Raw genomic sequence first — 56,482 nt, 5'->3', positions numbered from 1 at the left:
TGGAGGGGCCCCGGCAGTGGCTCGCGTTCCCGGCGTCCGCGTCGGCGGCGCCGCTGGTGGCGCGGATCGCGGCGAGCTATCCGCTGGCGGACCTGTCCGTGCGGGAACCGGACATCGAGACAGTGATCGCCAGAATGTACGCGGGCGACACCGAGAGCGCGGTCTCCTGAGCAACCGGTGGCAGGGGGCCGCCTCGTAGCACGGGAGAGTGCGGAACTCGTAGGCTGCTGGGTATGACCGACGATGCCCCGGAACTGCGCGCCTCCGACGCCGATCGCGAGCGAGTCGCCGAGGTCCTGCGGGACGCCCTCGCGGAAGGGCGGCTCGACATGGAGGAGTTCGGCGAACGCCTCGACGCCACCTACAAGGCGCGCACCTACGGGGAGCTGACCCCGATCACCAAGGACCTGCCCGCGGCCGGCGCGGTGGCCCCGCCGCCCGCGGTGTCGCTGAACAAGGAGCCCGCGGCGGAGGGGAGTTGGGCGGGCCGGATCGTCGGCGGCGAGGGCTCCTCGTCCTGGGCGGTCGCCGTGATGTCCGGGTTCCAGCGCAAGGGGCGCTGGACCGTGCCGCGCCGTTTCAACAGCTTCGCCTTCTGGGGCGGCGGTGAGATCGATCTGCGGGAGGCCGACTTCGCGGACCGCGAGGTCGTGATCAACTGCGTTGCGATCATGGGCGGTATGCAGGTCGTCGTGCCGCCCGGGGTGGAGGTCGTGGTGCGCGGCATCGGCATCATGGGCGGCTTCGACCACCGGCAGGAGGGCGTGCCCGGCGACCCCGGCGCGCCACGCGTGATCGTGACCGGGTTCGCCTTCTGGGGCGGCGTCGGCGTGGAACGCAAGATCACGCGCGCGGAGCGGCAGCGGCTGAAGGAGGAGCGCCGGCAGCAGCGGCTGGACCGGCGGTCAGAACGCCGCGAACTCTCCGAGGGCCGACGCGGAGACCGCATCCGCGACGAGCGCGAACGACGCCGCCACTGGGAGCACTGACCGACACCCACCAGGAGGACCGCTCGCCGCGGTCCCCGGGGCGCGGGGGCTGCCCGCCCCCGGAGGCCGGGCCCGCTGCCGTCGATCAGGTGCTGTCAGCCGCGTTCAGATGATGCCCCTCGCGGCCAAGTCGCTGATGACCTGGTTGATCTGCGTCAGGCTCAGCCGCTTCCTTTCCGCCTCGTCCCGTGACTCCTTCGCGGCGCCGTACTGCCACCAGGCCCGACCGGTTTCCCGGTCGCTGACCAGGAACCGGCCCTTCAACGCGGGACCGCGCACGATGAGGGTGGGGCCCATGCGGCCGTCAGCCGGCCGCCGTCAGCTCCGCGACCCGGGCGAACTCCTCCTCCAGGCGGTCATGGCCGAGGGCCGCGAACTCGCGGTCGAGGTCCGTCGGTGTCACTCCGCGGAGTTCCACCATCGTGCGGGCGGCCCGGACCCAAGGAGCCCACTCCGACCCGTATTTCACCTGCTCCATGTGGCACCCCGGGATCGGCTGGAGCGTCACGGGGTGATGAAGGGGACCGACGACTCCCCACGCGGGCACGCGCCGGGCCCATGCCGCCACGAACCGCCCACCCCGCAGGGCGTGGCAGAGCTGGATGGAGATCCCGGCGCAGGGTACGCACACCGGCGGGCTCGTCGTCCGTTCCCCTTCCCGGACCGCGCCGCAGGAGTCCCGCAGGAGAAAGAGGTGGGGGCCGTGTGGGTCGGGCGGCATGCGGGAGCAGACCTGGCACATCATGTTCAGCATCGCGCGACGCTGCCGGTAGGGGTGGACGTTCCGCAGCTGCGGGCTGCCCCGGCGCCGCTTGGGTCGGAGGGCGTACCGGGCCCAGAGCACGCCGAAGCTGTCCCGGTCGTACGGCGTCTCATCCACGTAGGCGATCCCCGGGGCCACGCGGCGGCGGGCGATCGGGCACTTCAGGAGCCTTTCCTCGCTCCATCCGGCGATGTAGGGGACGATGCCTGGCGGTGCCGGAGGCAACACGATCGAGAACCTTCCTGTTCGAGACGAGAGGGTGACGGACCGGGCACACCGCACGGCATCACGGGGTCGGGTGCCCGGGGGACGAGTCCGTTGCACCGGCCGGGGATGGCAGTCGGCGCGATGCGTGTCCAGTTCAACGGGAAGGAGCCCGTAAAGGGCAGGAAAAACAGCGAGGTTGATGGTCGTGGCCGACCGGAAATTTCCGTCGCCAGGTTCACCGAGCATCACCGCAGAGCTACGGTGAGTAGGTGACCGGAAATTTCCGTCTCAAGATCGCGATGGCCGAACGAGGCTTTCAGCGAGCCGAGTTGGCCCAGGCCGTCAATGCCGAGTTACTGGCCGCAGGCGAGCGGGACAGCGTAGGAGACCGCACCGTACGGACGTGGCTGACCGGAAAAACCACCTGGCCTCACCGTGCGAAGCGCAACGCCTTGGAGGCAGTATTCCGGTGCACCATCGAGACCCTTGGGTTCTACCCGCCAGGATCGCCAGCACCGCCGCAGGAGGACCCCGACGTGATCCGCCGACGCTTCCTGACCGACGCCGGAGGCACCGCCGCCGCCATCGCGATACCCCTCGTTTCCGCGCGACCATCCAGCGTCGGCACCTCGGACGTGATCCGGCTTCGCGACAGCGTCGAGAGGCTCATCGCCCTCGACGATGAACGCGGAGGACACACCACCCTCGAACGAGCTGCCCTGGCGGGAGCTGCCGAAGCCCTGGACCTACAACAGCGATCCACCACCCAGCGCGTACGAGCGCGCCTGTTCGCTCTCGCCTCAGACTTCACCTCAACCGCCGCATGGTCCCTGATCGACGCCGGCCAGCTCGACGGCGCCAGCCGACACCTCGACCGCGCGCTGACGCTGGCAGTCATGGTCCAGGATCCCGAAATGACCATGAAGGTCTGGAACCTGCGCGCGATGCTCGCCCGCCAACAGAAGGACTTCGGCGAAGCCGTGGCCGCCGCGCAGGCCGCGCAGGCCACCTGGGCCGCACGCCGCAGCCCCCTGCACGCCTCACTCGCCCACGCCCGAACCGCCGTCGGGCTCGCCAACGCCGGAGACCGGCGCGCGGCTCTGCGCTCCCTCGGTCGCGCCGAGGACGCCATGGCAAAGGCCGACACCACGGCACCGCGGCCTGCCTGGATCGCCTTCTACAGCCCCGCGGAGCTGCACTCCCTCACGGCGATCGTCCGTGACAGGGTCGGCGACTCGGCAGAAGCCGAAGCCGCCTTCTACAGGGCACTCGCCGCGCTGCCCGAGACCTACCGCCGCAACCGCGCGCACACCACTGCTTGCCTCGCGCTCTCGCAGCTCCATCAAGGCGACGCCGAGCAGGCATGCGACACCAGCGCGGAGGTCTTCGCGATCATGGCCGGGGACCCGCTTCCCGGCCGAATGCGTCAACTCCTCGGCGATTTCCACCGCGATCTGATCACCCTTGCCCCTCCCCGCATCGCGCACGAGTGGGCCAACCGCTACCGGACCGAATGGAGCACTGCATGACCACGGCCGCCGTTGAACTCCGCCGCTTCGGACACGGCGACCTGCCGGAGATCCGGCAAACCCTCCTCGACATCCACGCCGACGCCTACGCGGATGAGATGGACGACGAGTTCAACCAGCGGTTCCCCTGGTTCGTCGACCACTGGGGCGGACACCCGGGCTTCTCCTGCGTGATCGGTTACGAAGGCGCCGAGCCGGTCGGCTTCGCCTACGGGGCCCCCGCGACCGCGGGCCGCGAATGGTGGCGCGAACATCTGAAGGTCGCGCCGGCGGACGACTCGACGTTCGCGTTTTCCGAACTGATGGTCCGCCACAAGTGGCGCAAGACCGGAACCGCCGAACGGCTCCATGAAGCGTTGCTCGCCGACCGCTCCGAGGCCCTTACCGTGCTCCTCGTCGACCCCGATCACCCCAAGGTGCAAGCCCTATACGAAACATGGGGGTACCGGAAGGTCGGGAACCGCCAACCGTTCCCTGACTCCCCGAACTTCGCAGTCATGCTTCGCGACCTGCGCGCCTCCCAGCCAGATCAGAACGGACCGGCCTCACGGCCAGGTGACGCCTGCCCTCAATGACGTCAACGAACCGCGTTCGCCCTCGCCTCGCGCGCTCTCGGCACCGGTCTGACGTACCGGTCCGGGCGGATCGTGGAGCGGGCCCGCGCCGTACGCCGTACCCTCACAACCGCCTCCCCGCCAAAGGCGGTGCGGGACTTCGACGAGCGCCTTCACGGCGTCTACCTGTAGCAGAGGGGACCGCCCATGCGCGTAGGGATCACCGGACATCGCGGGCTCAGCAAGGGCGTAGAGCAACGGGTACGCGCCATGCTCGATGAGGTCGTACGCGACTTGGACACCGCCGACCTGACAGCCGTGTCGTGCATCGCCGACGGTCCTGATGCGTGGTTTGCGGAAGCGGTGTTGAAGCAGGGCGGCAGGCTCGAAGTCGTCGTTCCCGCGACGGAGTACCGCGAGAGCCTTCCGGAGTGGCACCACCCCGTCTATGACGCGCTGTACAGCGGCGCGGTCGACATCCATGAAACCGGCATGACCGAGTCAACCTCCGAGGCCCACCAGGCGGGAAGCGAGATCTTGGTGGGCCTGGTCGACGAGCTGATCGCCGTGTGGGACGGGAAACCGGCCTGGGCGTTCGGCGGGACAGCGGACGTGGTCGCTTACGCGGAGCGGACCGGTGTGCCCGTGCGCATCGTGTGGCCGGAGGGCGCCAGCCGCTGACCGGGCAACCGGGCAAGAGCCGCGCGAGCAGCGCGTCGAGGTCGGAGCGTCCATACGGGCCGGCATGGCAGAGCCCCCCGGCGTCGTGGGGCCCGGCGTCACGGGGCTGCCCGCCCCCGGGGCACGAGGTGCCGCCCGGCCCCAGACAGACATCGACCACCACCCGAGTCACACACCCCACCGCTCCGCTACGTCCGCCCCCGCCCCGCGGGACGCCACCCACCCGGCCGACGGCTGAGCTGTCACGATCCTGCCGCCGTCGGCCGGCTGTCGGTGCTGGTTCCGCTATAGCTCTGCCTGGCCCGCGCCCTTGAGGTCGGGTAGGGCGAAGGCTTCGGCCATCTTGTGGTAGCCGCGGTCGCTGGGGTGCAGGTGGTCGCCGGAGTCGTACTGCGGGCGCAGCCGCCGTGGGCTCCACGGGTCGCGCAGGGCCGCGTCGAAGTCGGCCACCGCGTCGAAGACCCGGCCGGCGCGTATCGAAGCGTTGATCTCCTGGCGGACGTGCTCGCGGGCCGGTGTCGAGCCCCGGTGCCCGGAGAACGGCATCAGGGTGGCGCCGACGACCTTGAGGCCGCGGGCGTGGGCCCGGTCGACCAGCGTGCGCAGTCCCGCGACGATGCGGTCCGGGTCGGCGAGCCGCGGATTGCGCAGGATGTCGTTGACGCCGAGGTCGATGACGACGACCTTGACGTTCGGACGGTCGAGCACGTCCCGCTCGAAGCGGTCGAGCGCGCTCTCGTTGTCGGCGGGCCGGCCGAGACCGTCCGCGAGGATCTGGTTCCCGCTGATGCCCGCGTTGACGACGCTGTAGCGGGGCATGTCCGCGCCGTCCGCGACGGCGTCGCGCAGTCGCCGGGCGAGGATGTCCGTCCAGCGGCGGTTGGCGTTCTCGGTGGAGGTTATGCCGTCGGTGAGCGAGTCGCCGAGGACGACCACCGTGCCGTCGGACTCGTTGCTCAGCACGTCGAGGGCGGTCAGATTGCGCCAGAACGACGTCCGCTCGGTGTAGCGGGCGCCGGCCGTGTCCTCGGTGCGGTCGCCCTGGGCGACGTAGGAGGTCTGCCGCGCGTGCGGATGGTAGGTGACCGGCCCCGCGGCGGTCGGGGAGTACGTGGTGACCAGGATGTCCGCGTCGTGCGGGACGGTGATCCGCACGGCGTCGCTGACCACCTGCTCGCCGGGCGGTATCACCACGCCGGTGCTGCCGCCGAAGGTGAGCTGCCGCATCGTGCGCGCCACGGCGGTCGCGGTGCCGTCACCGGCCGCGACCGCGAGGGACGCGTGCGTGATCGCCAGCGCCGACTGGCCGTAGAGGTTGGACAGGGTGATCCGGGCGCTGCTGCCGCCCACGCTCGTGTGCACCACGTTCCGTATCGAGCGGCCCGCCATGCCCTGTGTCTCCGTGCCGGGTTCGCCGCCGACCGGGGAGGCGGACCAGGTGCCGACCCAGGTGCCCGTGGACGCGGGGGCCGCCGAGGGGTCGTGGCGCGGACGGTGGCTGGCGACGGCGGTGCGGGGCGTGCCGCCGTCGGCCGCCACGCCGGCGTAGATGGCGGCGGACAGTCCCAGCACCAGCGCGATGACCGCACTGAGCAGGACGTAGCCATGACGCCTGGTCATGCTTGTGTTGTTCTCCTCGGCGAGGGGAGCCCTGGCTCCGGTCCGACGAGCCCATGATGTGTCATGGGCCGGGGTGACCTGACAGGACCCTGTGCAAACCCCCGTCCGGACAGACGCCGGGAACTCTTGTTCCGTTCCAGGAGTCGGTCAGGTTGGGACAATGGGTGCGGGATCGCCGAACGGGTGGAGCGTATGGACGGCACGGACGAAGGCGCGGAAGGGCGCACGGGCGAACGTATGGCCGCACGCACGATCGGAGCGGCGGCGGACGGTACGGCGGCGGGCGCGGCGGCCGGGACCGCGGTGCCGCGCGGCTACCGTGCCATGACGTCGTTCACCCCGGCCGACGCGGAGCGGCAGCGCGGCGTGCGGCGCATGAAGCTCACCGCGGTCGGCCTGCTGCTCTTCGTGGCCCTCGTCTACGTCCTCGCGAAATGGGCGTCGAACACGGGCGCCGGCCCCTGGGCCGGCTATGTCGCCGCGGCGGCCGAGGCCGGCATGGTCGGCGCGCTCGCCGACTGGTTCGCGGTCACCGCACTCTTCCGGCACCCCCTCGGCCTGCCCATCCCGCACACCGCGATCATCCCCAACAAGAAGGACCAGCTCGGCGTCTCGCTCGGCGAGTTCGTCGGCGAGAACTTCCTGTCCGAGGACGTCGTACGGCAGCGGCTGCGCGCCGTCGGCATCGGCAGCAGACTCGGCGCCTGGCTGGCCGAGCCCGAGCACGCGGACCGGGTGACGGCGGAGCTGGCCACGGCGGTGCGCGGCGCCCTGACGGTGCTGCGCGACTCCGACGTCCAGGCGGTGGTCGGCGAGGCCATCACGCGCCGTGCCGACACCCAGGAGATCGCGCCCGGCATGGGGAAGATGCTGGAGAAGATCGTCGCGGACGGCGGTCACAGACGGTTCGTGGACCTGATCGTCGGCCGGGCGCACGACTGGCTCGTCCTGCACGACGAGCAGGTCATGGACGCCGTCCAGGGCGGCGCTCCCGGCTGGACGCCGCGCTTCGTCGACAAGAAGGTCGGCGAACGGGTCTACAAGGAGCTGCTGCGCTTCGTCACCGAGATGCGGGACATGCCCTCGCACCCGGCGCGCGGCGCCCTCGACCGCTTCCTCGGCGACTTCGCCTCCGACCTGCAGTCCGACACGGACACCCGCGCGCGTGTGGAACGGCTCAAGGGCGAGGTGCTGGGCCGTGGCGAGGTCCAGGACCTGATCGCCTCCGCCTGGACGGCCGTACGATCCATGATCGTCTCGGCGGCCGAGGACGAGCGCAGCGAACTGCGGTTGCGGGTGCGCGCCTCGCTGCTGTCCCTGGGCGTCCGGATGGCCACCGAACCCAAGGTCCAGAACAAGGTCGACAGCTGGGTCGAGGGCGCCGCGGTGCATGTCGTGACGACCTACCGCAAGGAGATCACCTCCCTGATCACCGACACCGTGGCCGGCTGGGACGCCGAGCACACCACCCGGAAGATCGAGGCACACATCGGCCGTGACCTGCAGTTCATTCGCATCAATGGCACGGTGGTGGGTTCCCTGGCAGGGTTGTTGATCTACACGGTGTCGCGGGCGTTCGGCGCTTAGCCGGGCCGATGGCGGGGAGCCGGCCGGGCTCCTCGGCGACGCGGCGACCGACGACGAGGGAGCCGCGCCCATGACCGCAGCCGAGGCCGCCACCGGCCGGACCGTCACCACCTCCGTGCCCGCCCGGCTCGACCGGCTGCCCTGGTCCGGCTGGCACTGGCGGATCGTGTTCGGCCTCGGCACCGTATGGATCCTGGACGGCCTTGAGGTCACGGTCGTCGGCAACATCGCGAGCCGGCTGTCCGAGCCCGGCAGCGGGCTGCCGATCACCTCGGGCGAGGTCACCGGGGTCGCCGCCGCGCTGTATGTCGCCGGGGCCTGCTCCGGCGCCCTCTTCTGGGGCCGGCTGACCGACCGCTACGGCCGCCGCAAGCTCTTCATGATCACCCTGGGGCTCTATCTGGCCGCCACCGCGCTGACCGCGGCCTCCTTCGCCGCCTGGTGGTTCTTCCTGTTCCGCTTCCTGACCGGCTTCGGCATCGGCGGCGAGTACGCGGCCATCAACTCGGCGATCGACGAGCTGATCCCGGCGTACTACCGGGGCCGGGTCGACCTGCTCATCAACGGCAGCTTCTGGCTGGGCGCGGTCGGCGGTTCGCTGCTGTCGATCGTCGCGCTGAACACGGACCTGCTGCCCGCGGACGTCGGCTGGCGGCTGACGTTCGCGCTGGGCGCCGTACTCGCCCTGGTCATCCTCCTGGTGCGCAGGCACGTCCCGGAGAGCCCGCGCTGGCTGCTCATCCACGGCCGGGAGCGGGAGGCGGAACGGATCGTCGCCGCCATCGAGCGGCGGGTCACCGCGGAGCGGGGCGAGCCGCTGCCCGAGCCGCACGGCGAACTGGTCATCCGCCAGCGCCGCGCGATCGGCTTCCGGGAGATCGCCCGCACCGTCCTGAGCGACTACCGCAGGCGTGCCGTCCTCGGCTTCGCCCTCTTCATCGGGCAGGCGTTCCTGTACAACGCGATCACCTTCGGCTTCGGCGCGATCCTGACCACGTTCTTCGCCGTCCCCACCGGCCACACCGGTTACTACTTCGTCGTCATCGCGGCCGGCAACTTCCTGGGCCCGCTGCTGCTCGGCAAGCTCTTCGACACCGTGGGCCGCCGGGTGATGATCTCCTCGACGTATCTGCTCTCCGGCCTGCTGCTGTTCGGCACGGCCTGGCTGTTCGACCGGGGTGCCCTCGACGCGGGCACGCTGACCGCGTGCTGGTGCGCGGTGCTGTTCTTCGCCTCGGCGGGCGCCTCCAGCGCCTATCTGACCGTCTCCGAGATCTTCCCCATGGAGACCCGGGCCCTGTGCATCGCCTTCTTCTACGCCCTCGGCACCGCGGCCGGCGGGATCAGCGGCCCCCTGCTGTTCGCCGACCTCACCGGCACCGGCAAGGTCGCCGACACGGTCCTCGCCTTCCAGGTCGGCGCGGGCCTGATGTGCGCGGCCGGGCTGGTCGCGGCGGTCCTCGCGGTACCGGCGCAGCGACGGGCCCTGGAGGACATCGCGCGACCGCTCACGGCGGCCTGAACGCTCCGCTGGTCGGGCCGTGCTGTGCCGTCGGTTGTGTGCGGCACCGTTGTGGCTGGTCGCGCGGTTCCCCGCGGCCCTTTGCTCAGCTTTGGGGCGCTGCCGTGCTGGAGGGTCACGCGCCGGTGGTCGAACCCGGGCGGACGATCATCAGCACCGTCACCGTCGCCCACAGGATGTTGAAGATCCCGGTGAACATGGCGAGCCGTACGGTCGTCTCCCGCGTGCCCGTCCCCTCGACCAGCGCGCCCTGCCGCGGCAGCACCAGCGCCACCAGCACCACGGCGGCCAGCGCGGTCAGCACGATCGACACGATCAGCCAGGCGCTGCCGAGCACGCCCATGGTGCTCGCGGTGGCGAACCCGAACACGGGCACGACGACACCGACGACGCCGTACACCCGGCAGATCCGGTGCAGCAGCTCCACGGTCCCGGTGGCCCTGACATCCTCCGGGGCGGCCAGGGCCCGGCGGGCGGCGGGCGGGAACATGCTGGCGGCGACGGTGACGGGACCGATGGCGACGATGGCGGCCAGGACATGGACGGCGAGCAGGAACTTGGTCACGGGGCGACGCTAGACAGCCGGCCGACCCGGCAGAAGTGGCAGTAATGCCAGAGACCAACGGATTCCCGCCACCCGCCCCACCGTGCCGAACCGGCCCGCTTCCCCCGGCCCACCTGCCTGGCCGCAATCCGTCGTACGCTACGTTCCTGCCATGCACACCGTGGCCGTACTGGCGCTGGACCAGGTCATCCCCTTCGACATCGCCGCCCCGATCGACACCTTCGGCTGGGCCCGGCTGCCGGACGGCCGCGAGGCCTACCGGATCCGGGTGTGCTCACCGCCGGGCGAGATGAGCGCGGGCGCGTTCAGCGTGCGGGCGCCGTACGGTCTGGAAGCGCTCGCGGACGCCGACACGATCATCCTGCCCGGGATCGCGGACCCGACGGTGCCGCTGCCGCCCGGGGTGGCCGAGGCGCTGCGCGCCGCTGCGGCGAACGGCACGCGCATCGCGTCGATCTGCGTCGGCGCGTTCGTCTTCGCGGCGACGGGCCTGCTGGACGGCCTGCGCGCCACGACGCACTGGGTGGCGGCCCGCCATCTCGCGGCCCGCCACCCAAAGATCACCGTCGACCCCAACGTCCTCTACGTCGACAACGGCCAGTTCCTCACCTCGGCGGGCGCCGCCGCCGGAATGGACATGTGCCTGCACATGATCCGCAAGGACTACGGCTCCGCGGTCGCCGCGCACGCGGCCCGCATGTGCGTCATGCCGCTCGAACGGGAGGGCGGCCAGGCCCAGTTCATCGTCCACGAGCTGCCCCCGGCCCCCGCCGGCGCCACCCTGGAACCGCTCCTTGAGTGGCTGGAGGACCACTGCGACCAGGACCTCACCCTGGAGGAGGTGGCCGCGAAGGCGGGCATGAGCACCCGCACCCTGAACCGCCGCTTCCGCGAGCAGACCGGCACGACCCCGCTGCAGTGGCTGCACCGGGCGCGGGTGCGGCGCGCGCAGCACCTGCTGGAGACGACCGCGCACCCGGTCGAACGCATCGCGCACCAGGCGGGTTTCGGCTCCCCGACGGCGTTCCGGGAACGGTTCAGGCGGGTGGTCGGGACGAGCCCCCAGGCGTACCGCCGGGCGTTCCGCTCCCGGGGCGGTGCCCCTGCCGGGGCCGGCACGACCTGACAACCGAGGGCGGGCCTATGGGTGCCTGGATCGGCACGGCAGCCAGGGCTCAGGTCGCCGGAGGGGGCGTACGGGTGTGCCCGGAGCGATGCCGCGGACCGGTACCGCGGGGGGCCGACTCAGATGGTCCGGAGGGCTGCGTACGGGTGCCTGGATGGGTACGGCGGGGCAGGGCGCGGGTGGTCTGATGTGCCCGGGAGCGGTAGCGCTGGTCGGTTCCGCGGATGGATACGGCGGGAGCGGGGCTCGGGCGGTACGAAGGGTGTTGCGGACCGGTGTCCGGAGCGGTACCGCGCGCCGGGGCTGGGGCCGGGGCTCAGGCGCGGCGACCGCCGTTCGATACGGCCGATACGGCAGGAGCCGGGCTCGGGCGGTACGAAGGGTGTTGCGTACCGGTGTCCGGACCGATACCGCGCGTCAGGGCCGGGGCTGCGGGGCGGGGCCGGGGCTCAGGCGCGGCGGTCGGCGATGGCCCAGGAGGCCAGGGCGACGGCGCCGGCGACCCCGAACACGGACGGCCAGGCGCCGACCTTCTTGGCCAGCGGATGCGACCCGGCGAAGGCGGCGACGTAGGCGGCACCGAGCGCGCCCGCCGCCCTGGGCCCGGCGGCCTTGTGCCACTGCTGGGCGGCGGCGGCCCCCGCGACGGCCAGGACGACCCCGCCGAGCTGCCGCTTCTTCGTCCAGCGGGCGACGCCGTACCCCCCGACGAGCCCGCTCGCGGCGATCACGGAGCTGGGAACCTTGGCCATGTCTGCCTCCTAGTGTCACTGCCCCGAGGCTAACGCCGGCCCAGCGCACCTCTCCGAACCTGAGTCAGGGCGTGTCAACCTTCGGAGGCCCCGTACCGAACCACTCCGTCCGGACGGCGAAGCGCCCCACCCTGGCAAACCGCTGCCGACGCAGGGACCGTCCCATGGGCAGGCCGGGGCGGGGCGAGGCAGCCACAGGGGCCGGGGCCGCCGTCGAGACAGCCACCGGGTCAGGGCCGACGCCGCCCCGAGGAAGGGCGCCGATGACGCTTCAGACCCGGTCCAGCGGCCGATGCGGCCCCGCCGGCCGCTCCGCCTCGATGACATCGCCCGGCCGCACCAGGCCGCCCGTCTTCACGATGCTCATGATGCCGGCCTTGCGCACGAGGTTGCCGTCCGCGTCCCGCCCGACGACCTGTTTCAGCAACCCGGCCTGGAAGGCGTCGATCTGCACACACGGATTGCGCAGCCCGGTCACCTCGACCACGGCCGCGTCGCCGATCCGCAGGAGCGTCCCCACGGGCAGCCTCAGCAGGTCGATGCCCCGGGTGGTGATGTTCTCCCCCAACTCCCCGGGCCCCACCCGGAACCCGGCCGCGCCGACCTCCTCGAACAGCTCCTCGTGCATGAGGTGCACCTGCCGGAGATTCGGTTGCGTGGGATCCTGCGCGACCCGCGACCGATGCTTCACGGTCACCCCGGAATGCACGTCCCCTTCGACCCCGAGCCCGGCAAGCAGCGTGATGCTCTCCCGCTTCGGCTTGGTGAACGAGTACACCCCATTACAACTGACAGCTATGACCGTGCCCCGCATAAACCGACCCCCTCACGTCACCGAGACCCTACCCCCGCGGCGTCCAAGCGACCTTGGCCCGCGAATCCGGCGGCTCACTGCACCGCACGCAGCGTTGGCGACGTCAGACGCCCGAAATCAATCGGAGGCAACTCCGTCGTCCGGCGTCAGCGAGACAATGGCCACGGTAGGCGGCGGTGGCGCTGGCGTGTATACGTACGCCACTGCCAGCCCCGGAACGCTGCCATGGGGTTCGATTCTCGTCTTGCGGACTTCTGTACCGTCATGACCGGGAAGCCCGAGCAGGACCCCGAGTCGGGGCACCTGTTCCAGCTCCTGCCGCAGCCTCTCCAACGCGTGCTCGGCCCCGAGAGCCTTCGCTCGCTCGGCGGCCCGCTCCGTGACGGCCGCGATCACGCCGCTCATCGGTCCTGGGCCTCCTGCTTCAACCTGGCCGTGAGGTCGATGCCCTCTTGTACGGCGATGTCGAAGTCGGGGTCCTGGTAGAGCCGGATTCGGCCCCGATAGTCGACGATCACGGTGGCCACAGCGTTGAGGTCCGTCTCCGATGACGTCTCCAGCGCGTGCTGGAGGTCCGCTTCAAAGGACTCCCGGTCGCTGGGAAAGCCATGGCCGGACCTGAGGGCGGCTCTGATGTCACCGATGGTCCTCAACGGCAGCGTCGCAGGTCCGGACGTCTCCGCGTACTGTGCGCTCACGATCGAGTACTCCTTGCTTCCGCCGGTCTAAGACGAGTGTCCTACAGCGGTACGTCTCCCGTCGCGGAGAGCACCAAGGAAGGTCTGCCACGCGCCGCTGCCAACAGTAATGACCGGCCCCGCCTCTTCCCCGCTGCCGCCGCTGTAGGACGAAGTGAACCACCGGTTCACGACCCCGATACCCGTGCCCTGTCGACGCTGATCCAGGCGGAGTTGAGCAGTGAGGCCGGCCGCGGGGTGGTGCTCGTCGGTGCCATCGCCGACCGCTGGGGCGTCGAACTACGGGCCGACCGCAAAGTCACTTGGTGTGAGATGGACACGGGCGTGCCTTTGACCTGCTTTCACACGGTGTGTCCCGTGCTCGCAGGTTCGGTGACGTTAATAAACCGCCGTGGCGGGTTACCCTCCTGCGATCGATGAGTACGCCCAAACGTCTGCCGGGATCTCATGTTTGAGCTTCCATGTAATCGCCATCGGCTTGCTCCCGGTGTGCTCGACGTACTCAGCTGGACCGAGCAGCATCCACGGCTGCGGACTACCTATGTCCGTGCTCTTGTAGCGGCGAACAAAGAGCAGTACATGGCTGCCCTCAGCAGCGTGGTGCTGATAGCGCAGGCCAGTGGGAGAGGTGGCCGACGTCTGGTTCTGTGACTCCCAGTGGAAGAGAGTCTCGCTCTGTGCGTAGTCGTGGTAACGGGTCTGTGGTGAGAAATCCCGCTCATCCTTTTCCAGGGTGATTAGGAGAGCATCAGTTTTGATCGACTCGCACCACTTCACCCCCTCGCGGAAGTCCCCCGGCATGAAACCACCGATAGTGGACTGGTCGAGGGCCGGGAGGATTTCCTCGCGACTGTAGGAGGCGTGCACGGTTAGCGGGGTGCTGATCTGGCTGCCGATCCCCTGGAGAGGGATCGGTACGTGTTCTGTGTGGGCCAGGTTGTACTCCAGCACTTGACGCAGCTCGCTCCGGACAGCTTGCTGCTTGCGTAGAGTCGCGAATCCTGCGTCGTAGCTTGCGAATCCCTTGCGCGTGATGCCGCCGAGCGGCCACAGCTGAAAGAAGAGCATGCGGGCGTATGCCTGGCCCTGCTCGTCGAGCTCCCCGTAGGCGGGAGCGTCATCTTCCAACATCTGGGTGTAGGCGGCCACGCGTGCGGGGTCGTCGACGTGGAGGAACGCCGCGACGCGCTTGAGGAGTGCTGATTCGCCTTCGGATGGGTCGCCCTTGAGTAGCCCAGAGCGACGCAGGAGCCCAGTCCAAGAGTTGCCGTTGCCGCGGTAGAGCTCCTTGAGCTCGCGGCCACTCTCGTCCAGGTACCGGTTGAGCATTGGTTCTGCGTAGCTGGCGACTTCGCGGGCGAGCGCTGTGACGTTAACCCCGATCTGCTCTTTGATGTTGTCGATGATGGTTTTCTTCGCCTTCTCCTCAAGTAGGATTTCACAGCCCGACGGGAGCTGAGGAAAGTCGTGCGCGATGTTCTCAAGGAGGCGTTTGCGCGTCAAGTTGGTGAGTGCTCGGAACTGGTTCTCGAAACGAAATTCCTTGCGGTGTTGACCGATGAAGTCGAGCACCGTGAGTACGGCCTTGTCCTCAGAGCGACGGAGACCCCGGCCGAGTTGTTGCAGGAACACCGTGACGCTGGAGGTCGGGCGGAGCAAAAGTAGAGTGTCTACATCAGGAAGGTCGAGCCCTTCGTTGAAGAGGTCGACCGAGAAGATCACTTGTAGTACACCTGAACTCAGGTCGTCCAATGCTTGCTTGCGCTGCTCAGCGGGAGTCTCGCCGGACAAGGCGATGGCGCTGATCCCGGCGGTACGGAACGACTCTGCCATGAAGTGTGCGTGTGCCACTGATACGCAGAAACCCAAGGCCCGCATGGCATCCGGATTAGAGATCTTCTCCTGTACAGCCTTGACAACCAGCCTCGCGCGCCTGTCATCGCTCGACAGCCTGTCGCTCAGCGCGCTCGGATCGTACGCCCCTCGCTTCCACGCCACCGCGCTCAGATCGGTGTTGTCACTGATGCCGAAGTAGTGGAAGGGGGTCAGGAGATCATTCTCCAGCGCCTCCCACAGGCGCATCTCAGCGGCGATCCGTCCATCGAAGAACTCGTCCTGGATGTTCTTCCCATCCATGCGCTCAGGCGTCGCTGTGAGCCCGAGCAGCTCCAACGGTTCGAAGTGATCAAGAATTTTCCGGTACGTCGGTGATGTACCGTGGTGGAATTCATCGATTACGATCACGTCGAAGTGATCGGGTGCGAGTCGATCGAGAGCTCGCGCATTCAAGGACTGCACGCTAGCGAAGACATGTGTCCAACGCTCCGGAATCTCACCGCTGTGGAAGGACTCACCGAAGTTCGCGTCGACCAGGACGTCTTGATAGGTCCGAAGGGATTGCTGAAGGATCTCCTTGCGGTGAGCGACGAAGAGGATACTCAGGTCACGACCGTGTTTCTTTCGCAACTGCTTGTAGTCGAGAGCGGCCATGACCGTCTTGCCTGTGCCGGTAGCAGCGACGAGGAGGTTCCGATGCCTGCCGTGTACCTCCCGCTCGACTTCCAGCCGCTCCAACATGTCACGCTGGTGCGAATACGGCCGAACTTCCAGACCGGACAGCGTGATCCTGCGCTCGGCAGCGTGAGCCGAGGACGTACCGGCTGCGATTGCCAACGCTTCCTGGAGATGGTGGCCGTCGGCGTCGGGGTCGTATGTCTCAAAGGACGGATCACTCCAGTAGGCATCGAAGGTGGCTTCGAACTTGCGTAGTACGTCCGGCGTGGCGACGGAGGACAGCCGTACGTTCCACTCCAGACCGTCGAGCAGTGCCGCTTTGGACAGATTGGAGCTGCCGACGTAGGCGGTGTCGTAGCGGCTGTTACGGCGGAACAGCCAAGCCTTGGCGTGTAGGCGCGTGGACCGAGTCTCGTAGTTGACCTTGACCCGGGCGTTGAATTCTTCCACCAACCGGTCCAGTGCGCGCCGTTCAGTGGCCCCGAGATAGGTCGTGGTGATGACCCGAATCGGCACACCTCGCGCATGGGCCGCCTTCAGCGACTGCTCGATGATCCGCAGTCCATGCCACTTCACGAAGGCACAGAGCAGGTCGACGTGGTCAGCTGTGGCGAGTTCGGTACGCAGTTCGAAGCCGAGGCTCGGGTCTTCAGGCGCGTTGGTCAGGAGTGCCGTTTCCGAGAGCGGAATGCCCGGCCGTACGGCGAAGACGCCCGGTGCCTCTTGCCGTGTCAGGGCGAGGAGTTGGCTGGGGCCGTCGGCGATCAGGTCCACCCACTCCTGGGCACCTTCGAGTGTGCTGATCGAGTCGAGGATGTGGTTGGCCGCGTAGACCCGTTCGCCGGCCGGAAGGTTTTGTAGTACGCGCTGAACTGTGCTCGCGACATGTCGAGCCAGCACGTATGGCACCGACTCTGGACCTACTGCGTCGCTCACGGGCCGCCAGCCGAGGCCGGTGAGCTCCTTCAACTGTTGTTGGAGGCGTAGCGTGATCAGTTGCTCGTACAACCCCTCGGAGGGCTGCGACGACTCTTCTGATTCGACCATGCCAGACCCCCGCTCGGTTGGGCAGCTTGCCACATGTGTAACAGAAGGCGCTGACACCGGGGCGAGAGTACGGGGCGCCAGGAGCCGAGGCTTTCCGTTCACAGGGCGCTGTGACCAGCCACAACCGATTACTTGTTGACATACTTGATCTATTTCGATCAAGTATGGACCTATGGGAATCGAGCGTGTCATCGGTCGTATCGAAGGTGTTATCCCGGGAGCTCACTTCGGCAGTCGAATGGATGTAAAAGATGCCAAACTGCATCAAGCTAACCAAAAGGGAATATCTTCGCTTATAGATAAAAAGGATGGCCGGCGAGTTGCTGATGCGATCGTTCTCAATGGCGGATACATCGACGATGACGACCAGTGGACCCACATGCGTTATACGGGTGCATCGGATGGAAAGGATCGAGACTCAAGCACTGGGCATCTGCTCCGTAGTCAATCGTGGTCGCACAGCGATAATGCGGCTCTCAGGCTCAGCTTTGAGCGAGGTTATGAGATCCGTGTGATTCGTGGCTATGAAGGCGATAAGCGCTATTCCCCTGCCAAGGGCTATAGGTATGATGGCTTGTATCGGATTGTGGCAATTCGCACAGCCTTGTCAAAGTTTCCTGCGCCGGATGGTAGTGACATCGAGATTTGCCAGTTCGATCTGGAACGTCTACCCGAGTCTGAGCAAGGACATGCAGCTCCAGAAGCTCGTGTTGCTAAGGCTCTGGAAGAGTTGGAAGATCTTTCAACGCAGTCAGGTGAGGAGAGATATCCAGAAGTTCGGACTGCGTCGGTTCAGCGCTTGATGCGAAGTGTGGCGACAGCACGACGAGTCAAGGAACTTTACGGCGGAGAGTGTCAACTCTGCGGGTGCCGTTTGCTTGGACCGGATGGCACAGTGCATAGCCAGGGTGCACACATAAGGCCACTCGGTAAACCGCACAACGGTCCCGATGTGGAACAGAACATCCTGTGCGTTTGTCCGAACTGTCATGTTCGGCTGGACGTTGGAGCGGTAGTGATGGACGAGGATTTGTCCATCACCGTGCGCGCCGCAATGTTCGGAGAGGTGCTCTTTTCGAAACTTAAGACCAAGGGCTGGCATCGAGTGCATCCGGATTACATCCGTTACCACCGCGAGTGGTGGGAGAAGCAGTAGAGGCCGCCTTTCCTCTGCACTGCACTCTGCAATCGGCGGGTCATAGACAGCGCGTCACGGCGACCTCGGCCTCCAACACATCCCGGAGCCCGCGCTCCTCGGCCTCCACCAGCGCGAAGGAGTGGTTCGCCATCAATCGCACCAGGCGCTCGTCCGCAACCTACTCGTCGCGAAGGAACCGCGCCGCGTCCAGCGGATGAAACCCTGTTGCCCCAAGACGGGACGCGTACCCCACGTCGTGCAGCGTCGCGGCGGCTACCAGTAGGTCAGCGTCTTCTCCAACGACACGGTCAAGTCCGGCAGTGCGCCCGGCCACGCCGAGCGAATGGGCCCACCTCCTGGGAAGTTCAGCCGAGAGTTCAGCCCTCCTCACACGCTGGGCCCATTCCACTGTCGACTCGTTCATGGCCGGGTGGCTCATACCCCAGTGCCGTGGCACTTCTCATAGTTCTGCCCTGTCCCGCACCAACACCCCGTCCCCTTCTCCGGCGGCCAAGTCACTGCCCTCCCCCTCGCCGCCAGCGTCGTCGCGTACTGCGGCAGCAGCGGCACGTATTCAGGGGGTGAGCCCTCCGACGCCGCGAACGCCTCGTAGGAGGGGACCGTGCCCGTGACGATGCCCAGGTTGGCCGTTCCGGAGGAGGCCAGCTCGCGCAGGGCGGACTCTATGGTCGTCAGGTGTTGTTCGTGGGACGGGTACTCGGCGCCGAGGGACGGGTAGGCGGACAGCAACTCCGCCAGTTCCGCGGCCGGCCAGTGCAGGACCGCCACCGGGAACGGGCGGGACAGGGCCTCGCGGTGGGCGTCGAGTTCGGCGCGGAGGCGGGAGATCTCGGCCTCCAGCTCCGCCGGGTTGTCCGAGCCGAGCGACCACACGCGTTTGGGGTCGTGGAGTTCGTCCAGGGACACCGAGGCGGAGTGGAGGGTGTCGGCCAGGGTGTCCCAGTCGTCGTGGGCCGCGCCCAGCATCCGGCGGACGCGGTGGCGGCCGAAGAGGAGGGGGTGCGTGGCGTACGGGGGTTCCGGGACGTCCGTCAGGAGCAGCGTCGCGCCCTGTGTGAACGCGTCGTGTGCCGCTTCCAGCTCGTCGTGGGACTCCAGGGCCTCCGCCACGATCACCCAGGGCGCCGGGTCGCGGGGGGCGGCGGTGCGGACGCCCTCGATGATCGCGCGGGCCTCCGCCTCGTGGCCGTACTCCCAGAGGTTGGCCGCCTTCAGGGCCCTTACCAGGTGGGGCGTCTCCAGGGGGTTCGGGGCGGACAGCAGGCGGTCGTAGAGCGCGGTCGCGGCGGGGCGGTCGCCGGCGAGTTCCAGGTGGGCCGCGGCCTGTAGGAGCAGGGCCTCGGCGTCCTCGGGATACAGGCCGGCGGTCCGTTCCAGGCGTGCCGCTTCGGCGGTGTGGTCGACGTTCTCGGCAGGCGTGTCGGGGCGCATGGGGGACACCGTACTGCCGATGACCGACGGCGAGGGCGGCGCCCAGGGACCGGCACGGGGAGGGCGGAGGGGGCAGCGGCGCTGGGAGGAGGGGTGCCTCTACGCCGGGCGGGGCGGGGTGAGTGCCGGTGGCGTCGGTGGCGCGAGGGCTTCGGTGGTGGGGTGCGGGTAGTTGGGGCGTGGCTCTGGTGAGTTGGCGGGGGTGCGCCTATCGTGCGGGCGGCGTGCGGGCGGCAGCGGTGCGGCTTGGGCGCGGTGCCGGTGGCTTGGGTGCGCTGCCGGTGGCTTCGGCGGTGTGGGTGGTGGGGCGCGGGCAGTGGCTTCGGGGGTGGGCGCGGTGGGAGGCGGATGTGCGTATGCGGGCTTTCGGTGTGCGCGGGGTGCCGGTCGTGGCCGACGGCACGCGGCGGCGGCGTGCCCGGCGCCGACGGGTGCTGTGGGGCGGGGGCGAGGCCCTGGTGACCGTCGGGGTCGTCCTGCTGCTGCTCGTCGCGCACCAGATGTGGTGGACGAACCGGGAGGCCAGACAGGGGGCCGAGCGGAAGGTGCAGGCGCTGGAGCGGGAGTGGGACGCCGGCGGCCCCGCGGACCTCGGCACGGTTCCGGCGGCGCCGACCGCGTCGGCCGCGCCGTCGGCGAGTCCTTCGGGTGCCGGGGAACGGCAGCGGTCGTACACCGTCGCCGGTGCGTCCCGGCCCGGCCGCTCCCAGGCGTACGCCGTGCTGACCGTTCCGCGGCTGGGGCTGCGGGTGCCGGTCGCCGAGGGCGTCGACCGGCGGGGTGTGCTCGACAAGGGGTACGTTGGCCACTATCCCGGCACCCAACAGCCGGGCCAGGCAGGCAACTTCGCGATCGCCGGGCACCGGAACACGCATGGCGAGCCGTTCCGCCGGCTGCCCCGGCTGCGGGTCGCGGACACGATCGAGGTGGAGACGGGCGCGGCGACGTACACGTACGCCGTCGACACGATCCTGCCGCGCACGTCGGCGCGTGACGCGGGCGTCCTGCGGCCGGTGCCGCGCTCGGTCGTGAGGCCCGGGTACGGCTATGCCGAGCCGGGCTACTACATCACCCTGACCACATGCACCCCGGAGTTCACCTCCCGGTACCGGATGGTGGTGTGGGGAAAGCTGCTGTCGATGCGACCGCGGTCCCGGTGACGGACGGGTCGCCCGCCCGCGAGCTACCCAACGGTACTGCGGCTCCCTCGGCGGTACGGCTTCCCGGTGGGTACGGCTCCCTTGGGAGTACGGCTCCCCCTCGGGTACGGCTCCCCTGGGGGTAGGGCCTCCTGGTGGGTACGGTCCCCTCGGGTACGGCCCCTCGGGTACGGCCGCCCCGAGTACGGCTCCCCTGGGGGTAGGGCCTCCTGGTGGGTACGGCCCCCTCGGGTACGGCCCCTCGGGTACGGCCTCCCGGTGGGTACGGCCGCCCCGAGTACGGCCCCCGACGGGCACGGACCCCGGCCAACACGCCCCTGGCGGGTACGGCCCCTGCGGGCGCAGCTCTCGCGGGCGCCCCCTGGCGAGCCTGGCGTGATCCCCTCGGCGGGTGGCGACCGTCGCGTTGGGCGCCGCAGCCGCAGCCGCAGCCGCAGCCGCCGCCCGCCGGATCCGGTCCCGCCTGCTGGGCACAGGCTCGCGCCGCCCCCGGTCCCGTTTGCCGAGAACAGAGTCGGGTCAGCCCCGGCCCCGCCTGTTGATCACGGGCTCGGATTGTCCCCGGTCCCGCCTGCTGAGCACAGGCGACGGCCATCCCAGTTTCCGCCTGTTGAACACAGGCTCGGGCCTCCCGGTCCCGCCTGTTGAACACAAGCTCGGGCCTCCCGGTCCCGCTTGTTGATCAAGCGCTCGGGTCACCCCCGCTCCCGGAGTGCCAGCACGCTTGCCGCGCCCGCCACCGCCAGGCCCGCCGACACCACCATGGCCACGTCCGCGCCATGGGACAGGCCCCCGCCGGAGGACGTGGCCAGGGCGATGGTCAGGGCCACGCCCGCGCAGGAGCCGATGTAGCGGAACGTCTGCTGGGCGCCCGAACCCATCGCCGCCCGCTCGACCGGTACCGACTCCACCGCCAGCAGCGGAAGCGCCGCGTTCAGCAGGCCGCTGCCCACCCCGCCGAGCACCAGTCCCGGCAGCAGCCGGACCCAGGAGTCCGTGTCCAGCGCGCCCAGCATCGTGACCACGCCGACCGCGTGGAGCAGGAAGCCGACCGCCAGTTGGCCGCGCGGCGGCACGCGTCCGGACAGGCGCTTCGCCTGGAGCGCCACCGCGAAGGACAGCCCGGACCAGAGCAGGATCAGCCATGCCGTGTTCATCGGCGACAGGTGCAGCGTCTGCTGCATCAGCGCCGGGAGGTAGCTGAACAGACCGATCACCGTCAGCCCGGTGAACAGGCCGCCGGCCGAGGACGCCAGGAAGCGGGGGCTGCGCAGCAGGCCGAGGTCGATCATCGGGGTGCGTACCCGCCGCTCCACGACCGTGAAGACGCCGCCCAGCACCACGGTCGCCGCCAGCAGCAGCCCCACCGGCGCCCGCAGCCAGCCGTCCCGGCCCAGGGTGAGCGCCGCGACGAGGGCGACCAGCGCAAGCCCGAAGGCCGTGGCCCCGGCGGTGTCCGGCCGGCCGCCCCTGGGCGAGCGTGACTCGGACAGCACACGGACGCCGAGCCCCGCGACGAGCAGCGCCGCCGCGCCCAGGACGCCGTACGCCACTCGCCAGTCGGGCAGCGCGCCGGAGACCAGCGGGCCGACCGCGATGCCGCCGCTCACGAACGCGCCCCACACGCCGGTCGCGTGCAGCCGCCCGCGCGGGCTCGGGTACGCCGCCACCAGCAGGCCCAGACTGCTCGCCAGGAGCGCCGCGCTGGCCGCGCCCTGGGCGACGCGGGCCAGGGTGAAGGCCCAGGTCGACGTCGTCAGGCCGCCCAGGGCCGTGGTGATGCCGAGGGCCAGCGTGCCGCCGAGGAAGACCCGGCGGCGGCCGTAGTCGTCGGCGAGGCTGCCGGCCACCAGGAGCAGCGCGGCGAGGCCCAGCGGGGCGCCGTTCAGGAGCCACGCCTGGGCGGACAGGGGGGTGTGCAGGGCCGCCGCGGTGTCCGGCAGCGTGACCATCGGCGCCGTGTACGTCATCAGGGCCACCGCGGTCGCGGCGCTGGTCAGGGCCAGGGTGGCGGTCGGCCGGGGGCGCGGGGGCGACGCAGTCGACTCCACAGAGTCCACAGAGTCCGCCGCGTGCGTCGCGTGCGCCGTGTGCGTGCCGGGCGGGGTGCTCCGGGAGGTCGCGCCCGTGATGGTTCTTTCATTGAACCTATCCATGCGCGCCACCGTAACACTGTCGGTTCGGTCATTGAACCAAGGCGTCGGAAAGTGGCTAAGGTGGTCTCCATGGCACTGGGCAAGGACTACGCGACACAGGAGTGCTCCATCGCCCGCGCGCTGGAGGTCGTCGGCGAACGCTGGACGCTGCTCGTCGTCCGCGACGCGATCTACGGCGTCCGGCGCTACAACGACTTCCTCGGCCACCTCGGCATCCCGCGCGCCGTCCTGTCGGCCCGGCTCAAGACGCTGACCGAGGAGGGCATCCTCGACCGGCGCCGCTACCAGGAGTCGCCGCCGCGGGACGAGTACGTCGTGACCGAGCGCGGCGCCGCGCTCTGGCCGGCGCTGCGGGCCCTCGGGCTGTGGGGCCGCGACCACCTCATGGACACGCGGCTGCGCGCGTTCGAGCACGCGGACTGCGGTACGGAACTCGGGCCCTACGGCGAATGCCCGGCCTGCGGAACCATCGTGCCCGTCGGGGACGTTGTCCTCGTGCCGGGTCCCGGACTCGACCCCGACCCGGCCGATCCGGTCAGCCGGGCGCTCCTGAAGCCGAAACGGCTGCTGGAGCCGCTGGTGATCGAGCCCGGTCAGCCGGGCGAGCCCGCGTAGGCAGGGGAGCCCGCGTAGGGGAGCCCGCGCAGGCGGGGATCGGGTACGACAGCGGGTACGACGGGGATCGGGGTACGACTGACAGCACGGTCGGCAGTACGGTACGCATGAGCGCGCGAGGGGAGGGGTGATCGATGGTCCGCAGCCGGTCCGCCCTGCGTCCCGCCGCCGTCCTCCTGCTCCTGCTGCTGGAAGTCGCCCTGCTCGACACCGGCGCGCTGTCCGCCACGGTCGCGCTCGCCGCGACCGCCGCCGCGGCGTCCGCGCTCGCCGTCTGCGTCCTGACAGCCGCCCGTTGCGCCCCCGCCGTAGCGCCGACCCGGGTCCGTACGGCCATCCGTGACCGGGCCCGCCGCACGGCCTTCCTGCCGCAGCGGGACCCCGACGCCTCGGGCCGGCCACGGCCCAGGGCACCCGGGCACGCCCTCACGGCGACCACCGCGTAGGGCTCACCCGGACACCCGGACACCGCGAACTCGGAACACCGGGAACACCTGGGACACCCCGGACACCCGGGACACCCGGACACGTACGTGACCCCGCGCGGGCCGTCATGCCGCCACGCACATCCATCCCCCGGCACGACGAGACCCCACGGAGGGCTCACCCATGTCCGTTTTCGCCAGCCTCGTCGAGCGGCTCGCCGAACTGCTCGCACCGCTCTTCCACGACTCCGCTGCCGCCGCCGCGATCGTCCTGTTCACCGCGCTCGTACGGCTGCTGGTGCATCCGCTGTCCCGGGCGGCGGCGCGCGGGCAGCGAGCCCGGGCCGCGCTCCAGCCCAGGATCGCCGAACTCCGCGAGAGGCACGGCAAGGACCCGCGCGCGTTCCAGCAGGCCGTGCTGGAACTGCACGCCGAGGAGAAGGTGTCGCCGCTGTCCGGCTGTCTGCCCGGCCTGTTGCAGCTGCCCGCCTTCTTCCTCCTCTACCACCTGTTCTCCAGCACGACGATCGGCGGCCGGACCAACGGGCTGCTCACGCACGAGCTGTTCGCCGCGCCGCTCGGCGGACGGTGGGCGGACGCCCTCGCCGACGGCGGCCCGTTCGGTGCGGCGGGCACCGTGTATTTCGTCCTGTTCGCCGTCGTCGCCGCCGTCGCGACGTTCGCCTACCGGCGGACGAAGCGGATGACGGCGGCCGAGGCGCCGGTGCCGGCCGACGCGCCGGTGCCGGCCGGCACCGGGCCGGTCCCCGGGCTCGCGGCGGTCGGCCGGGTCGTGCCGTTCCTGTCGTACTTCACGCTGCTGACCGTGGCCGTGGTGCCGCTGGCCGCCGCGTTGTACGTGGTCACCAGCACGACGTGGAGCGCGGTCGAACGGGCCGTGCTGTACCGGTGAGCGCGGTGGTTGTTTGGGTGCGGGTTGTGTGTGGCTGGTCGCGCAGTTCCCCGCGCCCCTGGGTGGGTGGGGTGTGGGTGGTTGTTCGGGTGCGGGTTGTGTGTGGGTGGTTGGGCGGTTCCCCGCGTCCCTGGGGGACTTTAGGTGGGTTGGTTCAGGAGGGTGGCCAGGGTTCGCCAGGACTCGCGGGGGAGGGCGCCTCGGGGGGTGGTGTCGATCACCTGGAGGGCCACGTGGTCGGCGCCCGCCTCGTGGAAGGCGGCGATGCGCTCGCGGATCCGGGACGCGTCGCCCCAGGCGAACAGCGCGTCGATCAGGCGGTCGCTGCCGCCGTCTCGCAGGTCGTCCTCGGTGAAGCCGAGCCGCAGGAAGCTGTTGGTGTAGTTGGGCAGGGTGAGGTACATGGCGAGGGTGTCCCGGGCCAGGGCCCGGGCGCGGTCCGGGTCGCTCTCCAGGACGACCTTGAACTCCGGTGCCAGCAGGGGCTCTTCGCCCAGGATCCGGCGGGCCCGCGCGGTGTGCTCGGGGGTGACCAGATAGGGGATCGCGCCGGCCGCCCGGTCGCGGGTCAGCTCCAGGTTCTTCGGGCCGAGCGCGGCCAGGACCCGGCGCCCGGCGGGCACCCCGGCCGCGTCCAGCTCGTCCAGATAGGCGACCAGGGCCGAGTACGGGCGGCGGTACTGCTCGGCGAGCCTGGCGTGGCTCACCCCGAGGCCGAGCAGGAAACGGCCCGGGTGCGCGGACTCCACCTCGGTGAAGCCCGCGGCGCTGGTTGCGGCGTCGTAGTCCCAGATGCTCTGGATGCTGGTGCCGACGGTGAGCCGCGAGGTGGCCGCCAGCAGCGGCAGGGCGTGCCGCGGGGCGCTGTTGCCGCCCAGCCAGACCGCGCCGAACCCGAGCTGTTCCAGTTCGGCGGCGGCCTCGGCGAGTTCGGTGCGCAGGCCCGGTTCCTCCGAGCGCAGTCCGATGCTCCAGATGCCGTACCGGCCGACCTTTTCCTTCAGGGCGGTGCTCATGGTTCCGTTCCCTCCGGGTGGATGTCATTCCATGATCGCTGTCCGTTACGACGATTCAACCGGAGGGAGCCTCGGGATAGTCCCGGGGCGCGCTAATCCCGCAGGAACCGCTCCAGCGCCTCCACCACCAGGCGGTGGTCCTGGAGCTGTGGCAGGCCGGAGACGGTGACCGCGCCGATCACACCCACGTCCGCGACGGTGATCGGGAACGATCCGCCGTGGGCCGCGTACACATCGGGGTCGAGCCGGGAGGACTCCTCGAACGTCGTGCCCTTGGCCCGAAAGCGCGCGCCGACCAGGTAGGAGGAGGCGCCGTAGCGTTCCACGACGCGGCGCTTGCGGGCGATCCACGCGTCGTTGTCGGGGGTGGCGCCGGACAGCGCCGCGTGGAAGAGCTGCTGGCCCGCGCGATGGATGTCGATGGCCACCGGGGCCTGCCGCTCCCGGGCCAGCTCCACCAGGAGCGAGCCGAGCGCCCAGGCGTCCTCGCAGCTGAACCTGCGGAACACCAGTCGGCGTTCCTGCGCCTCCAACTCCTCTACGCTCGGGGTCAGTTCGGGTGTGGACCGCGGGGTGACACGCGGGTGCCCGCTCACAGCGTCACCGCCACGCCGTCGCGGGCGGACCGGCGGGCCGCCTCCAGTACGTCGAGGGCGTCGGCCGCCGCCTGTGCCGGGACCGGGTTGGGGCCGGCGCCGGTGAGGGCGTCGGCCACCGCGGCGTAGTACGCCGGGTAGTCGCCGGGCAGGGTGGGTACGGGGGTGCCGCCGCCGGTGAGCGGGGACTCGCCCGAACCGAGCCGGCCCCACAGGGACTCGGGCTCGGTGCCCCAGCCGGAGCCGGGCCGCAGCCCCTCGCGCAGGGCCGCCTCCTGCGGGTCGAGGCCGTACTTCACATAGCCGGCCCGCGAGCCGAGCACCCGGAAGCGGGGCCCGAGCTGGGCGGTCGTCGCGGAGACGTACAGATGGGAGCGGACGCCGCCGGCGTGCGTGAGCGCGATGAAGGTGTCGTCGTCGGTCTCGGCGCCCGGGCGGCGCACGTCCGACTCCGCGTACACCTGGGTGGCGGGGCCGAACAGGACCAGGGCCTGGTCGACGACATGGCTGCCGAGGTCGTAGAGCAGACCTCCGATCTCCGCCGGGTCGCCGGACTCGCGCCAGCCGCCCTTGAGTTGGGGGCGCCAGCGCTCGAAGCGGGACTCGAACCGCCATACGTCGCCCAGCGCGCCCTCGGCCAGCAGCTTGCGCAGGGTCAGGAAGTCGTTGTCCCAGCGGCGGTTCTGGAAGACCGACAGCAGCAGGCCGCGCTGCTCGGCGAGGGCGGCCAGCTCGCGGGCCTCGGCGGCCGTCCCGGCGAGCGGCTTGTCCACCACGACCGGCAGGCCCGCCTTGAGCGCGGCGGTGGCCAGCGGGACGTGCGTCTTGTTCGGCGAGGCGATGACGATCAGGTCCAGCTCGTCCGGGCGGTCGAACAGCTCGTCGGGGCGGGCGGCGAGCCGTACGTCCGGGAAGGCGGCGCGGGCCTGTTCCTGCCGCTCGGGGTTCGCGGTGACCACGGTGTCGAGGGTAAAACCCCCGGTGGCGGCGATCAGCGGGGCGTGGAAGACGGAGCCCGCCAGGCCGTAGCCGATCAGGCCCACGCGAAGGGGGGTGCCAGTCGTACCAGGTGTCATGCGCCCACTTTCACAACGCTGTTGCCAAAGTGCAAGTGTCGGAGAGAATGGGGGCGTGAACCGGGCGGACGGAATAGACACGGCAGACAGGGCGGGCGGCGGAACCGACGGAACCGACGGAGCGGACTGGGCGGACTGGGCGGGCGGTGGCGTGACGGGCATCGGGAGCGCGGCGGCGGGGGCGGCCGGCGCCAACCTGCTCGCCCTGCGCAGCCACAACACCGCGCTCGTGCTCGATCTGCTGCGCACCGCGGGCACCGCCGGGATCAGCCGCCTCGAACTGGCCGAGCGCACCGGGCTGACCCCGCAGGCCGTCAGCAAGATCACCGCCCGGCTGCGCGCGGAAGGTCTCGCCGCGGAGGCGGGGCGGCGCGCGTCGACCGGCGGCAAGCCGCGGACGGTGCTGCGGCTGGAGCCGGCGGCCGGACACGCGGTGGGAGTGCATCTGGACCGGGACGAGGTACGGGTGCTGCTCTGCGACCTCGCCGGGGCGGTGCTGGCCGAGGCGCGGTCCGCGCTGCATCTGGGCGCCGGCGCGGACGCGGTGGTCGAGCGGACCGCCCGGCAGGTCGAGGAGCTGCTGCCCGGGGCGCCGGGGGCGCCGCTCGGCGTCGGGGTCGCGCTGCCCGGCCCGCTGGATCATGCGCGGGGTGTGCTGCACCGGGTGACCGGGTTCCCCGAGTGGGACGGATTCCCGCTGCGGGACGCGCTCGCGCGGCGGCTCGGGCGGCCCGTGGTGGTCGACAAGGACACGAACGCGGCGGCGCTCGGGCTGGCCGTCGCAGGGGAGGGCGACTCGTTCGCGTATCTGCACCTCGGTACGGGGCTCGGCGCCGGGCTGGTGATCGGCGGGAGCGTGCACCGCGGGGCGCGCACCGGGGCCGGTGAGTTCGGCCACCAGGTCATCCAGTTGGACGGGCCGGTGTGCGGGTGCGGCGCCCGGGGCTGCGTCGAGGCGCTGTGCCTGGCGGCCGTGGCCCGCGGTGACCTCGCGGAGGCGGCGCGCGTGCTGGGTACGGGGGCGGCCAATCTGGTGGGGCTGCTGGATATCGACCTGGTGCTGCTGGGCGGCCGGACCGTGGCGGCGGCGCCGGGGGAGTTCGTACCCGGGGTGGCGGCCGTACTGGCGGACCGGGCCCACCGCAAGGGCACGCCAGGCGACGCGACTTCTGTCCGGCTCGCGGCCGGCGGAAGCCGAGGGGTCGCACGGGGCGCGGCCCACATGGTGCTGGCGCCCTTGTTCGGCCGCCGGGACGGCTGACATCGGCCGCCGCACTTCCGCCCCGGGCGGCCGGCCTCTGCCTCCCAGCCCTGTCGTTCCTCAACCCCGGGGCCCGGCGCGGGAGCCGTAGCCGACCCCCGCCTGCCACCCCTGTCGCCTCCCAACACCCGCGCCCCTCGCGGGGGGAGCGGGGTGCGGTAGGTGTTTGTGCCTGGGGGCGGTGCTCGGGTCTGCCGGTCCCAGGCGCGCGCGTCGGCGTGCCGCCGCGCCCCGGGCAGCGGCCCCGTTTACCCACCCCCGCGCGGGGGCGCGGGGGTGGGGCGCGGTCGGCGCACGTGGCGTCGGCGTGGACGGTCACGATGTCGCCACGGTCGGCTGACCGCCCGTGACGGCCGGTTCGGCGCAGCCCTTACGCTGGGGGCGTCGGTACGCCGTGGTTCCGGCGCCCATGACCGTACGCATGCCAGGAGACCGAAGCACATGGCAGACCGCAAGCCCATCGAGTCCTGGCTCACCGACATGGACGGTGTGCTGATCCACGAGGGCGTGCCGATCCCCGGCGCCGACGCCTTCCTGAAGAAGCTGCGTGAGTCCGCCCGCCCGTTCCTGGTCCTCACCAACAACTCCATGTACACCCCGCGCGACCTGCACGCGCGGCTGCGCCGTATGGGCCTGGACGTGCCGGTGGACAACATCTGGACCTCCGCGCTGGCCACCGCCAAGTTCCTCGACGACCAGCGGCCCGGCGGCAGCGCGTACGTCATCGGCGAGGCCGGACTGACCACCGCGCTGCATGACATCGGCTACATCCTCACCGACCAGGAGCCCGACTACGTGGTGCTGGGCGAGACCCGCACCTACTCCTTCGAGGCCATGACCAAGGCGGTGCGGCTCATCCTCGGCGGCGCCCGTTTCATCTGCACCAACCCGGACGAGACCGGCCCCTCCACCGAGGGTCCGCTGCCCGCCACCGGTGCCGTGGCCGCCCTGATCACCAAGGCCACCGGCCGCAAGCCGTACTTCGCGGGCAAGCCGAACCCGCTGATGATGCGCACCGGGCTGAACGCGATCGGCGCCCACTCCGAGACCAGTGCCATGATCGGGGACCGCATGGACACCGACGTGCTGGCCGGCATCGAGGCGGGCATGCAGACGTACCTGGTGCTCACCGGCCTGACCCGGCCCGAGCACGTCGAGGACTACCCGTACCGGCCGTCCCGGGTGGTGGACTCGATCGCGGACCTCGTCGACCGCATCTGAAACCTCTGTGACCCGAACGGCGCAGTCGGACGCCGTCGAAGATGCGGGCCCACGGCCCACGGGGGACCCTCCAGGTACTGGAGGTTTCACGATGGGCTCACTACCCCTCACTCTCGGTACGGGCATCCTGGCCGCCGCGGCGCTCACACCGGCGGCGTACGCGGCGGACGGCGGCGGGGTCTCGGTGGCTCCGGCCGCCCCCGCCCCCGGCGCCGACGTGGACCTGCGGGTCACCGGATGTGACACGAGCACGGGCACCGCGGTCTCCGGCGCGTTCGCCCGGGACGGCATCCTCACCGGTTCGTCCGGCGTCCTCACCGGCCGCACCCGGATCCGTACGACGGCCCCTGCGGGCCCCCACGACGTGCGGATCGCCTGCGGCGGTACGCGGATCACGGGCACGGTCACGGTCGCCGGGGACGGCCCCGGCACCGCGTTCCCGGCTGGTGGCGTACGGCCCGGGGACCCGCCCGCCGCACCGGCCGACGCGGCGGGCGGCGACACCGCCTACTTCGCCTCCGTCGCCATCCGCTCCGCGGGCCCCGGCCTGGTGCACGCGGTCATCGGTGTCGTTCTGGTCGGCCTCGCCGCGGTCGTCGTCGGGCTGCGCAGCGCCCGCCGGGGCCGCGGCAAGGACTGAGAGTGCCCGTCATGTCCTCTCGTGTGCGGCACGCCGGGGCCGGTCGGCTGGCCGTCGGCGTGTTCTGGGCGCTGCTGCTGCTCGGGCTGTGGCTGTGGGGCCGCGAGGCGGCCGAGGTACCGCCGGGGGTGTTCGGTCCTGCCACGGGTGACATGGCCGCGGTGGGGCGCCCGGCCGGCACCGAACTGCCCCCGGCGGCCGAGCCGTTGGCGGTCGCGCTGCCCCGGCGCCTGGAGATCCCCGGACTCGGGGTGCGGGCATCCGTCGTCGGCCGCGGCCAGGACGGCCAGGACGGCCAGGAGGGGCGGGACGGCCAGAGCGGCCAGAGTGGTCAGGACGGGCAGGACGGCAGGGACGCCGCCGGACCGCCGTCGGCCACCCGGTCCGCGGCCGTGGACTGGTACGCCGCCGGGACCAAGCCGGGGTCGGCCGGGACCGCCGTCATGGTGGGCCGGGCGGACACCGGGACGCGGCCCGCCGTCCTCGACCGGATCGGCGCCCTGCGGCCCGGCGAGACGGTCCGGGTGGCCCGCGACGACGGCACGGTCGCCGAGTTCACCGTGGACGACGTACGCGAGCTGCCCCGCGACCGCTGCGACGCCGGGCGGGCCCCCGGGCCCCGCGAGGCTGGCCGCGCCGAGCTGCGGCTGATCGCCTGCGCCGCACCCGCCGGCCGGGCGGGCGAGGGCGCCGCGAACGTGATGGTGTCGGCGTACCTGACGGGAACGGGCCGGTGAGGCGCCCCGTCGTCTCGCTCGCTCCCCCCAAGTCGCCGCCCGGGAAAGGCGGGACCGTCGTGGCCTCGTGACCGGGACGGCGGGTATGCCAGGATTGAGCCTCGCAAGGAGTGCGCCCAGGGGGGAGTTGGATGTACGTCAGCAGGGGGGTCCCGGCTTCGGCACGGGCACGGGTGTCCGCGGTGCTGCTGGGGGCGGCGCTGCTGGTCACCGGATGCTCGTCGGACGACGGGAAGGAAACGGGCGACGCGGGCGCCCGGATCACCCAACAGCCCAAGGACACCGACCCGTTCTGGGTGAACCCGGACGGCACCGCGGCCCGCCAGGTCGCCGCCTACGAGAAGGACGGCAAGGACGCCGAGGCCGACCAGATCAGAAAGATCGCCGAGCAGCCGACGGCGGAGTGGATCGGCCCGGAGAACCCGGAACAGGAGGCGCGCGGCTTCACCGAGGCCGCCGCCGAGACCGACCGTACGGCGCTGCTCGTCCTCTACAACATCCCGCACCGCGACTGCGGCCAGTACTCACAGGGCGGCGCCGCCGACGGTGACGCCTACCGCGCCTGGATCGACGGTGTCGCCCGGGGCATCGGGGACCGGGCGGCGACGGTGGTCCTGGAGCCGGACGCCGTGCTCCACCTGGTCAACGGCTGCACCCCGGAGGAGTTCCACGAGGAGCGCTACGACCTTCTCAAGGGCGCCATCGGCAAGCTGAAGTCCCTGAAGAACACGAAGGTGTACCTGGACGCGGGCAACGCCGGCTGGGGCCACCCCGACCAGATCTTCGAACCCCTTCAGTGGGCCGGCATCGACCGGGCGGACGGCTTCGCCGTCAACGTCTCCAACTTCTACTCCACCGAGGACTCCCTCGCCTACGGCAAGCAACTGTCGGCGAAGGTCGGCGGGAAGCACTTCGTCATCGACACCAGCCGCAACGGCAACGGCCCCTACACGGGCGGCAGTCCGGACGAACGCTGGTGCAACCCGCCGGGCCGCGCGCTGGGCGATCCGCCGACGACGAAGACGGCGGACCCCCTGGCCGACGCCTACCTGTGGATCAAACGCCCCGGAGAATCAGACGGCGAATGCAAGGGCGGCCCCAAGGCAGGCAACTGGTGGCCCACCTACGCCCTAAAACTGGCAAAGGCGTCAACCCCGTAGGGGGCGCGGGTCCCTATCGCTCTGCGGCTCCGCCGCGTGGGCGCGCCCAGCCACGACGCACCCGCAGCCGCAGGGGCGTCAAGCGTGCGCGGGGCGGCGCCCCGGTAGGGGGCGCGGGGAACTGCGCGATCAGCGACGACGCACCCGCAGTCGCAAAGAAGCCCAAGCTCGCGCGGCGAAGGGGCGCCAACGCACCCAGCCGAAACGGACCCGCAGCCGGCCCGGCCCAGCACTGCGACTGTGCCCCGCCCACGTCTCGACGCGGCGAGTGGGCCCGTCCCTCAGCGCCCCATGGCAGCTCCCGCCCAACAGCCGCTACGGCCGGCGGCGTGTCCACGCGCGGCATTACTGCACTTCACGCCCGGACGAAACGGCCCCCGCCCAGGTGCGACGGGGCGGATCTCAGTTCCCGGGCACGGGGCCAGGGGTACCGTTCTGGTGTCGATGCAGAACGGAGACCAGTATGCCCCTGCACACTGACGAGCACACAGGCGCACGCATCGCGCACACGCGCAAAGTCCGCCGGTTGACGCAACGCGAGTTGGCCGACCTCTCGCACGTCTCTTACAGCACCTTGACCAAGGTGGAGCAGGGCGTCCTGCCCCCAAGCCCCTCGGTGATCGGCGCACTCGCCCGCGCCTTGTCCGTTGCGGTCACCGAATTGACCGGCCAGCCCTACCTCGAAGAACTGAGGCAGGATCAACTGGACGGCCTGATCAACCCCATTCGCGAAGCCCTGAACATCTATGATCTCGGCCCGGACCCGGATGTGATTCCGCGCCCCGTTGAGGAGTTGGAGGCACACGCGGACAGGTTGTGCGCCATGGTCCGTGCGACGAACATCAAGCAGGTGGCCGCCGACCTACCCGGCCTGATCCACGAGGCCACGACAACTGCGCACAGGGACCCGGCAGACCGCAGTTGGCGGTTGCTCGCGAGCACGTACCGGACCGCGTACGACGTGACGACGAAACTCGGGTTTCCCGACCTGTGCACAGTGGCGCTCGACCGTATGGACTGGGCAGCGCAGCGGGCTTCTGACCCCGTGCTGGGGGGGATGCGCCAGTACCTGCGGGCACTCGCCTATCTCCGGGCCAGCGACTACCGGACGGGCAAGCGGCTGGTCCAGTTGGGCATGGCCACCCTGGAGCAGGCAGAGCCGGGGCGTGTGACGGATGCCGTCACGGGACAGCTCTACCTCGGCGCCGCCGTGCTGGCTGGACGGGACAAGGACAAGGACGCGGCAGAAGGACACCTCAGCGAGGCAGAGCGCATCGCGGAGCGGACCGGTCCGGCCGAGAAGGTGCATTGGCTGTCCTTCGGACCGACCAACGTCGGCGTCCACCGGGTGAGCGTGCTGGCTGAACTGGACCTGTATCCGGAAGCCGTGCACTCCGCGCAGGAGATCACGATCCCGGATGGGTGGCCTCCGTCGCGACTCGCACACCATCACGCCGAGGTGGCGCGAGCACAGATGTGGACGGGACGCACGGATGCAGCGTTCAAAAGTCTGTTGACGGCACGCAAGCTGGCACCGCAGCAGACGCGGTATCACCCCACGGTGCGCGAGACATACGCCGGGCTGGAGGCAGCCAAGCGCAGGATGCCTGAAACCTTCAGCAACTATGGTGCGTGGCTTCATATGTGACGTAGTGTCAAGCCCTGGCCGGAGCTATCAGCGATGACTGATAGTTCCGGCCTTCGTCTGTCGGCACGATGCCAGGGTCAGAAGTCCCCCGCGACCGTGCGACCGGTCCGGGGGCGTGGCCACCAACCGGCAAAGGGTTGACGACGTGCCCCATACAACCAGAATCCCCATGCTGAGCCAGCGAGCGGGGGTCAGCTCGACGACCAAGGCGGACACCGACGCCGGGCAATGGGAATACATGACGTACGCGCCCAAGGGCGAAACGTGCCCTTCGTGCCTGAAGCCGATCAAGAGCCTTGAGGTCTGCCGCCGGGGAATGCTCCCAGGCCGGGACGCCTCTCCCGCCGTCGCTTACTGGCACACGGGCTGTGCCGCGAAGGGGACGGCACAGTGCCCCTGACTCAGCAGCACAAGGCGGGGCGCCCGTGCTTGCCGAAGGGGTGGACTTCCTTCTCTTCGGAGCCCGACGGCACAACCACGGCGCACTGGTACGCGGCCTCTCCGTACCCGGTGGACGCCCTCAAGGCCGAGTACGGCACGAGCGCACAACCGCTGTGCCACACGGTCGTTGCGGCCACGTGGACGGAACTGCACGCAGAGGTAGCCGCTCAGGCCGAGTTGTACGGTCGGCTCACCGACGAGGTAATCGAGTGACCCGTCGGTGCGCCGAAGCCGCCGAAGTGCCGCAGAGCGGCTGTAGGCCGTACTCGCCGGACAGAAACGTGTCTCGGAGAGCGAACTTGCCGGCCTCGGTGGGCCCCACACGATCACGCTGCCGTTCCTGAACAGGACGGTGCCGCCAGGCCCGTACGGGCTCCGGCCGGGGGAGCGACAGGCTCGTCCCGACCGGGCCGCTTCGCGAGGCCCTGGCGCAGCTTCGCCCCGAGCCAACCCCACACGCCGCGCTCGCCACACAGCTCGGCATTACCCCCTGGCCCCGTGCTCGTCGGCAGGAGTCGCCCCAGGACGCCGACGAGCACGGCCCAACCCCGGCCGCCCGGGAGGATCCGGCCCCGGCCGCAGGCCCTACACAGAAACGAGCCCCATGACGAAGCTGTCTCTCTTCACCGCCCTTGCATTGGCCGGCATCGCTGTCCTGCTCGCCGAGCGGCCCGTACCCGGCATGGTCCCCATGGCCCGCCTACAGGAGGAAGAGAACCGACGCTTCACCGACCTGTGCAGGAACGTGTCGCGAGACCAGGTACGCAGACGGTGTAACACGCCGCCGGCTCAACCGATCTCGGCCGGCACCTCGTAGACCCCTGCCTCGGTAGCCGGGACGCCGTTCAGCCGTGGACACCGGTGCAGGAACAGAACCCGCCCGCATCACGAACGGCATTCGGCGCGGGCGGGGAGGTGCTGGGGCCACGTCCCCTGATGGCCCCGGCACCGACCGACCTTGGATCCACACTCCGATGGAGGGAACGCTCTGTGGCCGACGAAAACACCGCCGAGGGGGACCTGTTGAGCCCGCCTGACGAGGAGTTCCGCGTCGTCTCGTGGAACATCGACCACAACGGAACGGACAACAACAAGCCCGTCGGACGCTGGGACCTGGCGATGGACGTCCTCACCCAACTCCGGCCGCATGTGCTGCTCCGTCAGGAACTCACGCGCGCCACCATGCACGGCCAGCGCATGGTCTGGTCGGAGGCCCGCCGACTCGGCAACCACATCCCGTTCATCGCCGGTGCCACACGGGAGTCGGCCAACCCCACCGGTGTCTACGTCGACCGGTACCTGTGCGAGCCGGTCCAGTTCTTCGAGTTCCGGTCGAACCTCTGGCACCCCGTGTGCAACCCGGTGGTGCAGCTCAAGGGAGCGCAGAAGAAACTGGCGCTCGCGTCGTTCCACCTGTGTCCCTACGACCCGGAGACGCGGGCCAGGGAAGCGAGACGGCTGACCGCTCTGAGGCAGCGGGGCACGGAGGTCGTCCTCGGCGGCGACTGCAACAGCGAGCCGCACCGACAGCACGACGAGACGGCGGAGCCCACCGACTGGAGCCAGGTCGAGGACCGCGCCTACTTCGAGGCCCGGACGGTCGAGCGGAACGGCAAACGCGTCACGGACACCGTGCCGGACCAGATCCTCGCGGGAGAGCATGACGGGCAGCCGTCCGTCTACGTGGACCTGGCCCACCACGCCGCGAAGGTCCTCGGCCAGCAAGATCCTGACCCGCTCGCTCCAACGGCCTCTCTGTGGCGCAAGGATCAAGGGCCCAGGCGGCGCATCGACCGCATCTATTCAACGCCGCGGATCGCCGGAGCCCTGGTCCGGGTGGAGGTCGTCGTCAACGACGAGGTGATCGAGGCCTCTGACCACCCGCCTGTCGTAGCCACCTTCAGCCTCCCCGGGCTGTACCACGCGCTGACCCCCGACTCGGGTCAGGTCGCAAAGAACGAAGTCACTGCCCTGCGCCGGGTTCAATCGGCGCTACCCCTCCCAAGGGAGGTGTCTGTTGAACGCCCTACTCCCCGCCTTCGTTGATCAACTCCTCAAACAGGGTCGAGAGCCCGCCGAGACCCCCGCGATTTCTGCGCAAGCAGCTACACGCTGGCTCGCGCCTCTCATCACCCGCATCCTGGGCGCCCTGAGCACCGACACGCCCCGGCCGGCCATCGCGTTCCTCGCGCATGGCCACTTCCACCTGCCCCTGCCGAGCCCGGACGATCGCGCGCTCTATCTGCGGATGGCGGCTCAGTCCGTCATGACACCGTGGTCGGTGGACGCTCCCACAGTCGTCCTCACCGTCGCCGGTCCCGTGAACCTGGAGGTATATCAGGAGCCTGGGGACATGCGGGCCGGGAACCCGCAGTACGCGCGCAGCTTCGCCACCGAGCAGGTGTTCGCCGTGCACCCGGGCACGCTGTGCGCGACCCAAAGCAGCATCAACGCGGTGCAGGTGCTCGCTACCTCCGGTTCCCTTGCGTGCGCGGACGAGCTCTCCGGCGAGGAGTACGCAGCCGCTGCCTGGCGAGCCCGTCGGGCACTCAAAAGCCCGCCTTCCGACGTGGCGGGTGGCCGATGCTGAGAACCGCGGCCTCATGGCTCGATCGAGTGCCATCTCTCGACCTGCGTGATCTCCGCGAGGTGCAGCGCATCAGCCACACCCTGCTCCACCGGCTGGCCCGGGACCGGGAACTGCTGACACGGCTCGTCAACGAAGTGCTGCACGACCAAGAGCGCATGGACGCCAGCCGCGTCACGCTGCTCCTCAACCGGCTGTCGCTCTACCAGGCCCCCGACCGCGGTTTCGAGATCCGCCTGAACATGAACCCCCGACCGGAGAACCAACTGGTTCCACACGATCACTGCTACGCCTTTGCCACCCGCATCCTGACCGGCGGCTACGTGCATGTGGTCAGCCGCCGCACCAACGGCTGGGCCGGCCCGTTCGCCGGAGCCGACCTTGAGCCCGCCGTCGTGACGATCGAGAAGCCTGGCAGCACCTACACGCTCGGCGACGCGATGGTGCACCAAGCGGTGATGGAACCGGACACGGTCACCCTGTTCGTTCGCGGCCCACGCCGCAAGAGGCTTTCCCACGCAGCCGAAGAATTGATGCCATCCCCGGCGACCTGGCCGGCACCCGCCATCCCGGGCGATAAACCGAAAGAGTCCCGCCCGCCCACGCTGGAGGAGTACCAGGCGATGCGCACATACCTGATCCGACGACGCCTCATCAACTGATGCCCGGATCTGCGTGGCCCCGGCGCGCCGCACCTCTGTGACGCGAGAGGCTACGGCCAAACTCACCGCACACCATGAGGAGCTTCACATGGCCGGCGTCCTGACGACCGATCACCCCGCCTGGCACCGCTACGACGACGGCGCCCGCGCGCGTGCCGTACGAGCCGGCTCCGGTCTGTGGGTCGTGTCCCACGACACCCACGGACTGCACCTCGACTGCGTGGACGGCGACGAGGACGCCAAGCCGTCCTTCACCGTCACCGATCCTGCCGACCTGCCGACGCCCGCACCCGCCGGACTCCGGGCCGGTCTCGCCGAACTCGGCGTCACGCAGCGACTGACCAACCCATGGCTGTGGGATGCGATCACCACCGCGATCCTGCGGCAGGTCGTGCGCGCTGACCAAGCCCGCAAGCTCTACCGCGCCTGGTGCAGCACGTACGGAACCACCATCAACGGCCCCTTCGGGCCCCTCGCCGTCGCTCCGCCGCACACCAGGGTCCTCGAACTGCCCGACAGCTGCTTCGCCGTCGTCGGCGCGAAGTTCCACCGCACCGCACTGCAGGCCGCAGCCGAGCACTACGAGCAGCATCACGGCACCTGGGAGCACCTGGATGCCGAGAACCTGGTCCCGGCGCTGACCGACATCCCCCGAATCGGCCCATGGACCGCGCGCGCGGCCGCCGCCGACTTCACCGGGGACTTCAGCGTCTACCCGCACGACGACCTCGCCGTGCGCACGTGGGCCGCACAGATCGCACCCGCCTACCCCTGGCCCGACAAGAAGGACAAGCGCTTCGGCCCCCTGTGGACCGGCTGGGCCCGGCAAGACCGCACCGCCCTGCACACCCTCACCCTCGCCACCCTCACTTGGGGGGCACACGCACGATGACCTGGAGGAACCACGCGGCAGTTGACGCTGATCGCAGGCGCCGACCACACCCGTACGCTCGACGCCCTGTTCATCAATGCACCGTTGCGTGACTACACCCTGCGGCCCCGCACCAACGACTACACCCTTCCCGTGCTCGGCATGGCGTACATCGCCACCTACGCCCAGCAACAGGGCTTCAACGTCGGTGTGCTCGATGCCGAAGCCCACGGCCTGGGCTTAGAAGAAGCCGCCCAGCTCGTGAACGAGGCCGCTCCCCGCTGGGCCGCCATGAATCTCCTCGCGCCGACGTACGAGATGTCCGCCCGGATCGCAGCCCGGCTCGACCCGGGCATCGACCTGATGGTCGGCGGGCACCATGCCAAGGCCATGCCGGACCGCATCCTCGCGGACCCCCGCATGCGCCGCCTCGGCGCCCTCGTCCTCGGTGAAGGAGAACTGCGCGTCGCCTCTCTTCTGGAAGACATCCAGAACCGGCGCACCCTGCCGGGCGTCATGTGGCGCGACTCCCTCCTCGGCACCCGGGCCGTCGGCATCGCCGACCTCAAGACGAGCGCCTCGCTGCTCGGCCCCGACATCAACGCCCTGCCGTACGTCAACCGGGCCTTCCTACCCCAGGACCCCTACCAGGCCCCGGCCACCGCGGCGGACCGCCGCCTGGCGGCAACACGGACCTGGATCAGCCCACAGGGCCACTGGGAGGCCAACATCGTCGGCAGTCGTGGGTGCCCCTACAACTGCACCTTCTGCGGCGCCGCCGTGTCCGCCAACCCCGACGTCGTGATCCGAGTGCGTTCTCCCGAGAACATCATCGGCGAGCTCGACCAGTTGCACGAGGAGTACGGCGTGACAGCCTTCCGCTTCGTGGACGACCTGTTCCTTGGGGTGGGCCGTGTCATCGATGAGCAAATGGAGGCGTTCACCCGCCACAGGATCGGCGACCGGTATGTGTGGGACGCCACCGGCCGCATCAACGTCCTCAACCGTCTTTCCGACGCCGACCTGGACCGTCTCGTCACCAACGGGTTGCGCGAAGTCGCCCTCGGCATCGAGTCCGGCAGCAACCGCATCCTGGCGGCGATGGACAAGCGGATCGACGCCGAGATGACCGAGCGCGTCGCCGGTCGCCTGGTCTCCCACGGCATCAGCGTGAAGGGCTACTTCATCCTCGGCTTCCCTGGGGAGAGCCAGGGGGACCTGGATGCCACCATCCAGCACATCCGCAACCTGTGGGACATCTCCGACCGGCACTCCGGGGACATCCGGGCCAGCGTTTTCGAGTTCAGGCCGTACCCGGGCACTCCCGTGTGGCAGACGTTGATCGACGTCGGCCACAGCGCCGATGCCCTCCTGGCGTACGACGACGTCGACCTGACCGCGGACGGTGCGCACGAGTTCATGCGGCAGCGCGACGAGTTCAATTTCTCCGTCGGCATCCAGTTCGGCGGCGTTCCACTGGACCGCATACGTTCGACACTCGCCATGCTTACGCGCGAGCAGCACGAGCGGAACCAGAGCGTTCGGGGGACAGCAGCGTGAGCGGCGGACGCAGAGGCTGGTTCGTCAGTGTCGACGGGCCGAGCGGCGTGGGCAAGTCCACCACCGTGAAGACGCTGCACGACCTGCTCGTCCAGCAAGGCCGCCCCCTCCGGCGCACTGTCGAGCCGACCACCACCACGCTGGGTACGTTCACCCGGTCCAACGCGAACACGCTCCACGGCCTTGCGCTGGCCTGTCTTGTGGCCGCTACCCGTTACGAGCACGTCGAGACGGTGATCGACCCGGCGTTGCGGGCCGGCGAACTAGTTGTCAGCGACCGGTACCTCGCCTCCACGCTGGTCCTGCAACAGATGGACGGCGTCCCCGTGGAATTCTTGCTCGACGTCAACCAGCATGTCCCACTACCGGACTTGGCTGTGATCCTCACCGCCGAACCGAACCTGATCGCCGCGCGCATCGTTGAGCGTGGCATCACGCACCGCTGGCATGTCGACCCCGACGGCCCGAGCCGCGAAGTCGCCCTGTACCGGGAAGCCGCGGCCCACCTGACGAGCAGAGGCGTTGAAGTGCTGCTTCTCGACAACGGCGCCTACATCCCATCGGACGTAGCTCGGCGAATCGCCGACGCCATACCGGCCCTCCCGCTAGCCTCAGTCCCCTCCACCGCCCCGTCAACCCCTCAAGGACCATGAGCGAAACGCCGGCCACACCCGTCATCGACACCCACGTCATCCTTCGCGACGGCGACAAGATCCTTCTCTCCCAGCGGGGCGGACCGTACGGCTATGGGCGCTGGCACATGCCGTCGGGGAAGCTCGACCGGGGCGAGCCTCTTCCCGACGGCGCCGCCCGCGAACTGTTCGAGGAGACTGGCATCACTGTTGAGCCGAGCGGCCTTCGTCTCGTCCAGGTCGTGCACCACCGCCAGGACGACGAGGTGGAACGCATCGGCTTCTTCTTCGAAGCCGTCGAGTGGGAGGGAGAACCCGTCAACAAGGAACCGGAGAAGTGCCTGGCACTCACCTGGTTCACCGTCCACGATTTGCCGGACGACATCATCGAGTACCCGCAGGCCGGCCTGTGCGGCTACCTCGACGGCGGCGGCCCCCTCGCAGAACACGGCTGGCGGTAGCCCCACCAAGACATACGGCCCCGCCCAGCCAAAACAAGCAGCCACACCAAAACCGCGCCCCTGAGACAAAGGGGCGCGGGGAACTGCGCGCCCAACCGAAACGGACCCGCAGTCGCAGGGGCCCCCAAGCCTGCGCGGGGCGGCGCCCCGTAGGGGGCGCGGGGAACTGCGCGCTCAGCCACGACGCACCCGCAGCCGCAAAGAAGCCCAAGCCCCCGCGGCGAAGGGGCGCCAACGCGACTAGCCGAAACGGACCCGCAGTCGCAAGGGGCCCCAAGCCAGCCCCGCGTACAGGCGAACGCGACCAGCCGAAACGGACCCGCAGTCGCAGTCGGCCCAAGCCAGCGCAGCGCTACGGCACCTTCACCCACTGCGCCTTCGACGGTGTCCCCTCGGTGTCGTCCACGAACAGCATGTACCACCCGGACTGCACCAGGTTCCGGCTCTTCGGCACGGTCACCGTGATCTTGTCTCCGGACGTGGTGAAGTCCAGCGCGATGGACCGCTGGTCGACGTCCGTGACATGCGTGGACGCGCTGGGCCTGATCAGCCGGACCTTCTTGATCGTCGAGGCGTGCGGGGAGGTGAAGGTCCCCGAGGCGCCCCGGGCGATGGTCTGCGGCCCGCCGGACAGCGAGGGCCGCGAGTCCCGGTAGAGATACGGCGGCGTGTAGATCTCGATCCGCTGCTCGAACTTGCCCGGCTTGGTGTTCGCCTTGTCCGCGTACAGCGAGTCGGAGCCGAAGAACATCACCCGCCCGTCGGGCAGCAGGATCGACCCGGAGTGGTAGTTGCGGCCCACCAGCGGGTCGGCCACCTGGGTGAAGCTGTTGCTGTCGGGGTGGTAGATCCGCGCCTGGTGGATGTTGGAGTCGCCGCGCCCCCGGTAGTCCTCCGAGCCGCCCGAGACCAGCACGGTGTCGTCGGGCAGGATCGAGGACTGCGGATAGCGGGTGCCCTTCTCCAGCGACGGCCCGTCCACGAACTTCGGGTCTTTGGCCTTCAGGTCGATCAGCCGGGTCTTCTTGCTGGACACCTTGGACTCGCCGACCCCGCCGCCGCCGATCACCAGATACTTCTCGTCCTGCGCGGGCGGCAGCAGCACGGTGCCCGAGGTCTCCATCAGGTCCGCGTCGCCCAGCCCGGGCAGCTTGGTGAACTCATTGGTGTCCACGTCCCAGATGCCGGGGTCGCGGCCCACGTCGTCGGGGCCGTAGCCCGCGTTGGACCCCGAGTAGAAGATCTTCCCGTTCTCCATCAGGAACAGGGCAGGGTAGGTGGGGAACTGCCGGATCTTCTCGGTGTACGTCCACTTCTTGGTCTTCGGGTCGAAGATCTCGTTCTTGCCGGGGACCAGCTGTCCGATGTCGTCGAGGCCGGAGACGCTGAGGATCCGGCCGTCGCTCAGGGTGGTCAGCGTCGGGTACCAGCGGGCCTCGTTCATCGGGTCGACCTTGATGTACTTCTCGGCGACCGGGTCGAACTCGTAGGCGTCGCGTATCCCTTGGAAGTCCTTCTTGTCGAGGGCGAGCTTCTGCGCGATGCCGTAGGTGTTGCGCGTGTCGGCGCCGGTCAGCCCCTGGACGCGGTAGTTGTCCTGAGTGCCGGTCTCGTACTGGGTGCCGCTCGCTCTCGCCTCGACGTAGATCCGGCCGAGCCCGGGGTCGTTGCGCAGGAAGGCGCCGGTCGTCTTGTCGAAGACCTTCTTCGCGCGCGGCACCAGGACGGGGTCCTTCGACACGAAGGTCTTGCCGTTCTCCTTGCCGGTGAACTTGGTGCCGGCGGGCAGTGTGATCGGCTTGTCCGGGTTCTCGTTGTGCACGACCATCAGGCCGCCGGCCTTGGTGACGTCGCCCTTGAGCTTCTCGTACCGCTTGGTGCCGCCGGCGATGAGCAGATTGCCGTTGGCCAGTTGGGTGTGGCCGGTGCAGAACAGGTCGTTGGGCGTGGGCACCTTCTTGATCGTGCCCTTCACCGGGTCCCAGATGCGGGTGTCGAACTTCTTCGCGTCGAAGTTCTCCTGGTCGTTGCCCGAGCCCGCGATCAGCAGCACCTTGCCGGTGTGCAGGAGCGCCGCGTGGATGGTGTGCTGGCGGTACTCCTCGGGGAACTCGATGATGTCCCACTTGCCGTTGGCGGCCTTGTACTCGGGTCTGTCGATCTTGTACTGGTGGTATTTCTCGGTTCCGAAGCGGTACAGCCACGGTCCGTTCATCCCGGCCAGCGCGAGTACCACCGCCGTGCCTATCGCGAGTCGACGAGCACGGCGGCGACCGGCACTGTCGTTCATTCCTTACGTCCCCCAAGTCCGCCCAGGGCGATCTGCATGGTCTGCTCGTTGGTCCCGTTCGCATCGGCCCAGGCGGGCCGCTGCTGCGGGGCGTGCGGCGGGTGCGGCCCGCCCGTCGCGTCCTGCGGTTCGTGACCGGCCGCCTTCTCGGGCGCCGCGGCGTCCCGCGGTCCTGCCGCGGTCCGCTTGCGGTCCTGCCGGAGCGTGTACCGCCAGGCGAAGATCGGCGCAGCGGTGATCAGCATGGCGAAGGCGGCCCAGGTGACCATCGCCGGGTGGGCGTGCCCGAGGACGAAACCGGCGGCGAGCGATCCGCCGAAGACCAGGATGAAGAACCAGTGGATCCGGAACGTCCCGAACAGCGTGTCGGGGCTGGCCGATTCGCCCTTGGGCGTCACCACGAACTTGCTCTTGCGGCGCAGTACGGCGTCCATCAGCGAGCGGGCGTAGATCGGCGCGGACAGCGCGGACATCACCATGCCGGCGACACCGCCGGAGCCCTCCGGCTCGTGCGGGGAGACGTTGTGCCGGCGGTTCCAGATGTACAGGCCGATCTGGAGCGCGGAGGCGTTGCCGTAGAGCATCAGCCACACCGTCGGGTCGATGTTCACACCCGAGGCGCCGAGGCCCAGGAACAGGGCGCAACTCAGCGCCGCCAGGATCCAGTTGAGGGCGGACATCGGATAGAAGATGATCATCATGGTGTAGTTGAAGAGCTTGCCGGGCGGCAGTGAGAACAGGCCCTTCCCGTACTGCTTGAGGATCGTCTCGTAGGTGCCGCGGGACCAGCGCAGCTGCTGGGTGAAGAAGTCGGTCCAGGCGTTGGGGCCCTCGCCGACCGCGAGCACGTCCGGCGTGTACACCGACTTCCACTTCCGGCCGGTGGCCGGGTTCTTGGCGCGGTGCATCTCGAAGCCGGTGGCCATGTCCTCGGTGATCGAGTCGTACAGGCCGCCGATCTGCTTGATCGCCCTGATGCGCACGGCGTTCGACGTGCCCACGAACATCGGGGCGCCGTACCGGTTGCCGGCGCGCTGGATCAGTGCGTGGAAGAGGAACTGCTGCGACTCGGCGGCCTTGGTGACGAAGGTGTCGTAGTTGCCGTACACCTGCGGGCCGATGACGAAGCCGACGTCCGGGTCGCGGAAGTAACCCAGCATCCGCTCCAGGTAGTTGGGCAGCGGTACGTGGTCGGTGTCGACCGAGGCGAAGAAGTCGTACTCGTCGCCGTGCGCCTCCAGCCAGGCGTTGTAGTTGCCGTGCTTGGTCTTGGCGCGGTGCGGGCCCTTGGGCCGGTTCCAGTGCGCGACGCCCTTGCGGGAGAAGTGGTGCACGCCGAGCCGGGCGCAGACCTCCTTGACCTCCGGGTCGTCACCCTCGTCGAGCAGCCAGACGTGCAGCAGGCCCCGGTGGCGCAGCCGGACGGCCGCCTCCAGGGTCTTGGTGACCATCTCCAGCGGTTCCTTGCCGGGCACGAAGGAGGTGAGGAAGGCGACTTTGGTGCCGGTCTCGGGAACCACCGGGACGGGGTCGCGTGCGACCAGCGTGGCGTGCGCGTTCGACAGGACGTTCATGCAGCGGAAGAACTCGATCAGGCCGATCGAGACCAGCATCACGACGTCGAGCGCGGGCAGGAAGTCATAGGCGGGGTAGTCGCGTTCGGTCCAGTGCTCGGGTTGCAGCAGCCAGGCCAGCAGGACCAGCGAGAGCAGCGGGGCGGCGCCCAGCATGAGCGCGGCGCGTATGCGGTGCGGCTCCTGGGAGAGCAGCGAGCGGTACTGCACGGTGTACGGCTTGCCGGGTTCGGGCTGGGTGAGGGGGCCCGCCAGCCGGCTGTAGTGCTCGTAGTCGTATCTCGGCAGGTTCTTCTTGATCCGGCGGAACGTCCCCGTGTTGCCGGTGCGATGCCCGGGCACCCGAAGCTGCGTGGTCTGTGACGGGTCGAGGTTCTGCCGGGCGCCCGTCGGCGTCGACGTCATGAGTCATCCCCCCACACGCGGAACACCGCGTGTCAGTCGGTTCGTTGCGCCCCTTCGGGTCCCCCTCGACCGTCACGGGCGCGTCAGTGGTGGGTCGCGGTCACAGCCCCCACGTCTCCCACACCTTATCGACATGGAACCGCGACGTTCCGGTTGCAGGGTGCCCCCCTCGGCATCCGCTCATGGACGGGTCCCCCTCCCCGTCGCTCAGGCAACCGGTTCCCTTCCCCCCAAGTGCCGCGTATCGGCGGCAGCTTGAACAACCAGGTTTCTACGGTGCCGAGCATGATCGCAAGATGCGAAACACTGTGTTTACCGGTCATACGCGCTCATTGCGGGGCGTGTGGGGATGTGGTGGACGCATCGTGACGGCCGGGGACAGCCGGGCGCGGATGTGACCGAAGTGGTCTCTTATGGCCTCCTCCGCGCGTATGGAGTCGCCGGACCTGACCGCGTCCAGGATCTCCCGGTGCCGGCGGCCGGTGACCCGCGGGTCCTGCGGCAGCTCCACCAGATCCCGCCGCACGCGGTCGAAGGCGTCCCAGAACGCCTCCAGCACCTCGCTCAGCAGGGCGTTGTCCAGCCCCCGGTAGAGCATGGCGTGAAACGCCCGGTCGGTCTCGGCGAGGCCGGCTCCCTGCGCGGCCCGCTGTTCCATACGGTCGACGAGCGCATCCAGTTCAACCAGGTCGGCCTCGGGCAGCCGCCCGGCCAGCCGGGAGACCAGCCCCGCCTCCATCGCCTCGCGCAGTTCGAGCAGCTGGAGCAGGGAGTCCTCGCCCCGGTGGTGCCCGGCGACCGTGCGGAAGGCGAGGCCCTCGACCATCGGGGCGAGGGACATGGGGCCGACATAGGTGCCGAAGCCGTGCCGGATCTCCACGATGCCCACGGCCTGGAGGGCCTTCAGCGCCTCCCGCACCGAGTTCCGGCTCGCGCCGAGGAGCTTCATCAGCTCGGGCTCGGTCGGCAGCGGCGCCCCGGAGGGCAGCCGTCGGTCGACGATGAGCTTCTTGATCCGCTCTTGCAGGTCTCGGGCCGCCATGGCCAGAGCGTATCCGGCCAAACAAGCGACAGGCCCTTCGGTGTGCGAAGGGCCTGCCGTCATCGTGCGCCGCCAGGGACTCGAACCCCGGACCCGCTGATTAAGAGTCAGCTGCTCTAACCAACTGAGCTAGCGGCGCCTGCTGACGCGAGAACTCTACCCGACCTCGGGGTGTGGTTCCGACCGCCGGGAGACGGCGCGGAGGTGCCGGTCCGGGCGCGTACATCATTCGGACCGTCAACATGCGCGCCGCGATGACAGTTGAGAAACTGACCAATGTGCACAGACGCGGACATTTCAACCCTGAATGTGAGGGGGATCGCATGGCGACTCCGGTTTTCGAGGAATTCGATCCCGTGAGCGACTGCGAGTGCCCCGGATGTGTCCACTGGCGGCGGGTGAGCCCGCGTACGCTGCCCGGTCGGTTGGGCGGGCACCCGGCCGCCCGGCGGGCCCTGATCGTGGCCGCCGCCACGTCCGCCCTCGCCGCGGGCCATGCGGCGCCCGCCCTCGCCGTGCCGTCCGCTCCGCCCGCCCCGCACCGGCCGGGCCTTCCGGCGGAGCCCGGACCCGACACCCCGCAGGGCGGCCAGGTCCCGCTGCACGGGCCGAGCGGCAAGCCCGCCGTCGCGGCCCAGTCGCGCACGATCACCCGTACGGAGATCATCAACCGGGCCAAGACCTGGGTCGCCGCCGAGGTGCCGTACAGCACGAGCGCGTACTGGTCGGACGGCTACCGCCAGGACTGCTCGGGCTTTGTCTCCATGGCCTGGGGCCTGCCGGGCAACGAGTGGACGGGCAGCCTCGGCAAGTTCGGCGTGAAGATCAAGAAGGAGGACCTGCAACCCGGCGACATCCTGCTCTTCCACAACTCCGCCGACCCGCAGAAGGGCTCGCACGTCGTCATCTTCGGCGGCTGGACGGACTACACGCACACCTACTACACGGCCTACGAGCAGACGCGCCCGCACACCCGCCGGATGTCCACTCCGTACTCCTACTGGAGCAATTCCGACAAATACGTTCCCTATCGCTACAAGGGCCTCTCCGCCGGCACCGCGGCCGGCGGGGCGACCACCGCGGCCAAGGGCGGGCCGTTCCCGGGGGCGGCCTACTTCGGACCCGGCGCGAACAACAAGTACGTCACCCGGCTCGGCGAGATGCTGGTCGCCCGCGGCGGCCGGGCCTACTACAGCCGGGGGCCGGGACCGCGCTGGGGCGAAGCGGACCGGCGGGCGACCCAGGCGTTCCAGAAGGCCCAGGGCTGGAGCGGCGCGGACGCCGACGGGGTGCCCGGACCGCGCACCTGGGAACTGCTGGCGACCGGGAAGGGCAAGGACATCAGGGTCACCAGGGCCGGCGCGCCCGCCTCGCACGGTGTGCCCGGCTACCCCGGCCGCGCCATGTTCCGCCCCGGCGCGGAGAACACCTACGTCACCCAGCTGGGGCGGCAGCTGGTCAAGAAGGGGTACGGCCGCTACTACACGGCCGGGCCGGGACCGCGCTGGGGCGAAGCGGACCGGCGGGCCGTCGAGGCGTTCCAGCGTTCCCAGGGCTGGCGGGGCGGCGCGGCGGACGGCTACCCGGGGCCGGAGACCTGGCGGCGGCTGTTCGCCTAGACCGCCGCCCCCCTTTCCTGTTCGCGCCTCTTCTCGACTCTTCTCATCCTTTCTCGTCCTTCCTCGTCCTTTCTCTTCTTCTCTGTCACTTCTGTCACTCACCTGTCATGACGCATCTGGCGCGGAGGCTGGAGGCACGCATGAGCACGACGACGTCACATACGCCCGAGTCGGAGGGACCCGTCGAGGGGCCGTCCCGTCCGACCCGGCTGATCCACAACGAGTCGACCACCGAGATCCCCGTCCACCTGCTGTTCCGCGATGACCCCGCCCCGGTGTCGGTGCCGCTCAAGCCGGCGGTGGTGGCCCGCCGGCGGGGCACCGGCGAGCAGCCCCGGCTCAGGCGGCCGGGACCCGTGCGGGCCAGGAAGGTGCCCGAGGTCGATCCGCTGCTGGTGGAGCGGCCGGCGCGGGCGCTGCCCGGGGCCGCGGGGGTGCTCGCCGGCCTCACCGGGGTCGCCGGGTGCGTGGCCACCTCCTGGTGGGCGGGGGTGCTGCCGCGGCTCGCGGCGGACGCGCTGTGGCTGCCCGGGTACGCGGGCGCCGGCCTGGGCCCGGCCCAGTGGGCGGCGTACGCGGGGGCCGGGGCGCTCGGCGCGCTGGGCTTCGGCGGGCTCGCCCGGGGCGCGACCGGACGGGCCTGGGTGCTCGGTCTGTTCGGCCGCTACCGGGGGACCGTGCGGCGCACCGGCCTGATGTGGGTGAACCCGATGCTGCGGCGGCGCCGGGTCGATGTGCGGCTGCGGCACTGGCGCAGCAAGCCGATGTCGGCCGCCGACGGCAGCGGGGTGGCGCTCAGGGTGGTGGTCCTCGTGGTGTGGCGGGTGCGGGACACCGCGCGGGCCGTGCTCGGCGTGGCGGACCACGAGAGGTATCTGCGGGAGTGCGTGGAGGCGGCCCTGGCCCGGGTGCCGGTCGACATGCCGGGCGGGGCGCGGGGGGCCGCGGAGGCGGCGGGGGAGGCGCTGACCCGGCTGGTGGCGGCGGACGCGGCGGGCATCGGGCTTGAGGTGTTCTCGGTGCAGCCGGTCCGGGCCGAGTACGCGCCCGAGGTCGCCGCGGCCATGCACCGGCGCCGGATCGCCGTGCTGGACGCGCAGCAGCGTTCCTCCATGCTCACCTCGGTGGTGGACTCGGTGGAGGACACGGTGACCCGGCTGACCATGCGCGGTCTTGTCGAACTCGACGACTACGAGCGCAAGGCGCTGGTGCGGGATCTGACGGTCGCCTTCTGCGCGGGCCGTACGGAGTCCGCTCCGTGATTGGTATGGACATGTTCAACTGACGGCAATAATCTGAGACTTGGTCTAGACCTGCACGGCTCAGTGAACTTCCCCCACGTTCTCCAGGAGCGGCAGCATGCGTACACAGACCAAGTTGTCCGCCGTCGTGGTGGGTCTGGCCACCGCCGGAGCCTTCGCGCTCTCCTCCGGCGGGGCCAGTGGCCACGGCTACACGGACCTGCCCATCAGCAGGCAGAAGCTCTGCCAGAACGGCACGGTCGCCAACTGCGGCGACATCCAGTGGGAGCCGCAGAGCGTCGAGGGCCCGAAGGGCTTCCCGGCCGGCGGCCCCGCCGACGGGCAGCTCTGCAACGGCGGGGTGAGCCGGTTCGCCCAGCTCAGCTCGCCGACCACGCCGTCCGGCGCGGCCTGGCCGACCACCAAGGTGACCGGCGGCCAGAGCTACACCTTCCGCTGGCAGTTCACCGCGCGGCACTCCACGACGGACTTCCGGTACTACGTCACCAAGCAGGGCTGGAACCAGAACCACGCCCTGGCCCGCTCCGACCTCAACACCACGCCGTTCCTCACGGTCCCCTACAACAACCAGCAGCCGCCGGCCACGCTCTCGCACAGCGGCACCCTGCCGAGCGGCCTGAGCGGACACCACGTCATCCTCGCGGTCTGGACGATCGCCGACACGGGCAACGCGTTCTACGCCTGCTCCGACGTCACGTTCTGACCCACCCCCCGGGCCCGCGTGCGCCGGCACCACACCCCCCACCGCACGCGGGCCCCTTCCCGTGACGACTGCCGCCGCGGGCGAGCGGTTCATCGAGCCGGAAGGGCTCGGTGACGTGGTCGGCGCGCGCCGCGCGGTGGGCACCGCCGTCGGCCTGGGCGCGGGCGCGCAGTCGGCGTCTCTCCTCACCCCTGCGCTCCGCGCCGATGCACCGGCCCGATCAGAGGGCTTACGGCCGGGGCTGGGGGCTGTGATCGTGTCCGGCGGCCGGTGGCGGCGACACCGTGGTGCGTATGACGCACCCACCCGTCCGCGTGTCCCGGGTGCCGTGCCCCGCGTGCCCCTCGTGCGCCAGGAGCGTGCTGTTCGCTCCGGCAGGCCGGGGCGGTCGCGTCGTACGGCCGTGTCGCGTCCGTGCGCACGACCAGCGCGTCGCCCTCGGGGGACGGCGCCGCCGCCCCGGCGTGCCGCCCGGCCCGCGTGGCGGCCCACGGTCGCCGGGACGTGGCCGCCGGCGCGCCCCGCCCGACCGCCCCGGCAGGCCGCCCGTCGGCCCCCGAGGCGGGTCGGCCCCCATGCGGGGGTGTGCGCTTGACGGCTCGGGGTGGTCGCGGGCCTCCGGGCCCGTCGCGTCATCGTCCCTGTGGGGCTCTCGCGGGTCGGAGAACCGTCGTTCCCGGGCTCCACATCTGACGGACTGTCAGTTACCCTGCCCGGTCATGGAGTTGCGTAGGGAGACGGTCGCGGAGTTGGTGGCGGGGCGGTGGGGGGACCGGCGTCCGGGGTTGTGGTTCGAGGAGCGGGTGCTGAGCCATCACGAGGTCGCGGCCGGCGCCGCCGCCCGGGCCGCGCTGCTGGCCGACCTGCTGCCGGCCGGCGCCGAACCGCACGTCGGGGTGCTGCTCGACAACACCCCGGAGTTCCCGCTGTGGCTGGGCGCCGCCGCCCTCGCCGGCGCCGCGGTCGCCGGGATCAACCCCACCCGCAGGGGCCCCGAACTGGCCCGCGACATCCTGCACACCGAGTGCCCGCTGCTGGTCACCGAGCGGGCACAGGTGCCGCTCCTCGACGGCCTCGACCTGCCCGGCGTACGGCTGCTGATCACCGACACCCCGGACTACGCCGACCTGCTCGCCCCCTACGCCGACGCCACCCCCGACCCCTCCAGGGCCACTCCGGACGACCGCGTGCTGCTCTGCTTCACCTCCGGCTCCACCGGCGCCCCCAAGGCCGCGCTCTGCTCGCAGGGCCGGCTGGCCGCCGCCGGACGCTCCCTCGTCGACCAGTTCGGCCTCGGCCCCGACGGCGTGCACTACATCTGCATGCCCCTGTTCCACGGCAACGCGGTGATCGCCGACTGGGCGCCCGCGCTGGCGGCCGGCGCCGGGGTGGCGCTGCGCCGGCGGTTCTCCGCGTCGGGCTTCCTGCCGGACGTACGCCGGTTCCGGGCGACGTACTTCACCTATGTCGGGCGGGCCGTGCAGTACGTGCTGGCCACTGAGCCACGCCCGGACGACGCCGACAACCCGCTGCGGCTGGGCTTCGGCACCGAGGCGGGCGCGGTGGACGCGGCGGCCTTCGAGCGGCGGTTCGGGGTGCGGCTGGTGGAGGGGTACGGCTCCTCGGAGGGCGGCGCGGCGGTGCGGTGGACGCCCGGCACGCCCGCCGGCGCGGTGGGGCGCGCGGCGCCCGGGCTTGCCGTGCTGGACCCGGCCGACGGCACGGAGTGCCCGCCCGCCCGCTTCGACGAGTCCGGCCGGCTGCTCAACGGCGACGAGGCGATAGGCGAGCTGGTCAACCGGGGACCGAACCCCTTCGAGGGGTACTGGCGCAACCCGGCCGCGGAGGCCGAGCGGCGGCGACGGGGATTCCCCGGGTCCGGCGAGGCCGACGGCGGCGGAGGCTGGTACTGGACCGGGGACCTGTTCTGCCGTGACGCCGACGGATACCTCTACTTCGCGGGCCGCGGCGACGACCGGCTGCGGGTCGACGGCGAGAACCTGGCCGCCGCGATGATCGAGAACATCCTCGCCCGGTATCCGGGTGCCGACGCCGTCGCCGTCTACGCGGTGCCGGACCCGGTCACCGGCGACCAGGTGATGGCGGCGATCGCGGGGACCTTCGACCCGGCGGACTTCGCCGCCTTCCTCGCCGCCCAGCCCGACCTCGGTACGAAGATGGCGCCCCGGTTCGTCCGGCTGGTGGAGCGGATGCCGGTCACCGCCACCAACAAGATCCATCGGGCGGAGCTGCGCCGCCAGGGGCCGTGGTGCGCCGACCCGGTGTGGTGGCGGCCGCCGGGCGAGGAGGCGTACCGGCGACTGACCGCCGAGGACGCCGAAGGGCCCCTCGTGCGAACGAGAGGCCCTTCACCGGTGCGCCGCCAGGGACTCGAACCCCGGACCCGCTGATTAAGAGTCAGCTGCTCTAACCAACTGAGCTAGCGGCGCATGACCCCCGCCGTCCGCGTCCCGCGGCCGACGACGAAGAAAATACTACCCGGTCCGCGGGGGTGCTCAGGACCACCCCGGATCCGGCACCGGCGCCAAGCGCTCCGCTGGAATGCCGCGACATACCGTCGGTCGTCTGCGGCACCGCTGTGGCTGGTCGCGCGGTTCCCCGCGCCCCCTCGGGGCGCTGTCGAACCGGAGCGGACTTCACGGGGCCTGCTTAGATCGCCAGCGACAGCAGCACCGGGGCCGCGTTGCGGTTCAGGGTGTCCGCGGCCCGCCGCAGCCGGTGCGCGTGCGCCACCGGCAGTGACAGCGCCAGACAGCCCACCGAGGAGCCCGCCGTGATCGGCACCGCCGCGCACACCGTGCCGACCGCGTACTCCTGAAGGTCGAGCACGGGCACCGTCGGCGGCTGGGACTCCAGACGGGACAGCAGCAGCCGGTCGCTGGTGATGGTGCGCGAGGTGAGGCGGGCCATCTTGTGCCGGGAGAGGTGGTCGCGGCGCGCGTTGTGGTCGAGCTGGGTCAGCAGGCTCTTGCCGACGGCCGTGGCGTGCGCGGAGGAACGGAAGTCGACCCACTCGTTGACCGCGGGCGTGGCCGGGCTGTCGGCGTACTGGGTGACCTTCACCTCACCGTCGACGTACCGGCTCAGATAGACGGCCGCGCCGACCGAGTCCCGCAGCCGGACCAGGGTGAGCTGGAGCTTGTCGCGCAGCGCCCGCTCCCGGTGGTGCGCGGAGCCGAGCCGGCTCAGCGCGTCCCCGGTCACATAGGCGCCGTCGGTGACCTGCTCGACGTATCCCTCGCGGCGCAGCATCCGCAGCAGTGCGGTCAGCCGCTCGGGGCCGAGGCGGGTCCTGCGGGCCAGCTCGGTGTCGGTGATGCCCGTGGTGTGCCGTGCCACCGTCTCCAGGATGCGCAGGGCGTCCTGGGCGGAGTGGTACGGGGCGGTCGGCTCGTGCATCAGCGCCACGGTGGTCCCCCCTGCGCTTGCTCTCTGGGCCGTGATCCGGACGGCGGATCGTTTCCACGATAACGGTCCGGTGTCCGCCGGGGAGAGGGCGTTGACGAGATCACCGTGCCCGTAAGCTGCGACATCGGCACTCTGGCATATGCCTACGCCATACCCCGGCGGGTGACCTGCTGTGTTGACACCCTCACCTGCTGCAATTGCACCGCCGGGGCGAAAAAAAATTCGGTCACAGGACGGCGCCCAGGAACTCCCGGGTGCGGTCCTGCTCCGGATCGCTGAAGATCCGCTCCGGTGGCCCCGCCTCGATGACCCGGCCGCCGTCGAACATCAGGACCTGGTCGGAGATGTCCCGGGCGAAGTTCATCTCGTGGGTCACGCACAGCATCGTGATGTCCGTGCTGCGGGCGATGTCCCGCAGCAGGTCGAGGACGCCCGCGACCAGCTCGGGGTCGAGCGCGGAGGTCACCTCGTCCAGCAGCAGCACCTGCGGCCGCATGGCCAGCGCGCGTGCGATCGCCACCCGCTGCTGCTGGCCGCCGGACAGCTGGGAGGGGCGCATGCCGCTCTTGTCGCTGAGGCCGACCAGCTCCAGCAGTTCGCGGGCGCGCGCCTCCGCCTCGTCCTTGTCCAGGCCGAGCACGGTGACCGGGGCCTCGGTGATGTTCCGCAGCACCGTCATGTTCGGGAACAGATTGAACTGCTGGAACACCATCCCGATCTTCTTGCGGACCTCGCGGACCTCCTTCTCGGAGGCCGGGAACAGCGGCTGCCCGTCCACCGTGATGGTGCCCGCGTCCGGCTTGGCCAGCGTCATCAGCAGCCGCAGGATCGTGGTCTTGCCGGAGCCGGACGGGCCGATCAGGGTGACGTGCCGGCCCGTCTGCACGGACAGGTCGAGCCCGTCGAGGACTGCGTGGTCCCCGAACCGCTTGGTCACCCCCTCCATGCGGATCAGCCCGGTCGGACGGTCCTCGGCGGCGGTCGGCTGCTTACGGGTCTCAACGGACAAGGCGACGCTCCAGGGTGCGCAGAAGGAGGGAGGCGAGGTAGGAGATGACGATGAAGGCCACGCCGATCACCGTCACCGGCTCGGTGAACTGGAAGTGCTGCTGGGAGAAGAGCCGCGCCCGGCCCAGCATCTCCAGGACGGTGATCGTCATCAGGATGGGCGTGTCCTTGAGCATCGAGATGACGTAGTTGCCGAGCGGCGGCACCACCCGGCGGATCGCCTGCGGCAGGATCACCGCCGTCCAGGTCCTGCGCACCGACAGGCTCAGCGCCGTCGCGGCCTCCCACTGACCGACGGGCACCGCCTCGATGCCGGCCCGGTAGACCTGCATCGTGTACGTCGAGTAGTGCAGCCCGATCGCGAAGACGCCGGTGGTCAGCGCGGAGAAGGTCAGGCCCCACTCGGGCAGCACGTAGAAGAGGAAGAACAGCTGCACCAGCAGCGGCGTGTTGCGGACGAACTCCGTCACCACCCCGACCGGCCAGCGCACCCACCGGGTCGGCGTCCGCATCAGCAGCGCCCACACCAGGCCCAGGCTGAACGAGAGCAGCGAGCCGAGGGCCAGCGCCTGCAACGTGACCAGCAGGCCGTCCCAGAAGTGCGGCATGAAGTCGCCCACGGCGTTCCAGTCCCAGGTCATGCCGCACCTCCGCCCGCGGCGCCCACGCCGGTCGTCTGGGCGCGCTTGACCTCACGCGCCGTCTGTTCCGTCCCGGGGTCCTTGCCGAGCCCGGCCTTCAGCCGCTTCTCCAGCGCCCGCATCAGCCGGGTGATCACGAACGCGATCACGAAGTAGATCAGCAGGACGTAGGTGTAGACCTCCGCGCTCTGCTGGAGCGCCAGCCGCACCAGGTTGGCGCTGAACGCCAGATCGCCCATGCCCATGACGGACACCAGCGCGGTGCCCTTGAGGAGTTCGATCACCAGGTTGCAGAAGGAGGGGACCATCTCCGGCACCGCCTGCGGCAGCAGGATCAGCCGCAGCCGCTGGAAGGGCGTGAAGCCGAGGGCGATGCCGCCCTCCTTCTGCGCCGCCTCCACCGCGTTCAGCGCCCCGCGCACGACCTCCGAGCCGTATGCGCCGTAGGTCAGCCCGAGCGCCAGCGTGCCCGCCCACATCGGCACCAGCTGCCAGCCGAAGGCGATCGGCAGCACGAAGAACACCCAGAAGATCATCACGAGCGCCGAGGTGCCGCGGAACACCTCGGTGTAGAAACCGGCGACGAAGCGCACGATGCGCAGCCGGTGGGTGCGCGCGATGCCGACGACGAAGGAGACCGCCGCGGCCAGCAGCGCGCTGAGGACCAGGAGCTGGATCGTGGTCCAGACTCCCTTGAGTACGAGTTCCCAGAGCCCGGTGGTCATCCGCCGCACAGCTCCTTCGCGGTGAGGTCGGTCATCTCGGCCTGTGTGAAGCCGAACGGCCGCAGGATGCGCAGCAGCTCACCGCTCTTCTTCAGCTTGCGCAGCTCGGTGTTGAAGGCGTCCCGGAGCTTCGTCTCCGTGCGCCGGAAGGCGAACGCGCCGCCGTCCACGTGCGGTTTGCCGTCGACGAGCGGGGCGAAGGCCGCGGTGGCCTCCGCCTTGGCGGACTTCTTCACCACCTGATGAGTGGTCAGCGCTGTCCCGGCGAACACGTCGACGCGTCCGGCCTCGACCGCGTTCAGCCCGGCCACCTGGTCAGGGACGATCAGGATGTCGCTCTCCTTGTACCCGGCCTCGACCGCGAACTGGATCTGGGCGTACCCGGTCC

52 protein-coding genes, 2 tRNA genes and 1 pseudogene (2 of these 55 cut by a window edge) are annotated in these 56,482 nt (G+C 70.3%); 30 read left to right on the top strand and 25 right to left on the bottom strand.

Going from position 1 to position 56,482, the window contains the following annotated elements; translation table 11 throughout:
• Both AC27LF_RS03445 and AC27LF_RS03440 read left to right on the top strand, forming a co-directional pair.
• Window positions 1-170, top strand: the final stretch of a protein-coding gene (locus AC27LF_RS03445) for an ABC transporter ATP-binding protein (RefSeq protein ID WP_479655909.1). 826 nt of this gene lie to the left of the window's left edge; only the last 170 of its 996 coding nucleotides appear in the window; the start codon falls outside the window, past its left edge; its stop codon occupies window positions 168-170.
• Between the two features lie 63 nt (window positions 171-233).
• Entirely contained in the window at window positions 234-989 is a 756-nt protein-coding gene (locus tag AC27LF_RS03440; RefSeq protein ID WP_479655910.1) for a DUF1707 SHOCT-like domain-containing protein, read from the top strand.
• A gap of 105 nt (window positions 990-1,094) precedes the next feature.
• Here AC27LF_RS03440 and AC27LF_RS03435 read toward each other — a convergent pair whose 3' ends face one another.
• Window positions 1,095-1,286 carry a hypothetical protein gene (locus tag AC27LF_RS03435; RefSeq protein ID WP_479655911.1) on the bottom strand — a complete coding sequence of 64 codons (192 nt, stop codon included), beginning with the start codon at window positions 1,284-1,286 and terminating at the stop codon, window positions 1,095-1,097.
• A gap of 7 nt (window positions 1,287-1,293) precedes the next feature.
• On the bottom strand, window positions 1,294-1,980 hold the full coding sequence (locus AC27LF_RS03430; RefSeq protein ID WP_479655912.1) for a hypothetical protein: 687 nt from the start codon (window positions 1,978-1,980) through the stop codon (window positions 1,294-1,296).
• Between the two features lie 278 nt (window positions 1,981-2,258).
• Between AC27LF_RS03430 and AC27LF_RS03425 the strand changes: the two genes are divergently transcribed.
• The 3 genes from AC27LF_RS03425 to AC27LF_RS03415 all read left to right on the top strand — a co-directional run bounded on the left by AC27LF_RS03425 (window position 2,259) and on the right by AC27LF_RS03415 (window position 4,723).
• Window positions 2,259-3,488 (top strand): NsdA family TPR-like regulatory protein, encoded by a 1,230-nt coding sequence (locus tag AC27LF_RS03425; protein WP_487231263.1) that lies wholly within the window; start codon window positions 2,259-2,261, stop codon window positions 3,486-3,488.
• The gene (locus AC27LF_RS03420) at window positions 3,485-4,063 is read left to right on the top strand and encodes a GNAT family N-acetyltransferase (protein ID WP_479655914.1); all 579 of its coding nucleotides are present in this window, start codon (window positions 3,485-3,487) and stop codon (window positions 4,061-4,063) included. The genes AC27LF_RS03425 and AC27LF_RS03420 overlap by 4 nt, the downstream gene beginning before the upstream one ends.
• Window positions 4,064-4,249: 186 nt before the next feature.
• A complete protein-coding gene (locus tag AC27LF_RS03415) occupies window positions 4,250-4,723 on the top strand; it encodes a hypothetical protein (protein ID WP_479655915.1) in 474 nt (157 codons plus the stop codon).
• Window positions 4,724-5,008: 285 nt separating this feature from the next.
• Here AC27LF_RS03415 and AC27LF_RS03410 read toward each other — a convergent pair whose 3' ends face one another.
• A complete protein-coding gene (locus tag AC27LF_RS03410) occupies window positions 5,009-6,343 on the bottom strand; it encodes an SGNH/GDSL hydrolase family protein (RefSeq protein WP_479655916.1) in 1,335 nt (444 codons plus the stop codon).
• 192 nt (window positions 6,344-6,535) lie between these two features.
• Here AC27LF_RS03410 and AC27LF_RS03405 point away from each other — a divergent pair, with 192 nt between their 5' ends.
• Together AC27LF_RS03405 and AC27LF_RS03400 are read left to right on the top strand one after the other, a co-directional pair.
• Entirely contained in the window at window positions 6,536-7,930 is a 1,395-nt protein-coding gene (locus AC27LF_RS03405) for a DUF445 domain-containing protein (protein ID WP_479655917.1), read from the top strand.
• A 70-nt stretch (window positions 7,931-8,000) separates the two neighbouring features.
• Window positions 8,001-9,452 carry an MFS transporter gene (locus tag AC27LF_RS03400; protein WP_479655918.1) on the top strand — a complete coding sequence of 484 codons (1,452 nt, stop codon included), beginning with the start codon at window positions 8,001-8,003 and terminating at the stop codon, window positions 9,450-9,452.
• Window positions 9,453-9,567: 115 nt separating this feature from the next.
• Here AC27LF_RS03400 and AC27LF_RS03395 read toward each other — a convergent pair whose 3' ends face one another.
• Complete coding sequence (locus AC27LF_RS03395) at window positions 9,568-10,017, bottom strand: hypothetical protein (RefSeq protein WP_479655919.1); 450 nt, start codon at window positions 10,015-10,017, stop codon at window positions 9,568-9,570.
• Window positions 10,018-10,168: 151 nt separating this feature from the next.
• Between AC27LF_RS03395 and AC27LF_RS03390 the strand changes: the two genes are divergently transcribed.
• A complete protein-coding gene (locus AC27LF_RS03390; protein ID WP_479655920.1) occupies window positions 10,169-11,143 on the top strand; it encodes a GlxA family transcriptional regulator in 975 nt (324 codons plus the stop codon).
• A gap of 449 nt (window positions 11,144-11,592) precedes the next feature.
• Here AC27LF_RS03390 and AC27LF_RS03385 read toward each other — a convergent pair whose 3' ends face one another.
• The 5 genes from AC27LF_RS03385 to AC27LF_RS03365 all read right to left on the bottom strand — a co-directional run bounded on the left by AC27LF_RS03385 (window position 11,593) and on the right by AC27LF_RS03365 (window position 16,968).
• On the bottom strand, window positions 11,593-11,895 hold the full coding sequence (locus AC27LF_RS03385) for a hypothetical protein (protein ID WP_479655921.1): 303 nt from the start codon (window positions 11,893-11,895) through the stop codon (window positions 11,593-11,595).
• Between the two features lie 271 nt (window positions 11,896-12,166).
• A complete protein-coding gene (locus tag AC27LF_RS03380; RefSeq protein WP_479655922.1) occupies window positions 12,167-12,709 on the bottom strand; it encodes an MOSC domain-containing protein in 543 nt (180 codons plus the stop codon).
• A 117-nt stretch (window positions 12,710-12,826) separates the two neighbouring features.
• On the bottom strand, window positions 12,827-13,114 hold the full coding sequence (locus AC27LF_RS03375) for a hypothetical protein (protein ID WP_479655923.1): 288 nt from the start codon (window positions 13,112-13,114) through the stop codon (window positions 12,827-12,829).
• Complete coding sequence (locus AC27LF_RS03370) at window positions 13,111-13,407, bottom strand: DUF6247 family protein (protein ID WP_479655924.1); 297 nt, start codon at window positions 13,405-13,407, stop codon at window positions 13,111-13,113. The genes AC27LF_RS03375 and AC27LF_RS03370 overlap by 4 nt, the downstream gene beginning before the upstream one ends.
• 399 nt (window positions 13,408-13,806) lie before the next feature.
• Window positions 13,807-16,968, bottom strand: a complete 3,162-nt coding sequence (locus AC27LF_RS03365; RefSeq protein WP_479655925.1) for a DEAD/DEAH box helicase — start codon at window positions 16,966-16,968, stop codon at window positions 13,807-13,809.
• Between the two features lie 172 nt (window positions 16,969-17,140).
• Here AC27LF_RS03365 and AC27LF_RS03360 point away from each other — a divergent pair, with 172 nt between their 5' ends.
• A complete protein-coding gene (locus AC27LF_RS03360) occupies window positions 17,141-18,124 on the top strand; it encodes a YDG/SRA domain-containing protein (RefSeq protein ID WP_479655926.1) in 984 nt (327 codons plus the stop codon).
• A 64-nt stretch (window positions 18,125-18,188) separates the two neighbouring features.
• Here the strand turns inward: AC27LF_RS03360 and AC27LF_RS03355 are convergent.
• Window positions 18,189-18,530, bottom strand: a pseudogene (locus AC27LF_RS03355) (HD domain-containing protein); the annotation flags it as partial.
• Window positions 18,531-18,541: 11 nt separating this feature from the next.
• Window positions 18,542-19,558 carry an SEC-C domain-containing protein gene (locus AC27LF_RS03350; protein WP_479655927.1) on the bottom strand — a complete coding sequence of 339 codons (1,017 nt, stop codon included), beginning with the start codon at window positions 19,556-19,558 and terminating at the stop codon, window positions 18,542-18,544.
• 356 nt (window positions 19,559-19,914) lie between these two features.
• On the opposite strand from AC27LF_RS03350, the gene AC27LF_RS03345 reads away from it, so the two are divergent.
• Entirely contained in the window at window positions 19,915-20,718 is an 804-nt protein-coding gene (locus AC27LF_RS03345; protein ID WP_479655928.1) for a class E sortase, read from the top strand.
• 695 nt (window positions 20,719-21,413) lie between these two features.
• Here AC27LF_RS03345 and AC27LF_RS03340 read toward each other — a convergent pair.
• Entirely contained in the window at window positions 21,414-22,769 is a 1,356-nt protein-coding gene (locus AC27LF_RS03340) for an MFS transporter (RefSeq protein ID WP_479655929.1), read from the bottom strand.
• A gap of 174 nt (window positions 22,770-22,943) precedes the next feature.
• Between AC27LF_RS03340 and AC27LF_RS03335 the strand changes: the two genes are divergently transcribed.
• The 3 genes from AC27LF_RS03335 (at window position 22,944) to AC27LF_RS03325 (ending at window position 24,827) form a co-directional block, all read left to right on the top strand.
• Complete coding sequence (locus AC27LF_RS03335; protein ID WP_479655930.1) at window positions 22,944-23,489, top strand: winged helix-turn-helix transcriptional regulator; 546 nt, start codon at window positions 22,944-22,946, stop codon at window positions 23,487-23,489.
• 134 nt (window positions 23,490-23,623) lie between these two features.
• Window positions 23,624-23,935, top strand: coding sequence for a DUF6412 domain-containing protein (locus AC27LF_RS03330; protein WP_479655931.1), 312 nt, complete (start codon window positions 23,624-23,626; stop codon window positions 23,933-23,935).
• 163 nt (window positions 23,936-24,098) lie between these two features.
• Window positions 24,099-24,827: a YidC/Oxa1 family membrane protein insertase gene (locus AC27LF_RS03325; RefSeq protein ID WP_479655932.1), complete on the top strand. Its 729-nt coding sequence runs from the start codon at window positions 24,099-24,101 to the stop codon at window positions 24,825-24,827.
• 140 nt (window positions 24,828-24,967) lie between these two features.
• On the opposite strand, the gene AC27LF_RS03320 is transcribed toward AC27LF_RS03325, so the two are convergent.
• The 3 genes from AC27LF_RS03320 to AC27LF_RS03310 form a co-directional block, all read right to left on the bottom strand.
• Window positions 24,968-25,843 carry an LLM class F420-dependent oxidoreductase gene (locus AC27LF_RS03320; protein WP_479655933.1) on the bottom strand — a complete coding sequence of 292 codons (876 nt, stop codon included), beginning with the start codon at window positions 25,841-25,843 and terminating at the stop codon, window positions 24,968-24,970.
• A gap of 92 nt (window positions 25,844-25,935) precedes the next feature.
• The gene (locus tag AC27LF_RS03315) at window positions 25,936-26,439 is read right to left on the bottom strand and encodes a heme-degrading domain-containing protein (RefSeq protein WP_479655934.1); all 504 of its coding nucleotides are present in this window, start codon (window positions 26,437-26,439) and stop codon (window positions 25,936-25,938) included.
• Complete coding sequence (locus AC27LF_RS03310; protein WP_479655935.1) at window positions 26,436-27,515, bottom strand: Gfo/Idh/MocA family protein; 1,080 nt, start codon at window positions 27,513-27,515, stop codon at window positions 26,436-26,438. Before AC27LF_RS03310 ends, AC27LF_RS03315 begins: the two co-directional genes overlap by 4 nt.
• A gap of 55 nt (window positions 27,516-27,570) precedes the next feature.
• Between AC27LF_RS03310 and AC27LF_RS03305 the strand changes: the two genes are divergently transcribed.
• The 13 genes from AC27LF_RS03305 (at window position 27,571) to AC27LF_RS03245 (ending at window position 41,396) form a co-directional block, all read left to right on the top strand.
• Window positions 27,571-28,776 (top strand): ROK family transcriptional regulator, encoded by a 1,206-nt coding sequence (locus tag AC27LF_RS03305; RefSeq protein WP_479655936.1) that lies wholly within the window; start codon window positions 27,571-27,573, stop codon window positions 28,774-28,776.
• Between the two features lie 441 nt (window positions 28,777-29,217).
• A complete protein-coding gene (locus AC27LF_RS03300; RefSeq protein WP_479655937.1) occupies window positions 29,218-29,997 on the top strand; it encodes an HAD-IIA family hydrolase in 780 nt (259 codons plus the stop codon).
• A 91-nt stretch (window positions 29,998-30,088) separates the two neighbouring features.
• Window positions 30,089-30,637 (top strand): hypothetical protein, encoded by a 549-nt coding sequence (locus AC27LF_RS03295; protein ID WP_479655938.1) that lies wholly within the window; start codon window positions 30,089-30,091, stop codon window positions 30,635-30,637.
• Between the two features lie 11 nt (window positions 30,638-30,648).
• Complete coding sequence (locus AC27LF_RS03290) at window positions 30,649-31,374, top strand: sortase domain-containing protein (RefSeq protein WP_479655939.1); 726 nt, start codon at window positions 30,649-30,651, stop codon at window positions 31,372-31,374.
• Between the two features lie 131 nt (window positions 31,375-31,505).
• Window positions 31,506-32,534 (top strand): glycoside hydrolase family 6 protein, encoded by a 1,029-nt coding sequence (locus AC27LF_RS03285; RefSeq protein ID WP_479655940.1) that lies wholly within the window; start codon window positions 31,506-31,508, stop codon window positions 32,532-32,534.
• Window positions 32,535-32,997: 463 nt separating this feature from the next.
• A complete protein-coding gene (locus tag AC27LF_RS03280; RefSeq protein WP_479655941.1) occupies window positions 32,998-34,182 on the top strand; it encodes a helix-turn-helix domain-containing protein in 1,185 nt (394 codons plus the stop codon).
• A gap of 1,431 nt (window positions 34,183-35,613) precedes the next feature.
• On the top strand, window positions 35,614-36,669 hold the full coding sequence (locus AC27LF_RS03275) for an endonuclease/exonuclease/phosphatase family protein (RefSeq protein WP_479655942.1): 1,056 nt from the start codon (window positions 35,614-35,616) through the stop codon (window positions 36,667-36,669).
• Complete coding sequence (locus AC27LF_RS03270; protein ID WP_479655943.1) at window positions 36,641-37,213, top strand: hypothetical protein; 573 nt, start codon at window positions 36,641-36,643, stop codon at window positions 37,211-37,213. Before AC27LF_RS03275 ends, AC27LF_RS03270 begins: the two co-directional genes overlap by 29 nt.
• 26 nt (window positions 37,214-37,239) lie before the next feature.
• Window positions 37,240-37,872 carry a hypothetical protein gene (locus AC27LF_RS03265; RefSeq protein ID WP_479655944.1) on the top strand — a complete coding sequence of 211 codons (633 nt, stop codon included), beginning with the start codon at window positions 37,240-37,242 and terminating at the stop codon, window positions 37,870-37,872.
• 88 nt (window positions 37,873-37,960) lie between these two features.
• A complete protein-coding gene (locus AC27LF_RS03260; protein WP_479655945.1) occupies window positions 37,961-38,764 on the top strand; it encodes a DNA glycosylase family protein in 804 nt (267 codons plus the stop codon).
• A gap of 21 nt (window positions 38,765-38,785) precedes the next feature.
• A complete protein-coding gene (locus AC27LF_RS03255; RefSeq protein WP_479655946.1) occupies window positions 38,786-40,303 on the top strand; it encodes a B12-binding domain-containing radical SAM protein in 1,518 nt (505 codons plus the stop codon).
• A complete protein-coding gene (gene tmk, locus AC27LF_RS03250) occupies window positions 40,300-40,956 on the top strand; it encodes a dTMP kinase (RefSeq protein WP_479655947.1) in 657 nt (218 codons plus the stop codon). Before AC27LF_RS03255 ends, tmk begins: the two co-directional genes overlap by 4 nt.
• Window positions 40,953-41,396 (top strand): NUDIX hydrolase, encoded by a 444-nt coding sequence (locus AC27LF_RS03245; RefSeq protein WP_479655948.1) that lies wholly within the window; start codon window positions 40,953-40,955, stop codon window positions 41,394-41,396. Before tmk ends, AC27LF_RS03245 begins: the two co-directional genes overlap by 4 nt.
• Window positions 41,397-41,748: 352 nt before the next feature.
• Here AC27LF_RS03245 and glxA read toward each other — a convergent pair whose 3' ends face one another.
• The 4 genes from glxA to AC27LF_RS03225 all read right to left on the bottom strand — a co-directional run bounded on the left by glxA (window position 41,749) and on the right by AC27LF_RS03225 (window position 46,846).
• A complete protein-coding gene (glxA, locus tag AC27LF_RS03240) occupies window positions 41,749-43,686 on the bottom strand; it encodes a radical copper oxidase GlxA (protein ID WP_479655949.1) in 1,938 nt (645 codons plus the stop codon).
• Entirely contained in the window at window positions 43,683-45,665 is a 1,983-nt protein-coding gene (locus AC27LF_RS03235) for a glycosyltransferase family 2 protein (protein WP_479655950.1), read from the bottom strand. The genes glxA and AC27LF_RS03235 overlap by 4 nt, the downstream gene beginning before the upstream one ends.
• A 319-nt stretch (window positions 45,666-45,984) precedes the next feature.
• Window positions 45,985-46,707, bottom strand: a complete 723-nt coding sequence (locus AC27LF_RS03230; protein WP_479655951.1) for a FadR/GntR family transcriptional regulator — start codon at window positions 46,705-46,707, stop codon at window positions 45,985-45,987.
• Between the two features lie 65 nt (window positions 46,708-46,772).
• Window positions 46,773-46,846 (bottom strand) — tRNA-Lys (locus tag AC27LF_RS03225).
• Window positions 46,847-47,030: 184 nt separating this feature from the next.
• Here AC27LF_RS03225 and AC27LF_RS03220 point away from each other — a divergent pair.
• From AC27LF_RS03220 to AC27LF_RS03205, 4 genes are all read left to right on the top strand, one after another.
• A complete protein-coding gene (locus AC27LF_RS03220) occupies window positions 47,031-48,326 on the top strand; it encodes a peptidoglycan-binding protein (RefSeq protein WP_479655952.1) in 1,296 nt (431 codons plus the stop codon).
• Between the two features lie 140 nt (window positions 48,327-48,466).
• Window positions 48,467-49,588 carry an SPFH domain-containing protein gene (locus AC27LF_RS03215; RefSeq protein WP_479655953.1) on the top strand — a complete coding sequence of 374 codons (1,122 nt, stop codon included), beginning with the start codon at window positions 48,467-48,469 and terminating at the stop codon, window positions 49,586-49,588.
• 97 nt (window positions 49,589-49,685) lie between these two features.
• Window positions 49,686-50,291, top strand: coding sequence for a lytic polysaccharide monooxygenase auxiliary activity family 9 protein (locus tag AC27LF_RS03210; protein ID WP_479655954.1), 606 nt, complete (start codon window positions 49,686-49,688; stop codon window positions 50,289-50,291).
• Between the two features lie 719 nt (window positions 50,292-51,010).
• Window positions 51,011-52,702, top strand: a complete 1,692-nt coding sequence (locus tag AC27LF_RS03205; protein WP_479655955.1) for an AMP-binding protein — start codon at window positions 51,011-51,013, stop codon at window positions 52,700-52,702.
• Here AC27LF_RS03205 and AC27LF_RS03200 read toward each other — a convergent pair.
• From AC27LF_RS03200 to ehuB, 6 genes are all read right to left on the bottom strand, one after another.
• A tRNA-Lys gene (locus AC27LF_RS03200) sits at window positions 52,668-52,741 on the bottom strand. The genes AC27LF_RS03205 and AC27LF_RS03200 overlap by 35 nt on opposite strands.
• A 220-nt stretch (window positions 52,742-52,961) precedes the next feature.
• Complete coding sequence (locus AC27LF_RS03195) at window positions 52,962-53,720, bottom strand: IclR family transcriptional regulator (protein WP_479655956.1); 759 nt, start codon at window positions 53,718-53,720, stop codon at window positions 52,962-52,964.
• A 226-nt stretch (window positions 53,721-53,946) separates the two neighbouring features.
• Window positions 53,947-54,729 (bottom strand): amino acid ABC transporter ATP-binding protein, encoded by a 783-nt coding sequence (locus AC27LF_RS03190; protein ID WP_479655957.1) that lies wholly within the window; start codon window positions 54,727-54,729, stop codon window positions 53,947-53,949.
• Window positions 54,719-55,369, bottom strand: a complete 651-nt coding sequence (ehuD, locus tag AC27LF_RS03185; protein WP_479655958.1) for an ectoine/hydroxyectoine ABC transporter permease subunit EhuD — start codon at window positions 55,367-55,369, stop codon at window positions 54,719-54,721. The genes AC27LF_RS03190 and ehuD overlap by 11 nt, the downstream gene beginning before the upstream one ends.
• Window positions 55,366-56,094 carry an ectoine/hydroxyectoine ABC transporter permease subunit EhuC gene (gene ehuC / locus AC27LF_RS03180; RefSeq protein ID WP_479655959.1) on the bottom strand — a complete coding sequence of 243 codons (729 nt, stop codon included), beginning with the start codon at window positions 56,092-56,094 and terminating at the stop codon, window positions 55,366-55,368. The genes ehuD and ehuC overlap by 4 nt, the downstream gene beginning before the upstream one ends.
• Window positions 56,091-56,482: the 3' end of an ectoine/hydroxyectoine ABC transporter substrate-binding protein EhuB gene (ehuB, locus tag AC27LF_RS03175; protein ID WP_479655960.1), read on the bottom strand. 526 nt of this gene lie beyond the right edge of the window; 392 of the gene's 918 nt are visible here — the last part of the coding sequence; the start codon falls outside the window, past its right edge — the gene reads right to left on this strand; it ends in the stop codon at window positions 56,091-56,093. Before ehuB ends, ehuC begins: the two co-directional genes overlap by 4 nt.

The organism is Streptomyces diversicolor (assembly GCF_057537855.1).
The sequence above is the reverse complement of the archived record's forward strand: the minus strand, read 5'-3'. Positions and strand labels throughout refer to the sequence as shown.

Bases quoted from the DNA above. Each gene is read 5' to 3' on its own strand.
- AC27LF_RS03440 (WP_479655910.1), top strand. From the start codon at position 234: ATGACCGACGATGCCCCGGAACTGCGCGCCTCCGACGCCGATCGCGAG.
- AC27LF_RS03435 (WP_479655911.1), bottom strand. From the start codon at position 1,286: ATGGGCCCCACCCTCATCGTGCGCGGTCCCGCGTTGAAGGGCCGGTTC.
- AC27LF_RS03425 (WP_487231263.1), top strand. From the start codon at position 2,259: ATGGCCGAACGAGGCTTTCAGCGAGCCGAGTTGGCCCAGGCCGTCAAT.
- AC27LF_RS03420 (WP_479655914.1), top strand. From the start codon at position 3,485: ATGACCACGGCCGCCGTTGAACTCCGCCGCTTCGGACACGGCGACCTG.
- AC27LF_RS03415 (WP_479655915.1), top strand. From the start codon at position 4,250: ATGCGCGTAGGGATCACCGGACATCGCGGGCTCAGCAAGGGCGTAGAG.
- AC27LF_RS03410 (WP_479655916.1), bottom strand. From the start codon at position 6,343: ATGACCAGGCGTCATGGCTACGTCCTGCTCAGTGCGGTCATCGCGCTG.
- AC27LF_RS03405 (WP_479655917.1), top strand. From the start codon at position 6,536: ATGGACGGCACGGACGAAGGCGCGGAAGGGCGCACGGGCGAACGTATG.
- AC27LF_RS03400 (WP_479655918.1), top strand. From the start codon at position 8,001: ATGACCGCAGCCGAGGCCGCCACCGGCCGGACCGTCACCACCTCCGTG.
- AC27LF_RS03390 (WP_479655920.1), top strand. From the start codon at position 10,169: ATGCACACCGTGGCCGTACTGGCGCTGGACCAGGTCATCCCCTTCGAC.
- AC27LF_RS03385 (WP_479655921.1), bottom strand. From the start codon at position 11,895: ATGGCCAAGGTTCCCAGCTCCGTGATCGCCGCGAGCGGGCTCGTCGGG.
- AC27LF_RS03380 (WP_479655922.1), bottom strand. From the start codon at position 12,709: ATGCGGGGCACGGTCATAGCTGTCAGTTGTAATGGGGTGTACTCGTTC.
- AC27LF_RS03375 (WP_479655923.1), bottom strand. From the start codon at position 13,114: ATGAGCGGCGTGATCGCGGCCGTCACGGAGCGGGCCGCCGAGCGAGCG.
- AC27LF_RS03365 (WP_479655925.1), bottom strand. From the start codon at position 16,968: ATGGTCGAATCAGAAGAGTCGTCGCAGCCCTCCGAGGGGTTGTACGAG.
- AC27LF_RS03360 (WP_479655926.1), top strand. From the start codon at position 17,141: ATGGGAATCGAGCGTGTCATCGGTCGTATCGAAGGTGTTATCCCGGGA.
- AC27LF_RS03350 (WP_479655927.1), bottom strand. From the start codon at position 19,558: ATGCGCCCCGACACGCCTGCCGAGAACGTCGACCACACCGCCGAAGCG.
- AC27LF_RS03345 (WP_479655928.1), top strand. From the start codon at position 19,915: ATGCGGGCTTTCGGTGTGCGCGGGGTGCCGGTCGTGGCCGACGGCACG.
- AC27LF_RS03335 (WP_479655930.1), top strand. From the start codon at position 22,944: ATGGCACTGGGCAAGGACTACGCGACACAGGAGTGCTCCATCGCCCGC.
- AC27LF_RS03330 (WP_479655931.1), top strand. From the start codon at position 23,624: ATGGTCCGCAGCCGGTCCGCCCTGCGTCCCGCCGCCGTCCTCCTGCTC.
- AC27LF_RS03325 (WP_479655932.1), top strand. From the start codon at position 24,099: ATGTCCGTTTTCGCCAGCCTCGTCGAGCGGCTCGCCGAACTGCTCGCA.
- AC27LF_RS03320 (WP_479655933.1), bottom strand. From the start codon at position 25,843: ATGAGCACCGCCCTGAAGGAAAAGGTCGGCCGGTACGGCATCTGGAGC.
- AC27LF_RS03310 (WP_479655935.1), bottom strand. From the start codon at position 27,515: ATGACACCTGGTACGACTGGCACCCCCCTTCGCGTGGGCCTGATCGGC.
- AC27LF_RS03300 (WP_479655937.1), top strand. From the start codon at position 29,218: ATGGCAGACCGCAAGCCCATCGAGTCCTGGCTCACCGACATGGACGGT.
- AC27LF_RS03295 (WP_479655938.1), top strand. From the start codon at position 30,089: ATGGGCTCACTACCCCTCACTCTCGGTACGGGCATCCTGGCCGCCGCG.
- AC27LF_RS03290 (WP_479655939.1), top strand. From the start codon at position 30,649: ATGTCCTCTCGTGTGCGGCACGCCGGGGCCGGTCGGCTGGCCGTCGGC.
- AC27LF_RS03285 (WP_479655940.1), top strand. From the start codon at position 31,506: ATGTACGTCAGCAGGGGGGTCCCGGCTTCGGCACGGGCACGGGTGTCC.
- AC27LF_RS03280 (WP_479655941.1), top strand. From the start codon at position 32,998: ATGCCCCTGCACACTGACGAGCACACAGGCGCACGCATCGCGCACACG.
- AC27LF_RS03260 (WP_479655945.1), top strand. From the start codon at position 37,961: ATGGCCGGCGTCCTGACGACCGATCACCCCGCCTGGCACCGCTACGAC.
- AC27LF_RS03245 (WP_479655948.1), top strand. From the start codon at position 40,953: ATGAGCGAAACGCCGGCCACACCCGTCATCGACACCCACGTCATCCTT.
- glxA (WP_479655949.1), bottom strand. From the start codon at position 43,686: ATGAACGACAGTGCCGGTCGCCGCCGTGCTCGTCGACTCGCGATAGGC.
- AC27LF_RS03235 (WP_479655950.1), bottom strand. From the start codon at position 45,665: ATGACGTCGACGCCGACGGGCGCCCGGCAGAACCTCGACCCGTCACAG.
- AC27LF_RS03230 (WP_479655951.1), bottom strand. From the start codon at position 46,707: ATGGCGGCCCGAGACCTGCAAGAGCGGATCAAGAAGCTCATCGTCGAC.
- AC27LF_RS03220 (WP_479655952.1), top strand. From the start codon at position 47,031: ATGGCGACTCCGGTTTTCGAGGAATTCGATCCCGTGAGCGACTGCGAG.
- AC27LF_RS03215 (WP_479655953.1), top strand. From the start codon at position 48,467: ATGAGCACGACGACGTCACATACGCCCGAGTCGGAGGGACCCGTCGAG.
- AC27LF_RS03210 (WP_479655954.1), top strand. From the start codon at position 49,686: ATGCGTACACAGACCAAGTTGTCCGCCGTCGTGGTGGGTCTGGCCACC.
- AC27LF_RS03205 (WP_479655955.1), top strand. From the start codon at position 51,011: ATGGAGTTGCGTAGGGAGACGGTCGCGGAGTTGGTGGCGGGGCGGTGG.
- ehuD (WP_479655958.1), bottom strand. From the start codon at position 55,369: ATGACCTGGGACTGGAACGCCGTGGGCGACTTCATGCCGCACTTCTGG.
- ehuC (WP_479655959.1), bottom strand. From the start codon at position 56,094: ATGACCACCGGGCTCTGGGAACTCGTACTCAAGGGAGTCTGGACCACG.